This is a genomic window from Cobetia sp. ICG0124, from assembly GCF_004006355.1.
In the GTDB taxonomy this organism is placed as follows: Bacteria; Pseudomonadota; Gammaproteobacteria; order Pseudomonadales; family Halomonadaceae; genus Cobetia; species Cobetia marina.
On record NZ_CP024893.1, the window covers coordinates 2751981 to 2809651 of the forward strand.

Genomic DNA, 57671 nt, shown 5'->3' on the forward strand with positions numbered 1-57671 from the left:
AGGCCTTGATGATCTCGCCGCGCAGGTCATCCGGCTTGCCGACCGCCGCGGACTCCGCGACGGCGGGATGGGCAAGGATGGCGTTCTCGACATCCGCCGGGCCGACCCGATAACCCGAGGTGGTGATGATGTCGTCGTCACGGCCGGCGAAGGTGAAGCGACCATCAGGCTCCGCGACGACCACATCCCCGGTCAGGTAATAGCCTTCGACACAGGGCTGTTTCTCCTGCCAGGTATAGCCGGAGAAGAAATAGGCGGGGGAATTGGCGATATCCACCGCCAGCACGCCCGGTTCACCGGGCGCAAGCTCCCGGTATTCGGCGTCCAGCACGGCCAGGCGATAGCCGGGCAAGGGGAAGCCGACGCTGCCGATGACCACCTCATGCGCCAGAGCATGATGATTGCAGCAGACCATGCCGACTTCGGTCTGACCGTAGTGATCCATCACCGTGCAGCCAAGCTCACGGGCGACCCAGCCCACCACCTCGGTATTGAGCGGCTCGCCGGCCGAGCTCGCCACGCGCAGCGTCAGGCGCTCGAAGGCCCCCTCCCCGAGCCCGGAGGCCTTGAGCATCCGATAGGCCGTGGGCGCCGCCGCGAAGTTGTCGATGGCGTGGCGCTGCAGGAAGTCCAGCCCGCCCTGCGCGCTGAAGGGAGCTTGCATGAAGTAGGTGGTGGCACCCAGCAACAGAGGTGCCGTGATCCCGTAGTAAAGCCCGTAGGCCCAACCGGGGTCGGCCATGTTCCAGAAGCGCTCGCCGGGTCGCAGATCCACTGCCAGCCGCTGATAGAGCCAGAAGGCCGGCAGCGCATTGAGTGCCACCGCCACCCCCTTGGGCTTGCCGACCGTGCCGGAGGTGAACATCTGCAGAAAGGGCGCATCACTCGGCAATTGTACGGGCGGTTGCGCCAGGGGCTCGCTTTGCATCAGGGCCTGCCAGTCCAGATCCCCCTCATCCAGTGCCTCCCCCTCCCCGCGCACGCAGATGATCGGTGGATGGCTCGCAAGCGCCCTGAACTTGGCACGCTGACCGGACTCGGTGATCACGACACTGGTCTCGGCGCGCGACAGACGGTAGGCGAGCGCATCCGTTCCGAAGGCCGTGAACAGCGGCTGATAGATGGCGCCCAATCGCCAGGTGGCGGCCAGCGCGATCAGAAGCTCAGGCGTACGCGACAGCATGCAGGCCACGCGCTCGCCGGGTCCGACGCCCTGCGCAGCCAGCGCCGTGGCCATGCGAGCACTCTCGAGATCCAGTTCGGCGTAGCTGAGCGTGCGTACCTTGCCATGCTCATCCTCGTGGACCAGAGCGATGCGCTCGCCCTGCCCGGCGCGCAGGTGCCGACCGATGCAGGCGTCAAAGGCATTGCCCATGTGCCCTTGCCCGGAGGACGTCAGGAGTTCATCGCGCAACGCGTCGATGTCGAAATGTTCCAGATACTCGCTCAGCGTCTGGCTGGCAGCCGGTTGCATGGCGGATGAATTCGCAGGTTCGTCAGATGTAGCGACATATGCAGCAGAGGCGGCGCGTGACGTGCGGTTTGTTGTTGTATCGCTTGGCGTCATGGCGTGACTGGCTCCTGAGTGGCGCTCCGGGGCGGATCGAGATGGCTGGGCGTCAGTCCATCTACAGTTAACGTAAACGTCAAGTTAGCGACAAGCCTGTCGTGCGGCAAGCATTGTGGCGCTCGACTGGCCGAAAGTTGCAGACGCCGTGTAACAGACGCCGTGTAACAGACGCTGTGTAGCAGACGCCGTTCGCTCAGGGAAGACGACACAGGCTGTCGACCAGCGCCTCGGCCAGCTCATCCGGGGAACGCTCACCCTCGGGACGGTACCAGCGTACGCTCCAGTTGAGCGCCCCCAGCATGAACTGGCGCAGAAGCAGAGCGTCTCCCTTGAGCAGTCCCGCGTCGACGGCCGCCTCGATGGCGTCGCGCCACAGGGCTTCATACTCGTCACGCAGATGCACGAGATGCTCCCGCGAGGCTTGCTCGAGGCGACGCCATTCGTAGAGCGCCACGACATGCGCATTGCGGTCCGTCAGCAGGGTTTCCAGATGCGCCCGCGCCAATGCCAGCAAGCGATCTCGCGCCTGCTGATGCCGTGATGCGGGGGCTATGCCGGCTTCCAGCCGCGCGAGATGCTCACGCGCGATGGCCAGTGCGCTGAACATGCCCTCCTCGATCACCGCGCACAGGATTTCCTGCTTGTCAGCGAAGTGATGGAACAGGCTGCCGGACTTGATGCCCATTTCCTGGGCCAACATGCGAACGGTGGTGCGATCGAAGCCCTCCTCCACGAACAGACGGGCGGCGATGCGTACCAGCTCCTTGCGACGGGGTGAGGCGGTGGCTACATTCATCGTATAACTAGCGCTTGCTTGGTTTATGGGATTGAATGGATCAAAGCACAGCCACGCAGTGATCACAACGCCGAACGCCACAGGTGATCTTCCAATAACAAGACACTGGAGACCGTCATGACGACCGCTTCCCGCACCACGCCAAGCCCCACCACCGCCGCTGACGACATCGTGATCCTGTCCGGGGCGCGCACGCCGATGGGCGGGTTGCAGGGCTCGCTTTCCAGCCTCAGCGCACCGCAGCTCGCCGCCGTGGCCATCAAGGCCGCCATCGAACGCTCAGGCCTGACACCCGCCGATATCGATGAGGGCATCTTCGGCTGCGTACTGCCGGCAGGCGTCAAGCAAGGCCCGGCACGTCAGGCCATGCGCCAGGCCGGAGTCCCGGACAACATCGGCGCGACCACCATCAACAAGCTGTGCGGTTCCGGCATGAAAGCCACCATGCTCGCGCACGACCTGATCCGTGCCGGCACCAACCGCATCATGCTGGCGGGTGGCATGGAATCGATGTCCAATGCCCCGCACCTGCTCACCCAGGCACGCGGCGGCTATCGCCTCGGACATGGAGAACTGAAGGACCACATGTTCTTCGATGGCCTGGAGGACGCCGAGACCGGCAAGCTGATGGGCGTGTTCGCCCAGGAAGTGGCCGATGCGCGTGGCTACGATCGTCAGCGCATGGATGACTTCGCCATCGAATCACTCAAGCGCGCCATGGCCGCCACCGAGGCCGGCGACATCGCCCCGGAAATCGCGCCGGTGACGGTCAAGAGTCGCAAGGGCGAGAGTCTCGTCGAGCAGGATGAACAACCCTTCCAGGCCAACCTCGACAAGATTCCCACGCTGCGTCCGGTATTTGCCAAGGACGGCACCATCACTGCCGCCAATGCCAGCTCCATCTCTGACGGTGCCTCGGCCCTGGTGCTGACCCGACGTGATGAGGCCGAGCGTCGTGGCCTGGCCGTCAAGGCCCGTATCCTCGGTCACAGCACCCACTCCCAGCACCCCAGCGAATTCACGCTGGCCCCCATCGGGGCCATCGATTCGCTGATGAAGCGACTGGAGTGGACCACCGAGGATGTCGATCTGTTCGAGATCAACGAGGCCTTCGCCGTGGTGACACTGCTGGCGATGGATGCCCACGACATCCCGCACGACAAGGTCAATGTCTTCGGGGGAGCCTGCGCCCAGGGTCACCCGGTGGGCTCCACCGGATCACGCATCATCGTCACCCTGATCAATGCGCTGGAACGGCGCGGCAAGAAGCGCGGCATCGCGGCACTGTGCATCGGCGGCGGTGAGGCCACCGCGATCGCCGTCGAACTGGAAGGCTGAGCCGGGAACGGGGGCTGAGCCGACCTAATCATTCGCGCCGAGACGGCGCCAGTCCTCAGCCATAGCGACCGGTGATGTAGTCCTCGGCCTTCTTGGTGTGCGGATTGGAGAACATCGTCTTGGTGTCGTTGTACTCGATCAGCTCGCCCATGTGGAAGAAGGCGGTGTAATCGGCGACACGCGCCGCCTGCTGCATGTTGTGGGTCACGGTCACGATGGAGAACTGGGTCTTCAGCTTGTCCATCAGGTCTTCGATGGTCGCGGTGGAAATCGGGTCCAGCGCCGAGGTCGGCTCATCCATCAGGATGACGTCCGGCTTGACCGCGATCGCACGCGCGATGCACAGACGCTGCTGCTGACCACCGGACAGCGAGGTGCCCGGCTGATCCAGAATGTCCTTCACCTCTTCCCACAGGCCGGCATCACGCAGCGCGCTCTCGACCAGATCGTCCTTGTCGGCACGACGGCTGACCAGGTCGTGCATGGTCGGCGCATAGGCGATGTTGTCATAGATGGACTTGGGGAACGGGTTCGGCTTCTGGAACACCATGCCAACACGGCGACGCAGTGCCACTTCATCCATGTTGCGGGCATTGACGTCACGCCCGTCCATCTCGACCAGACCCTCGATGCGCACGCTGCGGATCAGGTCATTCATGCGATTCAGGCAGCGCAGGAAGGTCGACTTGCCGCACCCGGACGGCCCGATCAACGCGGTGACATTCTTCTGGAAGATGTCGATGTTGATGTTCTTCAGCGCCTGCTTCTCGCCGTACCACAGGTTGAGGTCTTCCACACGGATGGCCAGCTCATGATTGGCCTCTTCGTTGGTCACGATCGGTGTGCCGGGGCGTGCCATGGCGACAGGCTTGGCGGGGGTGGCGACGGTGCTGTTCATGTCTCGTATTCCTTGTTCAGTCGTGGGTCTGGTCATGTCGTGCGTCCCGCCTCGGCGGGACGTGATCCACCGACCTACCAGCGACGCTCGAATTTCTTGCGCAGCATGACGGCTGCGGCGTTGAGGAAGATCAGCACTGACAGCAGCACCAGGATGCCCGCCGCAGTCCGCTCGACGTAGGCCTGTTCCGGCTCACCTGCCCAGGTGAAGATCTGGGCCGGCAGCACGGTGGCCGCCTGGGTGATGGAGGTCGGTGCATCCGGAATGAAGGCCACCATGCCGACGATGATCAAGGGAGCGGTTTCCCCCATCGCCTGCGCCAGACCGATGATGGAACCCGTCAGGATACCCGGCAATGACAGCGGCAGAACGTGATCCCGCACGACCTGCCAGCGCGAGCAGCCAACGCCGAAGGCTGCCTGACGAATGGTGTCCGGCACGCTGCGCAGTGCGGAGCGGGTGGTGATGATGATCACCGGCAGCGTCATCAGCCCCAGCGTCAGACCACCGACCAGCGGGGACGAGCGCGGCATGCCGAAGAAGTTGATGAAGATCGCCAGGCCCAGCAGACCGAACAGGATCGACGGCACCGCCGCCAGATTGTTGATGTTGATCTCGATCGCCTGGGTGAGGCGATTGTCCGGCGCGAACTCCTCCAGGTAGACCGCGGTCAGCACGCCGACCGGGAAGGCGAAGGCCAGAGTGACCAGCAACGTCAGGATCGTGCCCATCGCCGCCGACCAGATACCGGCATATTCCGGCATCTTGGAATCACCGGTGGTGAAGAAGTTGATGTTGAACTTGAGCTCGGCCGTGCCGTTCTCGACCATGCGATCCAGTACGGCGATCTGCTTGGGCTTGAGATGCGCCTTGTGGCCCTTGAGGTACTGATCCACCCGGTCGTCCGCGATCACCCAGGTCTCGAGGGTCTGGCCCAGCAGCTCCGGGTTGGCCTTCATCTCGCGTGGCAGCTGACGCAGCCAGCCGCGGCTGACCAGCTCACGCACATCCTCTTCCACCGCCGCCAGCGGAATCTCGCGTGACTGCTCGCTGTAGGTGACCGGTACCTTGAGCTCCGCCTGCTGGAAGGCCGGATAGCCGCGCATCAGCATGTCGCCGATGAACACCACCAGGAAGGTTGCCGCCAGGGCCAGCGCCGCCATGGACATGTACTTCAGGCGCTGAGTGCGGCGATGACGGCCCTTGAGCTGGGCCGAGATATCGTCGAAGGAATGGCTCATGTCTTGTCTCGGCCTCACAGATTGTTGGCGCTGTACTTCTCACGGAAGCGGCGGATGAGAACCACCGAGACCATGTTCAGCAGCAAGGTGACGACGAACAGCACCAGACCCAGCGCGAAGGCGGACAATGTCTCGGCACTCGCGAATTCCTGGTCTCCCGTCAGCGCGGCAACGATACGCACCGTCACGGTGGTCATGTCTTCCAGCGGGTTGGCGGTCAGATTCGGACGCATGCCCGCCGCCATCACCACGATCATCGTCTCGCCCAGCGCACGCGACATGGCCAGCAGTGACGCCGAGATGATGCCCGGCAGCGCGGCCGGCAGGATGACATTGCGGATGGTCTCGCCCTGGGTCATGCCCAGCGCCAGAGATCCCTGACGCATGGTGTCCGGCACGGAGGTGATGACGTCATCCGACAGTGAGGAGATGAAGGGAATGATCATGATGCCCATGACCAGTCCCGGCGCCAGAGCATTGTTGTAGGACGCCTCGATACCCAGCGGCGAGAAGATGTCGACGATCAGCGGTGCCACGGTGATGGCGGCGAAGAAGCCATAGACGACGGTCGGGATACCGGCGAGCACTTCCAGCACCGGCTTGGCCACGGTACGCACGCGCTCCGGGGCGAATTCCGACATGTAGACCGCCGCCAGCAGGCCGATGGGAATGGCCACCAGCATGGCGATCAGGGTGATCATGAAGGTACCGGCGAACAGCGGAACCGCCCCGAAGTTGGCGGTGCTCTCGACGCCCTCGCCACGGCCGGCTGCCAGCTGGAAGCTGTTGCCCGGGTCCCAGGTGGTGCCGGTGATGAAGGTCCAGAAGCTTTCCATCTGGAAGAAGCGGATGGCTTCGAAGATGATGGAAGCCAGAATGCCGAACGTCGTGACGATGGAGATCATCGCCGCCCCGATCAGCACATAACGAATCAATGTCTCGATCGCATTGCGCGCGTGAAAATCAGGCTTCACCAGCGCCAGACCGATGAGCATGCCGACACCTGCGACGACGAGGCTGGCAGCCAGCAGCTCGGCGCCCTCGATGGATACCCCGGCCGTGGCGATCGCCAGTACGGCGGCCAGTCCGACCAGCAGTGCCGGGCCGGCACAGGAGATGGCGGTGAACCAACCGTATTGATCCGGCTGGGCGTACATCTCTGCCCCGCTGGCACGCACCTTCTGCGCCTTGCCTCGGCCGACGAAGAAGGCAATCAGGCCAGACAGCGCCACGATGCCAATGAAGAAGAGAAAGATCTGCTGAGTCTGCATCTTTCGAGTCCCGGAGTCGCGTTATCCGCAAAGTGAAGGCAACTTGCCTGGGTCAGCTGCGTCAGTTACTTCTTGAGGTCAGCCAGGGTCAGCTTGGTGCGGTTCTTCACCTGCTCACGCAGGGCTTCACGCTCATCCTTGGGCAAGGGAATCAGGCCGATGCCCTTCAGGTAGCCCAGCTCACCGATCATCTTCTCGCTCATGAACAGGTCGTTGTAGGCCTGCTGCGCCGGCACGTCATCCTTGTGCTGGTTCTTCACGTAGTAGAACAGCGAGCGGGACACCGGGTACTCACCGGAGGAGATGGCATCGGCTTCCGGCAGGACGCCATCGATGGAGGCACCGACGACCTTGTCGGCGTTCTCTTCCAGGAAGGAGTAGCCGAAGATACCGAAGGCATCGGTGTTCTCGACCAGTTTCTGGATGATCAGGTTGTCGTTCTCACCCGCCGCGATGTAGTGGCCGTCCTGACGGATGTTGGTGTAACCCTCACCGCCGTAGCCTTCCATCTCTTCGGTGGAGACTTCCATCACCAGCTCTTCGAAGGCATCACGCGTACCGGACGTGGAAGGCGGACCATAGACGGTGATCTTGCGATCCGGCAGGGAGGAATCGATCTCGGACCACTTGGTGTAGGGGTTGTCGACCAGCTTGCCATCGACCGGCACCTGAGCGGCGACCGCCAGGGTGATCTGCTCACGCGTCAGGTTGATGTCGCCATCACTCTCTTCACAGCGCTCGAACTCGGACGTCTTCATGCGGCGGGAAGCGTTGGTGATGTCCGGCGTGCTGTCCCCGACCCCTTCACAGAACAGCTTCATGCCGCCACCGGAACCGGTGGACTCGATGACCGGCGTCGGGAAGTCGCTGGTGGCACCCAGCTCTTCTGCCACATAGCTGGAGAACGGATAGACCGTGGAAGAGCCGACGATGCGCAGCTGTTCACGGGCTTCTGCTGCACCGACGGATGCGGCGAGAACAGCGACTGCGAGACCTGACTTGAGGAACGCCTTCATGCCTGAAACTCCTTGCGAAAAGAATGAGCCTTGAGGTTGGCTTCTTGTCTACGAGGAGCACTTTGCCAAGCATTCATGACAACCGTGTGACAGTCATCGCGAGTCGCCGTGTGATCAATGACCCTCAGTCCGAGGGGGCGGCATGACGCGCCAGGGCGCGACGCCCCGCCAGCACGCGCAGCAGGATATTGCTGACCAGCGCCGTGCCCAGCATGCCGAGGATCATCGGCCACAGGCTGTCCAGCGCCAGCCCTGCGATCAGCATGCCGATCAAGGCGCCACTGGCGAATTGCAGGCTGCCGATCAGGGCGTTGGCGGTGGCGCTGATACGGGGGAAGTACTCGAGCGCGGAAGAAATCGCATTGGGAGCGACCATGCCGTTGGCCCCGACGAAGAGCATCAACAAGGGTGCCATCAGCGCCAGATGATCCAGCCCCAGCGCCAATGCCAGCACCAGCAGACAGGCCGCGAGCAGCTGGATACCGATCCCGATGCGCAGCAGCCGTGGAGGCGACATGCGTGACAGCAGGCGCACGTTGAGGCGATTGGCGGTGAACATGAACAGGATGTTGGCCCCGAACAGCGCCGGGTACCAGGAGGCGGTGACACCGAAGTGCTCCATGTAGACATACGGGGAGGCGGTGATGAAGGCGAACATGCCACCGAAGCCCATCGCCTGGGTAATGGCATAGCCCATCGCCGGGCCATGGCGCATCACGCTGACATAATCGCGAGCGACCTGCGCGATGCTGGCCGGAGGCTCATCCGCTTCGCGATGGCGGCGTGTCTCCGGCAGCCGGAAAGGCAGCACGACCAGCAGGAAGGCGGCATAGGCGGCCAGGAAGGCGAAGATCAGCCACCAGCCCGCCAAGCCCAGCAGCAGACTGCCGATCGCCGGGGCGATCAGCGGTGCCAGCATCATGATCACCGCGACGGTCGAGAGCACCTTGGCCGCCTCGCGCCCGCTGAAGCAGTCACGCACGATCGCCGAGGAATTCACCACCGAGGCCCCGCCGCCCAGCGCCTGCACGAATCGCAACGCATAGAGGCCTTCGAGACTGTCGACCTGGGTGATCGCCAGACTCGCCAGCAGGAAGACGAAGATCCCGGAGAGCAACACCGGCTTGCGGCCGATGCGGTCCGACAGCGGCCCGAAGATCAACTGCCCCAGCGAGAAGCCGAGCAGGAAGATCGACAGCGACAGCTCCGTATGATGGACGCTGGTGTCGAGCGCTTCCGCCATGGCCGGCAATGCCGGCAGATAGGCATCGATGGCCAAGGGGGCCAGTGCGGTGTTGGCAGCGACCAGCAAGGCCAGCTGACGGGTTTGACGCTTGTCCACATCCCCTCCCGTCGGACGACCCGCGCTCAGTACAGGAAACTCTTGCATGGCACAGGACAAGCTCTCCCAACTCAAGGACATGACCACCGTTGTCGCCGACACCGGTGACCTCGAGGCGATTCGTCGCTTCGCGCCCACAGATGCTACCACCAACCCGTCGCTGATCCTGCAGGCCGCCCAGGACCCGTCGCGTCGCGAGCGCCTGACCGAGGTCGCGCGCAAGGCCACCGACATCGACGATGCCGTGGACGCCGTGGCCGTGGATATCGGCACCGAGATCGCCGGTCTGGTACCGGGCTATGTCTCCACCGAAGTCAGCGCCCGCCTGTCCTTCGATGCCGACGAGACCATCCGTCGCGCGCATCGCATCATCGAGCGCTACGCCGCCAATGGCGTCGGTCAGGAGCGCATCCTGATCAAGACCGCCTCCACCTGGGAAGGCATTCGTGCCGCCGAGAAGCTCGAGCGTGAAGGCATCCGTACCAACCTGACGCTGCTGTTCAGCTTCGCCCAGGCCCAGGCCTGCGCTGATGCCGGCGTGACGCTGATCTCGCCCTTCGTCGGCCGTATCCTCGACTGGCACAAGGCCAACCAGCCGGATGCCGATTTCAGCGGCGACAACGACCCGGGCGTGAAGTCCGTCAAGGCCATCTACGAGCACTACAAGGGTCACGGCTACAAGACCATCGTGATGGGCGCCAGCTTCCGCAACACCGGGGAAATCGAAGCCCTGGCCGGTTGCGACCGCCTGACCATCTCTCCGGCGCTGCTGGGTGAGCTGGCCGAAAGCACGGGCCCGCTGGCGCGTCGTCTGCAGGCCGCCGATGCCGAGCGCAACGTGCCGGAAGTGCTGACCGAGTCCAACTTCCGCTGGGACATGAACGAAGATGCCATGGCCACCGAGAAGCTGGGCGAAGGCATCCGCAAGTTCATGGCGGATCAGCGCAAGCTCGAGTCACTGCTGGCCGAACTGCGCAGCCACTGAGCCGCATCGTCAATGCGGCTGGCGCTGCTCCTCGCTTTCCAGAAGCTCGATCAAGGGCTGGAACTGCAGGCGATTGTGGCCATTGAGACACATCAACAGACGATGCGCCTCGAGAATACGGCCGCGCAGTGCCTGCTCCTGACTCGCCGAGGCCTCTGCCCCACCCTCGACCGGCACCTCCGCCGTGGCGTCATCACAGCCCGAGCTGTCCAGCTCGGCCTGCTCCGCCTCCGCCAGCTGACTGGCATCCACGACACTGGCCACCTCATCGAACCCCATGACCTTGAGCATGGTCATCACATCAGGGTGAGCCGCTACCACCTGGGCCGGCAGGATCAGACGATCCCGCACGGCCAGTGCCAGCTTGGCCAGAAAGCCCAGTGCAGTGGAGTCAATGTTGGTGGCTTCGCGCAGATCGATGATCACGCTTTCCAGACCATCGACCGCTGCCACGCGTTGAACCTGCTGGTCCAGCGTGGCACACAGTGTCAGGCGTACGTCACCCGACAGCTTGAGCACGAACAGGCCGTCATCGAACACGGCCTGGATACGTCCTTCATCCATCATGGAATCCTGTCAGCGTCATCAGGGTAAGGTCATCCGGCAGCTCACCATCCAGTGCCAGACCGCGGCGCAATCCCTGCACATCCTCACTGCTCAGTATCCGTTGATGCAGTGCTTGAGTTCGTTCCTCCAGCGCCTCGCCCGGCAGGCACTCCAGCACACCATCACTGGCCAGCCACAGGCGGAAACGCGCGGGAAGCGCCACACGATACGCCGGATAGCGGGTGCCTGGGAAGAGGCCTACCGGGCGCCCGCTGCCTTCCAGTACCTGAATCCCACCCTCCGGAGTCACCAGGACCGGCATCGGCAGCTGGGCCCCCAGGGTGTAATGCAGTGTGGCCGCTTCACGGTCAATCACACCGCACAGCACGGTCGCGTGCTTGCCGATGCCACTGTCCAGCAGCTCACGGTTGAGCAACGCCAGCCATTCAGGACCGAAGGTTTCCGGCGTATGTTCCTCCCAGTGGCGAATCGCACGCGCGAACAATAGCTTGAGCAGCACCGTCACGAAGGCCGAAGACGCCCCATGCCCGGAGACATCGGCGAAATAGAACAGACTGAAACGCTCATCGATCGCCTGATACTCGAGAAAATCTCCCGACAGATACAACGAGGGCGACAGGCAGTAGTCATAGCGGATGCCATTGATTCTCTGCCCACTTTCCGGCAACAAGCGTTGCTGAATCTGCCCACCGGCCAGCTGGTCCTGACGCAGCATCGCCAGATGCGTCTCGAGATGCTCGTTGAGCTCCTCGAGACGCGCGCGGGCCTTGGCGTGTTCATGCGCGAGCTGGTGATGCTCCGCCGCCCGCTTGAGCAGACTGCGCAACACCGAGCCATGCTCACGCGGGGCGATCAGATAATCCACCAGCCCCGCCTCCACCGCGGGCAACAGGCATTCATCGCCGCGACTCTCGGCCACGACCACCGTGGGCAGGCACTCGGCGAGACGCGCCCACTCCTGACTGGCCACGGCCTCGACATGCGCCACCACCACCGCGACCCCACTGGGCAGCGTTGCAATGCTGTCACAGGCCGCCACTGCACAACGCTCATCCGTCAACAGCGTCGCCAGCGCATCACGCCGCGAACCGACCAGATCGATCAGACCGATCAACAGACGCTTGCCTTGCTCATCCGCCATGCCAACCTCTCATGCCCGTCCTTACTGGCTGTCATCTTCCGGTGCAAAGGCACCATCGAGATCCGCATCATCGAAACTGTCGCTGGCGAAGGGATCATCCCCGAGCTTGCCATCGTTGATCTCGAAGTTGCGACGCTGCAGATAGGCATCGCGGATGAAGCTGTAGCGATCTCCCTGAATCAACTTCTCCTGCTCGAGCAGACCGGCACGGGTATCGACGAGATCCAGTGCTTTCAGGCCATAGCGCACCTTGTCTTCCTCGAGGTAGTTGATCGGATCATTGAAGTAATCCACCGGCATGCCGGCAGTGTCACGCAGCGTGCTCGGACCGAACAGCGGCAACATGAGGTAAGGCCCCTGGCCGGCGCCCCACACGGCAAGTGTCTGACCGAAATCTTCCTCGTCGACCGTCCAGCCAAGCTCGCTGGCCGGATCGAACAGCCCGCCGATACCGACGGTGGAATTGAGCAGCAGGCGCCCCGTGGAAATCCCGGCATTCGCCCACTTCCACTGCAGCACCGAGTTGAACATGGTGCGCACTTCCCCGAGGTTGGAGAAGAAGTTGCCCACGCCATCCTGAACCAGCTCCGGCGTCACGTAATCGTAGCCCTGAGCCACCGGCTTGAGCGCATAGCGATCCAGGGTGTCATTGAAGGTGTAGACGTTGCGGTTGAAGCCCTCCCACGGGTCCTGGGGATTCGGCTCGCTGTCACCTGTACTGGCACAACCGGCCAGCAGAGACATGGCCAGCAGTGCCGGCAGGGAAGTCTTGATCATGTGCATCGCATCACCTGTAAGTCTGTTGGAATCCTGCAGCGGTCCTTGCCACATCCATGGCTGTCAGGTCCGGTCTTCTTTATACGTTCCGCTCACGCCAGGAGCCAGTGCTCAGCCACAGCGTTTCAGCAGCACGCTTCCCGCACTGTAGCCGGCCCCGAAGGAGCAAAGCACACCCAGGCTGCCAGCGGGCAGATCCGCATGATGCAGATGGAAGGCGATCACCGACCCCGCCGAGCTGGTATTGGCGTAGCGGTCGAGAATGATCGGCGCTTCCTCGCTCGACGGATCACGCCCCAGCACACGACGAGCGATCATGTCGTTCATGTGGCGATTGGCCTGGTGCAGCCACATGCGATCAAGATCACCGCCATCGGCCTCGATCTCGCCCAGATGCGTGGTGATCAGCTCGGCCACCATCGGGCAGACTTCGCGGAACACGCGCCGACCTTCCTGGATGAACAGCTTGTCATCGGCCTGTTCACGGTGCGTGGCGCTGTCCAGCGTCGTGGCAGATGCCACATCATCCTCAAGCACTGCCGCGCGATTGAGGAAGCCGAAATTGTTGCGTATCGCGTTGGAGAAACGGGTCACCAGTCGCGTACCGAGCACCTCGAAGCCATCGGTGCGCGTGGCGACATCCGCCGCTTCCAGCACCACGGCCGTGCAGGCATCGCCGAAGATGAAGTGACTGTCGCGATCACGGAAATTCAGATGCGCACTGCAGATCTCGGGATTGACCATCAACACCCGCTGCGCGCTGCCACTGCGGATGGCGTTGGCCGCGGTCTCGATCCCGAAGGTGGCGGAGCTGCACGCCACGTTCATGTCAAAGGCATAGCCACCGGCCTCTAGCGCCGCCTGCAGCTCCACCGCCACGGCCGGATAGGGGCGCTCGAGATTGGAGCAGGCCACGATGACCAGATCAAGTTCCTCGGCCTTCACGCCCGCCGCGGCCAGCGCCTCACGCGCGGCCGCCACGCCCATCTCGCACTGCACCGAGGGTTGATCATTGTCGCGCGCGGGCAGCCGCGGGCGCATGCGCTCAGGGTCGAGAATGCCCTCGGCATCCAGCACGTAGCGGCTGTGGATACCCGAGGCCTTGACGATGAATTCAGCGCTGGACTCGGTACGCGGCTCGCGCTCGCCCCGAGCGATGGCCTCGGCATTGGCGGCGTTGTCCGCCGCCACCCAGGCATTGAAGGAGGCGACCAGCGCCTCGTTGCTGACGGCATGTTCCGGCGTGTAGAGGCCGGTGCCGGTGATCAGCACGCGGTGATTGCCAGTGGCGTCCAGCTGGCGCTCCGCCGTGGTGGCGCGAGGGTCGGCAGCGTGCTGATTGTCGTTGTTGGGCATGCATCCACTCCTGACAGTGGCCTCTCGTCGGAGACCACCTCAGCGCCGCGCCATCAATTCCTGCCAGCGCTTCTCCAGCCGCTTGGGGGAGACGGTCTCCAGCGTGCCGAGCTGCTGAGCGAACAATGAGACGCGCAGCTCCTGCAGCCACCAGCCGAACTCCTCCAGCTCCGCATCGGGCAGGCCCTGCTCGCGGGCCTTGCTCAGGCGGGCATCAAGGCGTGTCTCGAAGCTCTTGACCGCCTCCATGTCACGTTGATCACGCATGCGCTCACGCGGGGCCTTGTCGAGACGGATCAGCATCGCCTCCACATAGCGTGGCAGCTGATGCAGCCAGGCACCCGCCTCCTGGAGGAAGCCCGGGTGCACCAGGCGGGCCTGCTGGGCCTTGAGGTCTGCCACCACCAGCGCCATCGAGAAGTCGATCTTGCCCTTGAGGCGCTTGGAAAGCTCCAGATGCTGCGTGAGCGCAGCCTCCAACGGCTTGATCAGTGCTTCGGCGTGGGGCACCAGCTCGGCCCGCTTGTCATCCAGACGCGCCTGCAACTCACCGCGCGAACGCGGCAGCGGCTCGACGGCCATCACCTGCTCGAAGACGCTGTAGAGGAAGTCATCCGCCAGCACGCGACGCGTGCCGACCTTGGCGAACAGCAGCGCGCAGCGCTCCAGTGCCTTGAACTCCCGGTCCAGATAGCGCACCTGGTCCGGCAGGCGTGCCATCGCCAGACGCGTGATGCCATCACGATGCGCGGCGGCGGCCTTGGCCGGATGATCGAACAGCTCCACGCTCAGCTGCTGCTCGCTTGAGGTGGCAGCATTCGCGGGCGAGTGACTTGACGGTGCACTGTTTCTGCCGGTCTTGCGAGCCAGCTTGCGTTCCTTGGCACTCATGCCGCCCTCGGCGGGCACCGACGGCTTCACCACCAGCGCCGGATAGGCCTCGACCCGAATGCCTGCCTGGGTGGTGCTGTGGGAGGTCGCGATCGGCGCCTCCGGCAGGTCTTCCAGCACTTCACTGTCGGCATCGCGGCTGCGACTGGCCATGGCGCGTGCCGCGGCGGCCGCCGAGTCCTTGAAACGCGCCTCGAGCACTTCAAGATCACGCCCCTCCCCCAGCACCTTGCCGTCCTGATCGACGATGCGCAGATTCATGTTCAGGTGCGGCTCCAGCGTCTCCGGCGCCCAGGCATCCGACGGCAGGCGCAGGCCAGTCTTGACGCGCATGAACTCGGCCAGCGCGTCGGTCAACGGCACGTCATCCGGGGTCAACGCCTCAAGCGCGGCATCGACCCAGTTGGGAATCGGCACCACCTGCTTGCGATACTGCTTGGGCAGCGATTTCATCAGGCCGATGGCCTTGTCCCGCAGCAGCCCCGGCACCAGCCACTCGATGCGATAGCGCGGCAGCTGGGAGAGCATCGCCGCCGGGACCGTCATGGTCACGCCGTCATCCACCGCGCCGGGCGCGAAGTGATAGCTCAGCGGATAGGCGACACCATTGTGATGCAGCTGCTCGGGATAGCGTGCGGCGGTGACTTCCTCGGCATCGCGCGCCATCAGGTCATCGAGATCCAGATGCAGGACATTCGGATTGTCGCGCTCGGCATCCTTGCGCCACTTGTCGAAGCCGCGCCCGTTGTAGATGCCTTCCGGAATCCGCTCGGCATAGAAGGCGAACAGCGTCTCCTCATCGACGAGAATGTCACGCCGGCGCGCACGATCCTCAAGCTCCCCGACTTCCTCCATCAGGCCACGATTATGGGCGAAGAATGGCGCGCGGGTCTGGAATTCACCCTCGACCAGCGCGCGGCGGATGAACAGCTCGCGGGATTCCTGTGGCGCCAGCGGGCCGTAATGCACCTTGCGCGCGGTGACGATGGGCAGGCCGAACAGCGTGACCTGCTCACTGGCGACCACCTGGGCACGCTTCATCTCCCAGTGCGGCTCGCTGTAGCTGCGCTTGACCAGATGCTCGGCCAGCGGCTCGACCCACTCGGGCTTGATCGCCGCGACCTGTCGCGCGTAGAGCCTGGTGGTCTCGACCATCTCGGCCGCCATCACCCACTTGGGCGACTTCTTGGCCACACCGGAGCCCGGATGCACGAAGAAGCGTCGGTTGCGCGCCCCGAGATACTCGCGATTTTCCTGCTTGAGGCCGAGATTGGAGAGCAGCCCGGTCAACAGCGCACGATGCAGGGCTTCATGATCAATGGCCACCGACGGACGACGGCCCTGGCCCGGAGACGCCAGCACTCGCGCGGTGACCTCGGCCTGTGCCTCGGCGTCACGCGCATGCTGGCTGCTGGTCATCTCCAGCCCAAGATCCCGCGTCAGCTGCTTGAGCTGACGGAAGGTGTCATGCCACTCGCGCAGACGCAGATAGTTGAGGAAGCGCGCCTTGCACCAGCGACGCAGCGGGTTGGCTCCCAGCGCGTCACGCGCCAGCTCGAAGCCTTCCCACAGATTCAGCCAGCTGACGAAATCGGAGCTGTCATCGTCCCACTCGTGGTGAATCTGATCCGCCTGCTGGCGCTTGTCGGCGGGACGCTCGCGCGGGTCCTGGATCGACAGTGCACTGACGATGATCAGCACTTCACGCAGACAGCCGCGCGAGGCGCCTTCCAGCACCATGCGCGCCAGACGCGGGTCGATGGGCAGACGTGCCAGGGTGCGACCATCACGACTCAGACGGTTGTGCTCATCCACCGCCCCCAGTTCGCGCAGCAGGCGGAAACCATCGGTGACGAAGCGCGAATCCGGGGCATCGACGAAGGGAAACTTCTCGATGTCGCCCAGCTTGAGCGACAGCATCGACAGAATCACCGAGGCCAGATTGGTGCGCTGGATTTCCGGCTCGGTGTATTCCGGGCGCGCGAGGAAATCCTCCTCGCTGTAGAGGCGGATGCACAGGCCTTCGGCGATACGCCCGCAGCGGCCCTTGCGCTGATTGGCGCTGGCCTGACTGATCGGTTCCACCGGCAGTCGCTGGATCTTGGAGCGATAGCTGTAACGACTGATGCGCACCAGCCCCGGGTCGATCACGTAGCGGATGCCCGGCACGGTCAGCGAGGTCTCGGCGACGTTGGTGGCCAGCACGATGCGCCGGCCACGATGCGGCTGGAAGACGCGATTCTGCTCTTCGTTCGAGAGCCGCGCGTACAGCGGCAATACCTCGGTATCGCGCAGCTGGGCGCGACGCAGGGTATCCGCGGTGGCGCGGATCTCGCGCTCGCCGGGCAGGAAGATCAACACGTCACGCGGACCCTGCATCCAGCCCTTCTCGCGCTCGATCAGCGACAGCTCTTCCACCGCGCGCAGGATACCTTCCTGCAGGCTGAGGTCTTCCTCATCCTCGGCATCGCGCACCAGCGGCAGGTATTGGGTCTCGACCGGGAAGTTGCGCCCGCTGACCGAGACGATGGGTGCCGGCGTGCCATCCTGGGCCGCGAAGTGCTGACTGAAGCGCTCCACGTCGATGGTCGCCGAGGTGATGATGATCTTGAGATCCGGACGGCGCGCGGTGAGGCGCTTGAGATAGCCGAGCAGGAAGTCGATGTTCAGACTGCGCTCGTGGGCCTCATCGATGATGATCGCCTCGTAGCGGCTCAGGTCCGGATCATGCTGGGTTTCCGCCAGCAGGATACCGTCGGTCATCAGCTTGATCAGCGTCGACGGGCCAGTGGTGTCGTTGAAGCGCACCTGATAGCCGACCGTCTCGCCGAGGGTCGTCTCGAGCTCCTCGGCCAGACGCGCCGCCACCGAGCGCGCCGCCAGACGGCGTGGCTGGGTGTGGCCGATCAGACCATTGCGCCCCAGCCCCATCTCCAGACACAGCTTGGGCAGCTGGGTGGTCTTGCCCGAGCCTGTCTCACCGGCGACCACCACGATCTGATGCTCGGCGAGCGCGGCGAGGATGTCCTCGCGACGCTCCACCACCGGCAGCTCCGGCGGATAGTTGAGTGCGGCCGGTGTCTGCCAGCGCGCCAGCGCCGTCTCGCGCGCGGCACGCTGGGCGATGCTCGCCTCGAGGCGGCTCTCGATATCGTTGATGGCACGATCGACCGGCTTGCCTTCCTTGAGACGCCGACGCAGGCCAGCCAGGCGCTTGCCCAGCTCGCGCTGATCACGGCTCAGGGCGCGTTCGAGGCGAGCCGCAAGGGCTTCAAGACGCGCATGTTCGGACGGTGCGGTAGCGGTGTCGCTCAAGGACTGCCTCTTCTCAACCAGCGACCACACGCCACGCGCGCAGCCGGATACTCTCGGGAACTCAGCCTCTCGCCCGACTGCACAGGGCAGCGAGCCACGAGACCTGAATGACGAAACGGCCCGCCAACGAGTGACGGGCCGTCCATTGTAGCCCCGCGCGTAGCCACGCCCAACCTTGGTGGCTCAGGTCTCGCGCACCGGGGTATTGCCTCCTTCGTCGTCGCTGTCACGCAGTTCACGGCGCAGCACCTTGCCCACGTTGGTCTTGGGCAGCTCATCGCGGAATTCGACGAAACGCGGCACCTTGTAGCCGGTCAGCTGCTCCTTGCACCAGCTGCGCAGGCTGTCGCGGTCGAGATCCGGGTTGCTGGACACGACAAACAGCTTGATCGCCTCACCGCTCTGCTCGTCCGGCACGCCGACCGCCGCGGCCTCGACGATATCCGGATGCCCGCTGACCACGTCCTCGATCTCGTTGGGGAACACATTGAAGCCGGAGACGATGATCATGTCCTTCTTGCGATCGACGATGCGCACGAAGCCATCCGGCTGGATGACCGCGATATCGCCGGTGCGAATGAAGCCCTCGTCATCCATCGCCTCACGCGTGGCGTCATCACGCTGCCAATAGCCCTTCATCACCTGGGGACCGCGCACGCACAGCTCACCCGGCGCGTCACGCCCCAGCGTCACGCCCTCGGCATCCACCACCTTGAGTTCGGTGCCGGGCACCGGCTTGCCGATGGTCCCCAGCTGCAGCTCACGCGGGGGGTTGAAGCTGACGATGGGCGAGGTCTCGGTCATGCCGTAGCCCTCGGCGATCGGGCAGCCGGTGACGGCTTCCCAGCGTTCAGCCGCGCTGCGCGTCAGGGCCATGCCGCCGGAGATGGTCAGCTTGAGGCTCGAGAAGTCCAGCGCCTTGAAATCATCGCGCTGGCACAGCGCCGAGAACAGCGTATTGAGGCCGACGAAGGCGGTGAACGGTGTCCTGGCCAGCGTCTTGATGAAGCCATCGATGTCACGGGGATTGGTGATCAGCACGCTGTGGTTGCCGCTCTCCATGCTGTAGAGGCAATTCACCGTGAAGGTATAGATGTGATAGACCGGCAGCGGCGCGATCAGCACCTCGTGGCCTTCATTGAGCACATCACTGATCACACCGCGCGCCTGCAGCATGTTGGCCACCAGATTGCGGTGGGTCAGCATGGTGCCCTTGGCGACCCCGGTGGTCCCGCCGGTGTACTGGAGTGCCGCGATGTCGTCGGCCTCTCGCGTGACACGCGTGTGCGAGAGCCCCGCGCCGCGCTTGAGCACGCTGCGCAGCGAGTGGGCGTCGGGCAGATGGTACTTCGGCACCATCTTCTTGACGTAGCGTACGGCCAGGTTGATCAACGGGCGCTTGGGGAAATCATGCAGGTCACCGATCTCGGTGATGATGACCTCCTCGATGGACGTGCGCTTGAGCACCTTCTCGAGCTTGTCCGCCATGTTGGCCAGAATCACGATGGCGCGTGCGCCGGAGTCATGGAACTGGTGCTGCATCTCACGCTCGGTGTAGAGCGGGTTGGTGTTGACCACCACCAGACCGGCGCGCAGCGCCCCGAACACGGCCACCGGGAACTGCAGCAGGTTCGGCAGCTGGATGGCGATGCGATCCCCGGGCTCAAGGCCGGTCTCATGCTCAAGCCAGGCGGCGAAGTCGCGCGACAGGCGATCCACATCGGCGTAGCTCAGCGTCTTGTCCATGCAGCTGAAGGCCGGACGCTCGGCATAATTGGCGCAGCTGGCCTCGAAGACCTCCAGAATCGAGGGGTACTCCTCGAGACCGGACAACGGCTCACCGCTGAGAATCAGGACCTTAACCAGCCGCCTCGAGATTGTAAAACGATCGATTGAAACCATCGTTCACATAGAGATTTCCCCATGGCAAAGATCTACCAGGACAACTCACAGGCCATCGGCAATACACCGCTGGTCAAGATCAACCGCCTCAGCCGCCACCCGCGCCTGTACGCCAAGGTGGAAGCCCGCAACCCGGCCTTCTCCGTCAAATGCCGGATCGGTGCCAGCATGGTGTGGGATGCGGAAGCGCGCGGCGAGCTCAAGCCGGGCATGGAGATCGTCGAGCCGACCTCCGGCAATACCGGTATCGCGCTGGCCTTCGTCGGTGCGGCGCGTGGCTACCCCGTCACCCTGACCATGCCGTCCTCCATGAGCATGGAGCGCCGCAAGGTGCTGAAGTCACTGGGTGCCAATCTGGTGCTGACCGACCCCGCCAAGGGCATGCAGGGCGCCATCGACAAGGCCTGCGAACTCAAGAAGGCCGAGCCGGAGCGCTACTTCCTGCCGCAGCAGTTCTCCAATCCGGCCAACCCGCGCATCCATGAGGAAACCACCGGCCCTGAGCTCTGGGATGCGCTGGACGGCGACATGGACGTGCTGGTCGCGGGGGTCGGCACCGGCGGTACCATCAGCGGTATCGCACGCTACTTCAAGACGGTGCGTGGCCAGACGCTGGAAGCCGTGGCGGTAGAGCCGGCGGAATCGGCCATCATTGCCCAGCGCCTCAAGGGCGAGCCCATCACCCCGGCACCGCACAAGATCCAGGGGATCGGTGCCAACTTCATCCCCGACAATCTGGATCTGACGCTGATCGACCGCGTCGAGTCGGTGGTCAGCGAAGACGCCATGGCCATGGCACGCCGTATCATGCAGGAAGAAGGCATCATGTGCGGCATCTCCTGTGGTGCGGCGATGACTGCGGCACTGCGCCTGGCCGAAGACCCGGCCTACGCCGACAAGTCCATCGTCGTCATCCTGCCGGACAGTGGCGAACGCTACCTGTCCTCGCCGATGTTCGCCGGCATGTTCGATGATGTCGAAGGCTGAATCTGATGCAAGCCAGACACACGAAGGGCCGCGATTGCGGCCCTTCGTGTGTCTGGCGATCGAACGACTTTTCTAGCGCTCAGCAGGCATCAGCAACTCAGGTCCGAGGCCAGCCAGTCCGGCTTGCGACGCGCAGTGGCGGTGCGATCGACCGCCCCGCTCTCGGCCTGCCCCTGCCTGCTCTTCCTGACTCAGCGGCAACTCACCGCCAAGACTGGCGACCAGCTCACCTTCCCGAAACACGACCAGCTGCCCGGGCAGCAGCCGCTGCCATTGCTCGTTGTCGGTCAGCGGGTCGGTGGCGATCACCGACACCACATCGGCATCGGTGGTGTGTTGCTGGAAGTCGACGCTCATCTCGAAATCGGTGAGGCTCGCCTGCCCGAAGGGCGCTCGGCGCGTGATGTGCGCAAGCTTGGTGGAGCAGTAGGCGTAGAGATGCACGCCATCGGAGAGCAGCAGATTGAAGACCCCCAGCGCACGCAGACGCTCGCACTGGGCATGCAGGTGACGCCACAGGTCCTCACAGCGAGAGGGCGGTTCCGGGAAGGCACGGCGGATCTCGCCGAGCAGGAAACAGGCGGCGTGCTCGCTGTCCGTGCTGCCCACGGGGCGATAGTACGGCAAGGGAAGCGTTTGCCAGTCCGCCAGCTGCCCATTGTGGGCATAGCACCACTGGCGCCCCCACAACTCCCGCGTGAACGGGTGGGTATTGGCCAACGTCACCTGGCCGACATTGGCTTGGCGGATATGACTGATCACCATCTGTGACTTGATGGGATAGTCGAGAATCATCCGCGCGATGGGCGAATCCACTGAAGGGTGCGGGTCACGGAATTCGCGATAGCCACCCTCTTCATAGAAGGCGATACCCCAGCCATCGCGGTGCGGGCCGGTACCACCCCCGCGTTGCAGAAAGCCCGCGAAGCTGAAGCAGATATCGGTCGGAACATTGGCACTCATGCCAAGCAGCTCACACATGGGGTTCCTCCCGTCGGGTCGGTTTGCGTGTCATGCGGCGCACCAGCAGGATCAGCATCAGCAGGCCGAATGCACCGGCCACGGCATAGGCGATCATGCGGCTCCGGGCAGAGCCGGCTTCCTGGCGCGCGAAGTCGGAAGCGCCCTCGAACCACTGGCCGATCAACGCCGGTACCTTGTCGATGGGCAGACGGCCCTTCATCAACAGGGCATTGAGGTCTTCCGGCGCATCTTCCCCGGCCTGATCCAGCCCCTCGATCTCACCGAAGCGCTCCCCCTCGATGGGTGTGCGATCCAGATTGGCCGCCCGACGCGCCGCGTCCGCATTGAGGGTATAGGGCGCGAGGTCCAGCACCGGCGGAGCTCCGTCGAGCGCGAGACGCGCGCTGATCTGCACATCCGCCTGGACATCCGAGTCCAGGGGCGGCAGGTCGATGCGCCATTGCCGCTCGCCATCCTCCGCCACGCTCAGGGCCTCCCCATGCAGCGTCGCGACCAGACGCGTGTTGGCGGTATTGAGCAGCGGATGACGCGCACTGACTTCCAGCGCGTCAGGCGACTTGCCGGTACGCGGGTCAGCGCCGACGGGCTCGACCAGCAGCGGGTCCACCACGCTGGTACGCTGACTGAGCTGGCGCGCGAAGGAGGCATTGTCGCGATAGCCCATCACGGTCAGGGTCAGGCGGGCGCCACCGAGCTGGTCGGGGGCCGGCATGTCGACATGGAAGTCGGCGCCGTCACGCTCAAGGCCTCGCTGCTGCGCGGTGGTGACATCCTCCGCCGCGCCTTCTCCCTCCTGCACATCCTGCTCCGGCACCAGACGTGCATTGCCATCCAGCGTCGCCAGGAAGTCCTCATCATTGACGGCGCGCGCGCCATCGACCAGCGATGCGGTCAGCGAGTAGTCGAAACCCCGATAGAGCGTGGCAGGCAGGGGCCGTGATACCAATGCCAGTTCCGAGACGATCGTGATGCGGCTATCGGCCCCCACCTCACCCTCGAGCTGCCACTTGCCGGTCTGGGGGTCCGTCACGGTGATCAGGTCATAACGCGGCTGGTGCTCCCAGCGCACCCCTTCCGGCAGTGACGCCTGGTCGGCGAGACGGTAACGCTGCCCCTGCGGCGAAATCAGCACCGGCGAGCGATCATCGGGGCCGTGGAAGACCAGGGCGGTGAATTCCTGCACGCTGTCATCGATCACGAAGTGCTTGTCGTTCAGCGGTACCTGCTCACCGGGCACGATGCGATCCAGCGCCGCGAGGAAGGCACGCAACAGGTCTTCCGGGCTCTCGGCGACCGTCGCCAGGCCGCCGGTACCGTCCGCGATCTGCTGAAGCAGATCCACATCGGCATTGCGCGACAGCGCCACCGTATGCACCGTGATGTCGTGGGCGGCAAGCTGCGGCGTCAGCTCATCCGTGATGCGCTGACGCGAGGCGCTGTCCGCGGCGGCCTTGCGGGTGCTCGGCTCACGCAGGTCGACCATGCCATCGGAGAGCAGGATGATCTGACGCGGTGCATCACCACCCACGCCGGCATCATTTCCCTGGGCAGCGGCGCGCAGGCCCGCCTCCAGATCCGTGTACTGCTCATAGTCGTCGAGACGGCTCTCGAGTCCGCGGGCAGACCGCTTCCAGCCGGCATCCACCGCCCCCAGCGCCAGCAGTGACTGTACCTGCTCACCGAAGCCCCATACCCCGGCATGCGAGCGCTCCGGCAACAGCGTCACCAGCAGATCCAGCGCACTGGCGCGCAGATTGGCCGGGTCGTTGTGCTTCATGCTGCCCGAGACATCGATGGCCATGCGCAGATCCGGTGTCTTGCCCGGCGCTGCACGCCGACGCTGCTCACGGCCACGTCCCAGCCACCAGATGCCGAGACCGGCCGCGACGCCCGCTCCGATGCCCAGTACCAGCATGGCAAAGGCCGAGGCCATGCCGCTGCCATCCTTCTGGATCAGGCTCACCGCGAAGGCCACGATGGCTGGCGCCGTACCACCATAGGAATCTTCCGGCACGCTGGCCGTCACGTGAAAACCGGTCGGCACCGCGATCATGCCGGCCACCGCTCCCACCACGATCCAGCGTATGAAGCGCGGCAAGGCGCGAACCGCCAGATAACCGGTCACCAAGACCACTGCCGCCAGGCCAAGATAGATCAGCCACATCTGCGGCAGAGAATCCGAAATCAACATGCCCTTCACTCCTGTCAGAACTTCCTGGCGAGACCAGGGACGCGACATGCCGCTCGCGGCAAGGGCTTGCGAACGCTGTGGGACAGGCTCAATGTTACACTCCAAGCCCGCCCGACACACTCGGGCACACGACATTCAAGAGGTAGCCATGTCCGACAGCCCCGTCCAGCGTCATTATCGTGCCGAAGACCCCCACTGGCACTGGCTTGAAGCGCGCGACACACCAGAGGTAAAGGCCTTTCTCGAGGCCGCCAATGCCGAGAGCGATACCTGGTTCACGCCACTCGAGTCACTGACTGACGCCCTCTACACCGGACATCTGGCTCGTCGCGAACTCGCCGTTTCCAGTCTGCCGGAAGCCCTCGACCATCACGTCTACTGGAGCGAGACCGCCGCTGACGCGGAGTATCCCGTCTGGTGGCGCCATCCGTTGGAGGCGGACCCCACGGATCGCTCGCGCCATGAATGTCTGCTGGACCTGCAGGCCCTGTCGCGCCATCACGATTTTGTCGAACTGGGCGACATGGCCATTTCGCCCGATGAGCAACGACTGGCATGGACTCTGGACACCAGCGGCGACGAGGTGTTCAGCCTGCGGCTTGCAACACTGAGCGCGGTTGACCGCGACGCGCGCACGCCAGTGCGTGGCGAGGCCCAGCCTGCAGGGCAGGACGATGAATGTCTGCTGGAGGATATCGGGCCGGACCTGGTGTGGGCCGAGGACGGTCAGCACCTGCTGTTCACGCGCTATGACAGCACCCAGCGCCCCTTCGAGATCTGGTGTCTGGACATCGAGAGCCGTGCCGAGACGCTGCTCTACCGTGAGGAAGACAGCGAATTCTGGGTCGGCATGGGCAAGACCCGTTCACGGGACTGGCTGGTACTGGAAACCGCGTCCAAGGACACCAGTGAATCCTGGCTGCTGCCGGCCGCGGCCCCACTGGGCGAGATGACGCTGGTGCGCGCACGCGAGACAGGCGTCGAATATGGCATCGATCACCGCCCCGGCCACTTCTATGTGCTGCACAACAAGGAGGCGCCGCATTTCCAGCTGGATATCGCCACCGAGCATGCCCCCGGCGACTGGCAGCCGCTGATCACCACTCGCGACGACGTGACGCTGGAAGGCGTGGAGGCGTTTTCCTGGGGCCTGATGGTCGATGAACGCGATCACCGTCAGGCCCAGGCCTGGCTGCGCGTGATCGAATTCGAGGGCACGGCGCCTACGCAAACGATCTGCCGCGACGAACGCCTGGCGATGCCGGAGCAACCGCTGAGCCAGGGGCTGGGCGACTGCCCGCACTTCGACGCTCGCCGCCTGCGCATCCGTGAGGAAAGCTTCACCACGCCGCCGAGCTGGATCGAGCTGGACCTTGACACGGGTGAGCGCACCTTGCTCAAGCGCCAGACCGTGCATGGCGATCTCGCGCCAGAGCAGTTGATCAGCCGTCGTCTGTGGGCCACCTCCGACGATGGCGAGCAGGTGCCCGTCTCGGTGGTGATGCGCCGTGACCTGTGTGATGGCGAGGGTATCCCCCACGCCCCGCTGCCGGTACTGCTCTATGGCTATGGTGCCTACGGCGAGACACTGGACCCCTGGTTCTCCATCGCGCGGCTGGAGCTTCTCAGCCGTGGCGTCGCCTTTGCCGTCGCCCACGTGCGCGGCGGTGGGGATCGTGGCGAGCCCTGGTATCTGGCCGGCAAGCTGGAGCACAAGGAAAACAGCTTCAATGACTTCCTCGCCGCGCGGGATGCGCTGGTCGAGCAAGGCGTCGGGGCCGCGGAGCGCATTGCCGCCTACGGTGCCAGCGCCGGTGGCCTGCTGGTCGGGGCCAGCCTCAACAAGCGTCCCGAGGCCTTCTGCGCCGCGGTGCTCGATGTGCCCTTCGTGGACGTGCTGCGCACCATGGAAAATCCGGAGCTGCCGCTGACCACCGCGGAATACACCGAATGGGGCAACCCGCACGAGAGCGAGGCGCGGCGTCGCATCCGCGCCTATTCCCCGCTGGACAACCTGAGCGCCGCCCCCTACCCGCCGCTGTTCCTGCAGGGCAGCTGGCACGATACCCGCGTGCCCTACTGGGAACCGGCCAAGCTGTATGCCCGCCTGCGCCAGATGGACTGCACGCCGCATCCGGTGCTGCTGCGCACCGACATGAGTTCCGGTCATGGCGGTGCCTCGGGTCGCTTCAAGGCCTGGCGTGACAACGCCCGGCAGGATGCCTTCCTGCTGTGGGCACTGGGCGTGTGTGAGAAAGCAGGCAGCGAAACGACCGCCCGCAGCAACGGCTGAAGGCCCCCGCCGGGTAACCGGCGGGGGCCTTGAGGTTTTCGTCAGCTCAAAGGGTCATGACTGACCTGACGAAGGGTGCAACATGACTGACTCAGCGCGGATCGAGTCTGGCCAGCTTGGTCGCGACACGCTCGCCGTAGTCGGCATCCGCCTGGCGGAAGTGCGCGATCATCTTGTCCTGCACGACGTGGCTGACACCCACCATGGTGCCGGCGATGACGTCCGTGATGCGCGACTTCTGACCTTCATCGAACAGGCGGTAGAGATTGCCGGCCTGGCTGTAGTTATCCTCATCGCTGTTGTCGTGATAGCCCATCCAGGCGTTCTGCTCCAGCGGCATCGGCGGCTCGGCAACAGTGGCGTCCGGCACCGGGGCGCCGTGATCGGCACGCTCGTTGGGGTAGAAGTTGGTGCGCGAGTACTGGCCACCTTCCTTCGTCTCTCCCGGCACACCCTGGCCGACCTGGCCGCCCAGCGGACCGCCACCGTGACCGGTGACCGGGCACATGCCCGCCATCACGCCATCACGCTGGTAGTGGTTGACCGGGCAGACCGGACGGTTGACCGGCAGCTGCTCGGCGTTGGCACCGACGCGATAGCGGTGTGCATCGGCGTAGGCCCACAGACGTGCCTGCAGCACGCGGTCCGGGGAGGCGCCGATACCCGGCACGAAGTTGGACGGTGAGAAGACGGACTGCTCGACTTCCGCGAAGTAGTTCTCCGGGTTGCGATTGAGTTCCATCTTGCCGACTTCCATCAGCGGGAAGTCACCGTGCGGCCACACCTTGGTCAGATCGAAGGGGTTGATGTGGTAGTCGCGCGCCTGCTGCTCAGTCATCACCTGGAGGTTGACGGTCCAGCTCGGACGCTCGCCACGCTCGAGGCGGGTGAACATGTCGTGCTGGTGGAAGTCCGGTGCGACCTGTGCCGCTTCGTCATCGGTCAGTGTCTCGTGGCCCTGGTCGGTCTTGAAGTGCCACTTGACCCAGACACGCTCGCCCTTGTCGTTCCACAGGCTCAGCGTATGCGAGCTGTAGCCGTTCATGGTGGTCAACGACTTCGGGATACCGCGGTCGGACATCAGGATGGTGACCTGATGCAGCGCCTGCGGATGGTTGGCCCAGAACTCCCAGCGGTTCTGCCAGTCGACCATGTTGGTGCGCGGGTCTTTCTTCTGGGTGTGGATGAAGTCAGGGAACTTGGATGGCTCGCGGATGAAGAACACCGGCGTGTTGTTGCCGACCATGTCCCAGTTGCCTTCCTCGGTGTAGAACTTCAGGGAGAAGCCGCGCACGTCACGAGTGTTGTCGCCGCTGTCCTGACCACCGGCCACGGTGGAGAAACGTGCCAGCATCGGGGTCTGCTTGCCGACGCCCTGCAGGAAGCGGGCAATGGTCAGGTCAGACAGGTCACGGGTCAGGGTGAAGGTGCCGTAGGCGGCAACGCCGCGGGCGTGGACGACACGCTCCGGAATGCGCTCACGGTTGAAGTGCGCCAGCTTCTCGAAAAGACGCCAGTTGTCGAAGGTCAGTGAGCCATTCGGGCCCGCTGTCTGGCTGATGTCATCGTGAGGCACCGGGGCGCCGTTACCAGTGGTATAGCGTGGAGTCTGGGACATGTTGACGTTCTCCTGTCAGGTAGAAAAAAGCGCTATCAAACTCGACTGGCAAGGCCAGATGCTGCTGATGTCACATTTTCATGCGCTGCTTGATGTGAAAGCCTGCAGCCCATTGTCGAATCGGGTCGGGGCCGATGCCTGCCCGGCATGTGCTGGCTTGTGGCCCCTTGATGCCTGCTTACCTTACGCACCTGGTACTTCTAGCGATAATCAATTACCAGCATACCTTCGATAATCAGCCCCTATCACCGAGCCTATCAGCCACTCTCAGCGGCGTGAACCGCAGGACGGCACTCAACCCAACGGCATCACCAACCTTGTTTACACCTTTCACCGCCACCCCATCTTCACGCCCACAAATGACCGCATCATGACCATGAAAAAGCCCCCTGACCTTCAAAGGTCAGGGGGCTTGGTGGCTCACATCATGCCTTTTGGGGCGTCAGCGCCTCATGCTGGCATCTGATTGGCACGCGCATCACGCGACCACACACGGTGAGCCAACAGGGCATCACGCAGTGGCAGGCTGGCGGCGAGCACATCATCCACCAGGATGACGCCCTCCTCGACCGGCACGCGCGCGGCGGCCAGCAATTCCTTGCCTTCACTGATCGCCACGATGGGCTTGAGGTGCTTGTAAGCCTCCTGCACGTAGTAGAGGCCGAGCCCTGATGCGGCCAGCGCCTTGACGCTGCCCTCGCCACCGGCCACGACCACGCCATCCACCGCCACGGACGGCAGACCATTGAGCATCGCGTCCGGCGCCAGCATGCTGCCATCGCTGGCCTTGATCGGTGCCATGCTCGGCGCGATCAGCAGCCCTTCGGCGCCTTCATCGCTGAGCTGCTTCTGGATGGAGCGCACATCTTCCATCGTCACGCCATCGGCCGCCAGAATCGCCACCTTGCGGGTCGCGATGCTGTCGGGCATGCGCGCCATCAGGCTCAGCGCCGGGTCGCTCTCGACCTGACTGGTGCCCAGCTCCCCTTTCGGCGCCGGCTGGGTGGTGGGCGCCTCGATACCGTGGTTCTCACCGACACGACGCGCCAGCTCCAGATCGATGTTGGGCAGGATCTCGGTGATCACCCGCTCTCGGATCCACGGGCGTTCGACCTTGGAGAGCTCGAAGGTGTAGGCCGCGATGATGTGCTCCTTCTCCACCTCGGTCTGGCTGTTCCAGAACAGGGTGGCCTGGGAGTAGTGATCCCCGAAGGAGGCACTGCGCGCACGCACCTTGTGCGCCTCGATGCGCTCATGATGTGGCTCGTAGCCGCCATGTTCATCCGCAGGCGGCGGCGTCTCGGAGGGCCAGCCACCATCGATGGAGTTCGGCTCGTAGGACGCCTGCCCGGTGTTGATGGTCTGACGATGCTGGGCATCGCGCTGGTTGTTGTGGAACGGACACACCGGCTGATTGATGGGGATCTCGTGGAAGTTCGGGCCACCAAGACGCAGCATCTGGGTATCCAGATAGGAGAACAGACGCCCCTGCAGCAGCGGGTCATTGGAGAAGTCGATACCCGGCACGATGTTGGCCGGATTGAAGGCCACCTGCTCGGTCTCGGCGAAGTAGTTGTCCGGATTGCGATCCAGCACCATCTTGCCGATCGGCACCACCGGCACCAGCGATTCGGGGATCAGCTTGGTCGGGTCGAGGATGTCGAAATCGAAGCTGTGTTCATCCTTCTCTTCCACCACCTGGATGCCCAGTTCCCACTCCAGCGGCGCACCGTTCTTGATGTCATCCCACATCATGCGGCGATTGAAGTCCGGGTCACGTCCCCACAGCTTCTGGGCTTCATCCCAGATCAGCGAGCAGGTACCCGCCACCGGCTTCCAGTGGAACTTGACGAAGCGCGACACGCCTTCACGGTCGATCAGACGGAAGGTATGCACGCCGAAGCCTTCCATGTTGCGGTAATGGCGCGGGAAGGCACGATCCGACATGGTCCACAGCACGGTGTGGGTGGTTTCCGGCATCAGCGACACGAAATCCCAGAAGGTGTCGTGGGCCGACTGCCCCTGGGGAATCTCGTTGTGCGGCTCCGGTTTCACCGCGTGCACGAAGTCCGGAAACTTCATGGCATCCTGGATGAAGAACACCGGGATGTCGTTGCCGACCAGATCCCAGTTGCCTTCATCGGTATAGAACTTGGTCGCGAAGCCGCGCACGTCACGGACGGTGTCATTGGAGCCGCGCGAGCCCTGTACGGTGGAAAAACGCACGAACACCGGTGTCTTCTTCGACGGATCACGGAACACGCCGGCCTTGGAGTACCTGGCGGCATTGTCGTACGCCTGAAAATACCCGTGCGCGGCCGCGCCACGCGCGTGGACGATACGCTCCGGAATACGCTCGTTGTCGAAGTGGTTCATCTTCTCGCGGAAGATGAAATCTTCCATCAGGGTCGGACCGCGTTCCCCCGCCTTCAGCGAGTTGTGGTTGTCCGCGATGCGCAATCCCTGATTGGTACGCAGGTCATGCCCCTCGGCATCCGCGCGATAGGTCTCCAGCGCCTCGTCCTTGGCCTTGCCATCCCCGGCATTGGGCTGGGTGTCATGTGGCCCGTTGCGATTGGGATGGGTATAGGGGTTCTCCGCGTCTGCCGAGCGGTTCTGGCCCTCGTGGTACGGGCACTTGGCGCTGTCGGCATTTGACTGGGGTGAGGATGCTGAATCGTGCTCATTGCTCGCCATGCTCAAACGCTCCTGTTTTCGCTAGATCTGCAACGCGCCATCCGGGATGGCGTCGAAGTTGATTCGGCCTTGCGATGTCCTGTCAGCGGCGCCGCATCGTCAGGCCTTGGACTTGACCTTCGAGACGATCCACAGCAATACCACCGCCCCCACGATCGAGACGACCAGCGAGCCGATGATGCCGGTGGAGGCCAGCCCCAGCAGCTTGAAGATGACGCTGCCCAGCAGGCCACCGACCACACCGACGACGATGTTGCCGAGAATGCCGAAGCTGCCGCCACGCATGATGTTGCCTGCGATCCAGCCAGCCAGACCACCGATGATCAATCCAAGAATGATACCCATCTGCTGTCTCCTTTCTTGCGGATGAAGTGGCGCTGTACGCCAAAGGGTCAGATTTCCCGATTGTCAGAACGAGGAGCCGGGCTGGCGAAGAAATGCCTCCTCCTGTGGCGTGGAAACACGGCCGAGAATCGCGTTGCGGTGCGGGTAACGGCCGAATCTACGCACGATGTCCGCATGCCGTCGCTCGAAGCGCAGCGTGTCCTCGAGCCCTGGGCGTGCAAACAGCGCTTCAGCGTGTTCATGGACACGCAACGACTCGCTGTGCATCCACGGCATGATGACGAAGGGTTGCCAGGCCAGCGGGAGGCGTTCGAGATCCCCCAGCGCCACGGCCTGCTGGGAGAGCGCGAGTGCCAGGCTGTCGCCACTGAAGGCGCGCGGGGTATCGCGATGGATATTGCGCGCGAACTGGTCCAGCACCAGGATTTCCGCCAGCCGACCACCGGGAGTGGTGCGCCACTCCCACAGTTCACAGACCAGTGCCTGCTCGAGAAGCTCCGCGAACCGTTCACGCAGCTGAGCATCGAGGGCCTCGCTCTTGCGAAACCAGTCCTTGGGCGTCAGTCGAGTGAACCAATGTGCGAGCACCGGCCGTGCCTGGGGATGGCTATCCGCGATCAGCCTGTCGGCATCCGATGGCGCGGTGCCGGTTCACGGGACTGCATGGCGATCATGGTTCTGACACCTGATCGTCATCTTGAGCATGGAAAGTAGCCTCTCCCGTGAGCCCTGTCAGCCACCGCGGCACCTTTGCCGCCGCTGCCATCCTGATGCCAGACCGTAACAAGGAAGCCCTTCATGTCCCGCCGTCTGTCTGATCTGCTACCTTCCCGCTCCTCGCGCACGACACCTGCCTCCCCCTCGCGCACGACACCTGCCTCGCCCACCTCGCAGGACGACGCGAACGCGAGCCCCGGTGACTCGCATGCCGCACGCGCCGGCGCACCTTCGCGAATGGACCGCCGACGCCTGCTGAGCCGTGGCCTTCAGGGTGCCGGCGTAGGCCTGCTGGCAAGCTCAGGCCTGCTGGGCGCCCCGGCCATCGTGATGGCCGAGGGCCGTCGCCCGGGCATGCCCTCTGGCGTGATGAGCGGCGACGTGACCGCCAGCCGCGCCATGCTGTGGAGTCAGACCGACAAGCCGGCCCGCATGCTGATCGAGCTGGCCGACAACATCGAGATGCGTGGCGCCTTCCAGATGCGCGGCCCCGTGGCCTTGCCGGCCGACGGCCTGACCAGCAAGCTGGATCTGACCCGCATCAACACCCGCGCCAATGCCAGCGGTGAAGTCTTCTACCGGGTACGCTATGCGGCACTGGATGACCACCGCGCCATCAGTGAGGCGACCACCGGGCGTCTGGTATTGCCGCCCGGCGTTCAGACACCACGTGCGCTGCGTTTCGTGTGGTCCGGTGACACCGTCGGCCAGGGCTGGGGGATCAACCCGGATTTCGGTGGATTGCGCCTCTACGAGACGATGCGTCAGGTCAAGCCGGACTTCTTCCTGCATTCCGGCGACACCATCTACGCCGATGGCCCGCTCGAGGAGAGCGTCACTCAGCACGATGGCAGCCTGTGGCGCAATATCGTCACGCCGGCCAAGTCCAAGGTCGCCGAGACCCTGGACGAGTATCGTGGTCAGTACGCCTACAACCTGATGGATGAGAACCTGCGTCGCTTCAATGCCGAGGTGCCGATGTTCGCCCAGTGGGATGACCACGAGACCACCAACAACTGGTATCCGGGCGAGATTCTCGAGGATGACCGCTACACCGAGAAGAATCTCGACGTGCTGTCCGCCAATGCGCGTCGTGCCTTCCTCGAGAACATGCCGCTGCGGACCGGTCCAGCCGCGCCGGAACGCATCCACCGCAACTTCAGCTTCGGCCCGGGGCTCGAGATGTTCATGCTCGACATGCGCAGCTTCCGCGGCCCCAATTCCGCCAATCGCCAGTCCGGGCGTGGCCCCAAGACCGACTTCCTGGGGCGCGATCAGCTGGCATGGCTCAAGCAGTCGCTCAAGGCCAGCACCGCCACCTGGAAGATCATCGCCTCCGACATGCCCATCGGCCTGCTGGTGCGTGACGGCGACAATTTCGAGAACGGTGCCAATGGCGATGGTGAGGCGCTGGGACGCGAACAGGAAGTCGCGGAGCTGCTGAAGTTCGTGCGCGATCACGACATCCAGAACCTGGTGTGGCTGACGGCGGATGTCCATTACACCGCCGCGCACCACTACTCGCCCGAGCGCGCCGTCTTCAAGGAGTTCACGCCGTTCTGGGAATTCGTCAGCGGGCCGATCCATGCCGGCACCTACGGCCCTGGCGAGCTGGACAATACCTTCGGGCCAAGACTGGAATTCGTGAAGGCACCGCCGGAAGGTCGTGCCAACATGTCGCCCAGCGAAGGGTTCCAGTTCTTCGGTCAGGTGGATCTTGATCCCGAAAGCGAAGCACTGACCGTCACGCTCAAGGATATCCACGGCGCCTCGCTCTATCAGAAGGTGCTGACGCCTGGCTATGTCTGCACGCTTCAGACAATTGGGGAAAAATGTCAGACAAATTGTCAATGGAGAGGTGAGCGCATTTCTCTGACACTGATCGGCACGCTGGTTGTCGATCACTGACCGCCTGCCTCGAGGTACCGCGCGCCAACGGTGAGGCAGGCCAATCGGGTGATGGGCAACTGAGCAGGCAGGCCTCCGAGCCCTGTTGTTCAACAAGGATAACGCCATGAATGCCCTCACCCTGAGCTCCTTCGTGTTCTTCACGGGGCTGGTCGCCGTGATCACCTGGTGGCTGACCCGTCGTGACGACACATCGCCATTCCACCGGCTACTTTCTTGCCGGCCGCAGTCTGACCTTCCCGATCATCGCAGGCTCCCTGCTGATGACCAATCTCTCCACCGAGCAGATGGTGGGCCTGAACGGGGCCGCCTTCACCGATGGCCTCTCCGTGATGGCCTGGGAGGTGGTGGCCGTGGTCTCGCTGGTCGCGATGGCCATGTTCTTTCTGCCACGCTTCCTCAAGAGCGGCATCACTACCCTGCCGGAGCTGCTGGCACTGCGTTTCGATCGCACCACCCAGCTGCTGGCCAACCTGATCTTCATGCTGGCCTACGCCATCATCCTGCTGCCCAGCATCCTCTATTCCGGCGCCCTCGGCCTGATGGGCGTGCTGGATTTGCACGCCCTGACCGGCATCGATTCACCAGATGGACTGCTGTTGACCGGTACCGTGATCGCCGTCGGCATCGCAGGGGCCATCTATGCCCTCTTCGGCGGTCTGCGCTCCATCGCCATCTCCGACACCCTGAACGGTATCGGGCTGCTGATCGGCGGAATGATCATCGTCTACTACGGGCTGGATGCGGATCAGTGATGGCAACGGTATTCTCGCCGGGTGGGAGACACTCAAGGAGACCCACCCGGAGAAGCTCAATTCGCTGGGCGGTGATGACCAGTCAGTGCCGGTCTCGACCCTGTTCACCGGGGTGCTGCTGCTCAACATGTTCTACTGGTGTACCAACCAGCAGATCATCCAGCGTACCTTCGCCGCCAAGACATTGGCCGAAGGCCAGAAGGGGGTGCTGCTGACCGGCGCGCTCAAGCTGCTGGGCCCGCTGTACCTGGTACTGCCGGGCATCATCGCCTTCCAGCTCTACGCCGGTGATGGCATCAAGGCTGACGCCGCCTACGGTCGCCTGGTCTTCGATGTATTGCCTGCCCCGCTGACCGGCTTCTTCGCCGCGGCGATGGTCGGCGCGATCCTGTCGTCCTTCAACTCGGCGCTCAACTCCACCGCCACGCTGTTCAGTCTCGATGTCTACAAGGCACGCCTCAAGCCGTGATGCCAGCGATGAAGAGGTGGTCAAGGCGTCCAAATGGGCGGGCTGGATCATGGCAGCCGCCGCGATGACCATCGCGCCGCTGCTGGCGACTCAGGAAAGCCTGTTCGTCTATATCCAGAAGGTGAACTCCATCTACTACATCCCGCTGTTGGCGGTGATCGTGGTCGGACTTCTCTCCAGGCGCGTGCCGGCCATCGCCGCCAATCTGGCGCTGGTGCTGGGCTGTAGCGGTCATCGGCCTGTTCTACTTCGTGCCGGTGCTTCTCCGAGCGTGGTCGACAAGGTGCACAACTTCCACTTCATCGCCATCGTGCTGGTGCTGTTGATCGCCCTGATGCTGGTGATCGGCAAGCTGGCACCGCGTGCCGAACCCTGGATCCAGCAGGATGTCGGTGCCATCGACATGACGCCCTGGGCCGGCACGCGCATCGCCAGCATCATTCTTCTCATACTGGTGATGATCATCTATCTGGCCTTCGCCGGCTGAGCACTGCAGCGAGCCAAGCCCCGAAACCAACGTATGTTCTACAAATGGCGGATAGCAGGAACTCGGGAGATACCTACACTGTCGCCAGACTTGCCGCGAATGTTACCGGTGAGTCTCGTCACGGACGATGACACAGCTCGCTGTGTGCATTGCATCGATACTGCTGGACTGAAGGAACCCTCCTCCCATGCACGCCCTTACCCTTGTTTCTTTCGTGTTCTTTACCGGCCTGGTCGCCGCCTTGACCTGGTGGTGGACACATCGCGATGACACCTCGCCATTCCACCGGCTATTTCCTCGCCGGACGCAGTCTGACCTTCCCGCTGATCGCGGGCTCGCTGCTGATGACCAACCTGTCCACCGAACAGATGGTCGGTCTGAATGGCGCCGCCTTCACCGATGGTCTGTCGGTGATGGCCTGGGAGGTCATGGCGGTGCTGGCGATGGTGGTGATGGCGCTGTTCTTCCTGCCACGCTTCCTCAAGAGCGGCATCACCACCCTGCCGGAACTGCTGGCGCTGCGTTACGGGCGCAGCACCGAGCTGATCACCAACCTCATCTTCCTGTTCGCCTATGCGGTGATCCTGCTGCCGATCATCCTGTACTCCGGTGCCATCGGCCTGCAGGGCATGCTGGATCTGCCCTCTCTTACCGGCATCGGCTCACCCAATGCACTGCTGTGGATCGGTACCATCTGGGTGGTCGGCATCATCGGCGCCATCTATGCGCTGTTCGGTGGCATGCGCTCCATCGCCATCTCCGACACCCTGAACGGCGTGGGACTGTTGATCGGCGGCATGCTGATCGTCTGGTTCGGTCTCGATGCCGATGAGCGACGGCCAGGGCGTGATGGCTGGCTGGGACACGCTGACCGCCGCCAATCCCGAGAAATTCAATTCCATGGGCAGTGAAGACCAGTCGGTGCCCTTCTCGACCCTGTTCACCGGCGTGATGATCATCAACTTCTTCTACTGGTGTACCAATCAGCAGATCATCCAGCGCACCTTCGCCGCCAAGACCCTCGCCGAGGGTCAGAAAGGCGTGCTGCTGACCGGCGCACTCAAGCTGCTGGGCCCGCTGTATCTGGTGATTCCCGGCATCATCGCCTATCACCTCTACGCCTCTTCCGGCGTCAAGGCCGACAGCGCCTACGGCCAGCTGGTGTTCGACGTGCTGCCCGCACCGCTGACCGGCTTCTTCGCCGCCGCGATGGTCGGGGCGATCCTGTCATCCTTCAACTCGGCGCTGAATGCCACCACCACGCTGTTCTCCACCGGCATCTACAAGGCGCACCTGCAGCCGTGATGCCAGCGACGAGGAAGTGGTCAAGGTCTCCAAGGGTTTCGGCTGGGTGCTGGCGATCGCTTCCATGACCCTCGCGCCGCTGCTGGCCGGTCAGGAGAGCCTGTTCGGTTACCTGCAGAAGATGAATGCCATCTACTTCATCCCGATCTTCGCCGTGGTACTGATGGGCCTGCTGACGCGTCGCGTGCCGACCATCGCCGCCAACCTGGCGCTGTTGATCGGCTGCAGCGGTGATCGGCGTGGTCTACTTCGTGCCGGCGCTTCTCCGAGCGTGCTGGACGTGATCCACGAGTTCCACTTCGTCGGCCTGGTGTTCGTGCTGCTGATCGCGATGATGCTGATCATCGGCAAGCTGGCACCGCGTGACGAGCCATGGATCCAGCAGGATGTCGGCGCCATCGACATGACCCCCTGGAAAGGTGCCAAGGTCTGTGCGCTGCTGCTGGTCGTGCTGGTGATCGCCATCTATCTGGCCTTCATCTGACAGCCAGGCCGCCGAGCGCTGGCAGCGCGCCGATGTGCTGACGGACAGCTTTCTGGAGGTGGCGCTCAAGCGTGAATACCAGCCCGGCAGCAGCGCCTCGCTCACCCGCTGGCAGGTGCCGATCACGGTCTGGCTCGATTCGCAGCTGGGTGACGCCCGCCTGCAACGCCAATTGAGCCAGGTCCAGTTTCGTCATCTCTCCGCCATCACCGGCCAGCCGCTGAGTTTCGTGTCCTCCGCCAGAGAGGCCAACCTGCGCATCGCCTTCATCACCCGGGACCACATGACTCGCGAGGCCGCCGCCTACGTCGGCAAGCAGCAGGCCGCCACCCCGGGCATGCGCAAGGCACTGCGGGAAGGCGTATGCCTGACACTGTTCAAGACCGGGGCCAATCAGGCCATCGCCAGTGGGCTGATCCTGATTCCGGTCGACTACGCCCGCCAGAAGGGACGTCTGGTGGATTGCATCATCGAGGAAACCGCCCAGCTGATGGGATTGCCCAATGATTCGGACAGGGTGTTCCCCTCCATCTTCAGCGACGTCACGGTGGATCATTGGCTGAGTCCGCTGGATTACGTGCTGCTCAAGATGCTCTATGCCCCGGAACTTTCCCCCGGCATGTCAGCCGATGAGGTCCGCGCCGCGCTGCCTGCGGTCATCCAGCGACTTGCCGAGCAGGGCGAGCTGTCACACGCTGTCCGTCGGGTGCGCAAGGGTAGCCTGCGGGAATGGGCGGGAGAGTAGGCGGATTGGAACGCCTGAGCGGAGCACAGGCATAATCAGGACAGGCGCACCAGGCGCCGCAATCCGTCGGAGCTGCGTCATCATGTCATCCTCATCCTCATCCTCCACTGCCGGTCGGGCCCGCCTGCCGCTGGCCGTCACGCTGTTGTCGCTGTGCCAGGCCTTGCTGGTCAGCGGCAACATCCTGTTGATCGCGGTCTCGCCGCTGATCGGTGCCCAGCTTGCCTCGAGCAGCTGGTCGACCGCGCCGGTCGCGACCCAATGGCTGGGCCTGATGTGCGCCACCATCCCTGCCTCGCTGATCACCGCACGCCTCGGACGACGCCGCGGCTTCGTGCTCGGCAATCTGTGTGGACTGGCAGGCGCGGGGCTGGCCGTGCTGGCGCTGCATCTTCAGCATTTCGGGCTGTTCCTGTTCTCCACCTGGCTGGTGGGTATCGGGATCGGCTTCGGCCAGCTGTATCGCTTCGCGGCCATGGAAGCCGCGCCCCCGGAGCAGCGGGAGCGCGCCATCGGGCTGGTGATGGGTGGCGGCGTGCTGGCAGCCTTCTTCGGCCCCTGGCTTGCCCGCACCAGTCATGCACTGGCCGACACGCCCTTCCTGGGCAGCTTTCTCGGGCTGGGAGCGCTGTATCTGGTGGCGTTGCTGCTGTTGGCCTTCATTCGGCTGCCCAGCGAAGGCAGCGCCCAGTCGGACGGCGATGATGAACCCGAACCCGCGCGCCCGTTGGGCGTGATCCTGCGCCAACCGACCTTCCTGCTGGCCGTGCTCAGCGCGATGGTCGGCTATGGGGTGATGAACCTGGCGATGACGGCCACGCCACTGGCCATGGCGCATGCCGGACACGGCTTCGATCACGTCGCCACCACCATCCAGTGGCATGTGGTCGCGATGTTCCTGCCCTCCTTCTTCACCGGACGCCTGACCGCACGTTTCGGCACCGGCACCATGATCATCACCGGCTGCGCCTTCCTGCTGGCAAGCCTTGGCACCGCGCAGCTGCTGGCCGCCGGCTATCTGACCGGCACCCAGGGCTTCTTCCTCGGCCTCATCCTGCTCGGCATCGGCTGGAACTTCACCTTCCTGCCCGCCACCACACTGCTGACCCGCTGTCATCGCCCCAACGAGAAGGCCCGCACCCAGGCCGCCAACGAGTTCCTCGTCTTCACCACAGGCGCGGTGACGGCACTGCTGGCCGGACCACTGGTCAGCACGCTGGGCTGGGCGTTGCTCAACCTGCTGTTGATCCCCGCCTGCCTGCTGCCCGTGGCACTGCTGGCATGGCGACAGCTTGCCTTGCGTACCGATCGCCCGCAGATACAGCACTGACGGCGAGCATCACGGCGCACGACGTCGGCCATTGGCCATTGCCGGATTCGCGTTCACCATCACCTGCCGATCTGCCGTCACGTCGTGTCGCCGCCTCGCCCCCACTGACAGGGAATGCCTGATGTTCAACACCATGACCCGCAACGCCCGCCAGCTTGCCCGCGAGGTGGGCCGCGAAGCCCATGACCTGCTGGAGCGCGGCCTCGATCGTCAGCTGCGTCTTGCCGTCACCGGTCTGTCCGGTGCCGGCAAGACGGCCTTTCTCGTCTCGCTGATCGAGCAGCTGCGCCACGCAGGACTCGGCGCGCGTCTGGAGCTGTTGCCTGCCGCCCGCGATGGCCGTCTGCTCGGGGCAGAGCGTGTCAGTCAGCCGGATCTTTCCATCCCGCGCTTTCCGCTGGAAGCCGGCTTGCGCTCGCTTTCCGGCCAGCATTCGCCCCATGGCCCCGAATGGCCGACGCCGACCCGCAGCATCAGCGAGCTGCGTCTCAAGATCGGCTTTCGCCCCACCTCACGCGCCGCGCGCATGCTCGACAGCCAGCGCGCCACCCTGACACTGGACCTGATCGATTATCCCGGCGAATGGCTGCTGGACCTGCCGATGCTGGAGCAGGACTTCACCGCCTGGAGCAGCGAATGCGAGACGCAGCTGGCCGATGGGCGCGGCGACTGGGCGCATGACTGGATGGGCGCCATCGCGGGCCTGACGCCGGACAGCGAAGTGGATGAAGACCGCCTCGCCGAGATCGCGAGCCTGTATACCGACTATCTGCACGCCGCACGCCGCAAGGGGGGCTTCGTCGACCTGACACCGGGCCGCTTTCTGCTGCCCGGCGAGCTGGATGAAGCGCCGGTGCTGCAGTTCTTCCCGCTGCCGGGGCTCGACGACTGGACAGCCGACGCCTTGGCCGCCTTGCCGGAAACCAGCCTGTACCGCACCCTGGCGCGGCGCTTCGATCACTATCGCCGCCGCGTGGTACGTCCCTTCTATCACGACCACTTCCGGCGCTTTGACCGCCAGATCGTGCTGATCGACGTGCTGGGTGCGCTGAATGCCGGCCCGGCACCCTTCCGCGACCTGAGCCGCGCGCTGGACAAGCTGTTCGACAGCTTCGCCTATGGCCGCCGTCACCTGCTGGCGCGCCTGATGGACCGTCGCATCGACCGCCTGGCCATCGCCGCCACCAAGGCCGACCACGTCACCCCCGAGCAGCATGGTGCGATGCGCGACCTGCTCGAGCAGCTACTAGCGGGCCCGCTCAAACGCCTGCGCTATCGCGACGTGCCGCTCAAGGCCTTCACCATCGCCGCCATCCGCGCCAGCGAGGCGCGCGAGGTGGTCGAGAACGGTCAGCGTCATCCGGCGCTGGCGGGACACCTGCTCGGCGAGCACGAAGGGTCGAGCGACTCAGGCACGCAGGGTGCTGGCCGCGAGTCCGTGCTGCTGTTCCCGGGCGAGGTGCCCTCACGGTTGCCCGACCCGAATTTCTGGGCCGAAAGCCGCTTCGACTTCCCCCACTTCGCGCCGCCGCAGGTCGATGGCAAGGCACCACCTCACATTCGCATGGACGCCGTGCTCGACTGGCTGCTGGGAGACCACCTGAAATGACCACCGAATCCCGCCACCCGCGCCCGGGCAAACGCTTCACGAGTCCCGGTTCTGCCGACTCGGCGCGGGCCGATGCCACCTCGACGGCTTACGCCGAGCGCCCCCCGAGGCCCGAGAGCGCGGCAGAGGCCCTGCGCGGCGCGCGCCACTTCTCGCCGGAGATGGAAAGCCAGCCACTGGCCGCAGCCGAACCGGAGCCCGCCACGCCGGGACTCGATGCGACGCTGAGCGCCAGGCCACGCCATCGTGGCCTCAAATGGCTGCTGCTCGGCACCCTGACACTCGGTGGTGTCGAGGCCGGCCATGCGCTGTATCAGGCGGCCATGGGCGGTGACCTGATCGCCGGGGCCTGGGGCCTGCTGGAGCTTGGTGCCATCGGGCTCGGCGCCCGCGCGCTGGGCAAGGAGCTCTTCCGACTGCGTCATCTGCGCAAGCACGTCGCGCTGCGTGCCGAGCTGGAAGAACATCAGCAGGATGATTTTGGCCAGGAGAGCTTTGGTCAAGGAGGCTTTGGCCAGAAAAGCTTTGGCCAGCGCGGTGATGCGCCGTCCACGCCTAACGAGGGCTCGAACAAGGCAGGCGGCAAGGCCGACAGCCAGCAGGAAGACCTGCTTGAGCAGCTGCGCCGTCAGATGAAGCTGGGCGAGGATGATGCCGGCGTGCGCGCCTGGCGCGCTGCCTGCGAAGCGCATCACTCCCCGTCGGAGCGCCGCGAGCTGTTCGCCTTCCATGTGCTGGGGCCGCGGGACCGTGAGGCGCGGCGTCTGATCTCGCGCATGAGCGGCGAGACGGCGGTGATGGTGGCGGTCTCGCCATTGACCTGGGTCGACATGAGCCTGGTGGCCTGGCGCGGACTGCGCATGATGGAGCGCCTGTCGCGCCTCTACGGACTGGAGCTGGGCTACGCCAGCCGTCTGCGCCTGTTCAAGGAGGTGCTGGCGTCGATGGCCTTCGCCGGCGCCAGTGAACTGGCCGCCGAGGCCAGCATGGATCTGCTGTCGATGAATCTGGCCGGCCGCCTCTCCACCAAGGCCGGACAGGGGCTGGGCAGTGGCCTGATGAACGCACGCCTGGGCCTGCGTGCCATGCGCCTGCTGCGCCCCATCCCCTTCCATGCCGAGGAGGTACCGCGCATCGGCGAGCTGCGCGCGGAGCTATTCTCGCGCATGCGCAAGGCCGACAAGGGCGAGGACGACGCGCCTCAGCCTTCGCTGGCGATCCCCGCTTCCAGCCATTTCATCACGCGCAGTGCCTCGTCGGCGGGCGTCGGGTTGGCACTGCCGGAACGGATGCAGTCGCGCAGCCGCGCATACCAGGCCGGGTAGTCGCCATCGCGGCCCTGGTGGATACCGGCGACCAGAACCTGCTCCCCATCGCCGGCCTCCCTTGCCGTCTCCAGCACCGTGAGCATGCCCGGGCGCGGGTCGCGCCCCCATTGCTGCGCGAGCCGCTCGGCCTCGTCACGGGCCGGGAAGCTGCCGGCCTTGAGACATGCCTCCTGAGGATCGAGACCGAACGTCACGTAACTGCCGCGCGTGCCGTGGACGGCGAAACGTGCCGTCGGTGCGGCCGCCAAGGCACTGGCGTGCAGCTCGACCACCAGCGAGGGATAGATGGCATGTGAGGCATAGCTCAATACGGCATGGAAGAAATCATCGGTGACGGCTCCCTCGCGCTGGGTGCGACGTGTCAGCTGGATGCTGGCAGGCTCGCCGAACAGGCACAGCGCCTGATCCAGCAGGTGTGGCCCGAGGTCGTACCACAGGCCGCTGCCGGGCAGGGCCTGCTCACGCCAGCGGTCCGGCACGCTGGGGCGGAAGCGGTCGAAATGGGACTCCATGTGGGCGATGCGGCCCAGGGTACCGCCCTCGATCAGCTCGACCAGCGTCAGAAAATCGGCATCGAAGCGACGATTGTGGAACACCGCCAGCACCCGCTCTGCCTGCTCCGCCTCTCGGGCCAGCGCCTCACCCTCGGCCAGCGTGACGGTGAAGGGCTTGTCGACCACCACATGCTTGCCGGCCGCCAGCGCCGCACTCGCCAGGGGATAGTGGGTCTCGTTGGGCGTGGCGATGATGACGAGATCGATGTCCTGACGCGCCAGCAGTGCCTCGGGAGTGGCTTCCACCTCGAGCTCGGGACGTTCGGCCTTGACCACCTCGGGACGCGAGGTCGAGAGCGCGACCAGCGCCAGGCCTTGCGTCGCCTCGATCAGTGGCGCATGGAAGGTACGTACCGCCATGCCATAACCGATCAGGCCGACGCGAATGGCGTTAAGGAGTCGCCAACATGCGCAAGACGCTCATCATCGGTGCCAATGGCAAGATCGGTCGTCAACTCTGCGAGAAGGCCCAGGCCGCCGGCGAACCCATCGTCGCCATGATCCGCTCGACGGACCAGCAGGGCTGGTTCCATGAACGAGGCATTCCGACCGTCATGGGAGACCTGGAAGGCGAGATGCACCAGGCGTTCTATGGCTGTGACCAGGCAGTGTTCGTCGCGGGGTCCGGCCCGCATACCGGCCCTGACAAGACATTGACCATCGACCTGCACGGTGCCATGCGCACTGCGGAACTGGCCGCGGAATTCGGCCTCTCGCGGGTGATCCAGGTCAGCTCGATCCGCTCCGAGACCCCGCTGGCAGGCCCGGCGGCCATGCGTCCCTACTTCGCGGCCAAGAAGGCGGCGGATCTCTGCCTGGCCGAGAGCGGACTGCGCCACGTCATCGTCAAACCGGGCCGCCTCACCGAGGAAGCCGGCAACGGCAAGCTGACCCAGGACGCGGAGAAGTCCGACGAGATGCAGGTCTCACGCGCCAACGTGGCGGAATTCCTGCTGGGCGTGATGCAGGCGCGCGAGATCGGAGGTCGCCATCGCAAGGCACCGGTCTTCACGCTGTTCGATGGTGATCAATCGGTCTCCAGCCTGCTGCAGGACGCTGCTGCCACGGTCTGAAGCCGCATCTGGCGCAAGCGACGCACCGCCACCGGCGGCGTCATCGCCACTCGTTCGGCCAGCTGCCGACGCCCGCACGCAGCCCGTGCGGGCGTCGGAGTCTCTGGCCGCTTTCCCCCCATGCGTCATGTCCGTATAGTGAGCCACTGACCCCGCCAACAGAACTTCCGAAATGCTGCAGAACAATTCGCTGCTGGCGCAGCTGAAAGATCAAATCCGCCAGGAAATTCCCCGTGTCACGGGGGTGATCAAAGGCACCGACAAGGGCTTCGGCTTCCTCGAGTGCGAGGATGGCGAGTCGTATTTCGTGCCGCCGCCCGCCATGAAGCAGGTGCTGCACGGTGATACCGTCGAAGCGACCGTCAAGGTCGAAGGCGAGAAGAAATCCGTACAGCCGGAAGTGCTGATCGAGACGGGTGTCGACCGCTTCGTCGCTCGTGTCGGCAAGCGTGACGGTCGCCTCAACGTGATGCCGGATCACCCGTCCATCAACACGCGCATGAAAGCGCGCGTGAAGCGCGGCATCAATGAGGAAAGCCTCAATGATGGCGACTGGGTCGTGGCTCGTCTGCTGCGTCACCCGATGCGCAAGGATGACCGCAGCTTCTTCGCCCAGATCGAGGAAGTCATCGCCGAGGTGGACAACCCGCGCGTGCCGTGGCGTGTCACCCTGGCGCGTCACGCGCTGGAACAGGCCTCTCCGGAGGGCGGCAACGACTGGCCGCTGCTGGAGGAAGGTCTGACCCGCGAAGACATGACTCACGTGCCCTTCTTCACCATCGATGGTGAGAAGACCCGTGACATGGATGACGCCCTGCACATCGTCGAGCGCCCGGAAGGCGGCTGGACCCTGAGCATCGCCATCGCTGACCCGACCGCCTATGTGCCGGAAGGCAGCCGCGTGGACGAAGAGGCGCGCACGCGCTCCTTCACCGTCTACCTGCCGAGCCAGAACGTCACCATGCTGCCGGAAATCCTGGCCGATGACCTGTGCTCGCTGAAGGAAGGTGAAGACCGTCCGACGCTGATGTGCATCGTCGACATCGACACCGACGGCGTGATCGGTGAGCCGAAGTTCTTCGCGGCCACCATGCGCTCGCATCACCGCCTGACCTACGACAACGTCTCTGACTGGATCGAAGGCCAGGAAGGCAGCTGGAAGCCGGAAACCGAGGAGCTGGCCGAAGGCCTGCGTCAGCTGGAAGCCTTCACTCAGGCGCGTATCGCCTGGCGTGCACGCAACTCCCAGATCTTCCGTGAGCGTCCGGACTTCGAATTCGAGCTGGATGAGGAAGGCAACGTGCTCAACGTGCGTGCCGACCATCGCCGCATCAGCAATCGCATGATCGAAGAATCCATGATCACCGCGAACCTGAGCTGCGCCCGTCTGCTCTCCAAGCACATCGGTCACGGCATCTTCAACGTGCACCAGGGCTTTGCACCGGAGAAGTACGACGACACCATCGAATTCCTGGCCACTCAGGAGATCACCGCGACGCCGGAACAGCTGGGCAGCCTGGAAGGCTATCGCCTGCTGCGCCAGGAGCTGGACAGCCGCGAGGATACCTGGCTGGACGTGCGCATGCGTCGCTTCCAGGGCTACACCGTGATGTCTGCCCAGCCGGGCCCGCATTTCGGTCTGGGTCTCGAGGCCTATGCCACCTGGACTTCCCCGATCCGCAAGTACGGCGACATGGTCAACCATCGCCTGATCAAGCGCGTGATTCTGGGTCAGGATGCTCCGGCCGAAGCCACCGAGCAGCTGACCGAACACCTCAGTGAACGTCGTCGTCTCAACCGCATGGCTGAGCGCGACGTCAAGGACTGGCTCTACGTGCGTTACCTGACCAAGGCCGCCGAAGAGCAGCAGATCTTCACTGGCGAGATCATCGACATCCGCCGCGGTGGCATGCGTGTGCGCCTGGAAGAGAATGGCGCCAGCGTCTTCATTCCGGCACCGCTGATCCACACTGATCGCAAGAAGGTCGCGATCGATGACAAGGAAGGCCGTGTGCGCATCGAAGACGAGCTGCGTTACTCATTGGGCGACATCATCAAGGTCTCCTTGACCGAAGCCCGTGAAGAACGTCGTTCACTGGTGGGTCGTCCGGCCGAATAAGCCGCGACCTGCCCCCCGATACCCTTCGGCAATGGCTACCGCTTCCCGCTGAGGCGTGGAGGCTGGGTCAGCACCCTGCTGGCACTGCAGCCGGACGTGATCGAGGCGGGTGACCCCTACGTCACCGCCTGGGCGGCATTGGATGCAGGCCGCAAGCTGGATGTCCCGGTGATCGGCTTCTATCACTCGGATCTGCCACGTCTGATCACCAACCGTCTCGGCGAGTGGTCGGGGGCCAATGTCGATCGCTATGTGCAGCGCCTCTATCGCCATTTCGATCGCGTGCTGGCACCCAGTGACGTGATGGCGAGGCGACTGGATCGACTCGGGGTACGCAATGTCCACATCCAGCCACTGGGCGTCGATCTGAACACCTTCCACCCCGATTGCCGGGATCAGGACCTGCGACGTGAACTTGGCCTGGCGGATCACGTGCGACTGCTGGCCTTCGCCGGCCGCGGTTCACGCGAGAAGAATCTCGACGAGCTGCTGGAAGTCGCCCGTCTGCTTGGCCCGAATTACCATCTGCTGTTGATCGGCTCCGGGATGCCTCGCCACCTGCCGGACAATGTCAGTGTCACCGGCCATTTCTGCAGCAGCGCGGAGGTGGCACGACTGGTCGCCTCCGTCGATGTGCTGTTGCATGCCGGCACACAGGAGACCTTCGGTCTGGTCGTGCTGGAAGCCATGGCCTGCGGCACGCCAGTGGTGGCCGCTCGCGCCGGTGCGCTGGCGGAAAATGTTCCGCTGGGCTGTGGCCAACTGTGTGATCCTCATGCACCGCATGCCATGGCGCGTGCCGTTCAGGACATCTTCGCCAATGACCCGGCGGCCCTGGGTCGCCAGGCGCGTCGTCATGTGGAGAAGCACCATGACTGGGACCGCGTGGTGGATGGACTGCTCGATCACTATCGCGCCGTCACCGGCACTCAGCTGCAACCGATACTGGAAGAGGTGACACATGGGTGAGTCTTCAGCCGCCAGAAAGCATTTCCTGCTGGTCCTCCATGACATCGCTCCCGAGACCTGGCAGGACTATCGCGACTTCGTCAATCAGATGGATGAGCTGTGTCAGGAGCGACTTGGCCATCCCTGCCCGATCACCTGGCTGGTGGTGCCGGACTTCCACCATCGCAACCCTCTCGAGAGTGCTCCCGAGTTCATCGCCCTGCTGGAGGCCCGCAGACAGCAGGGCGATGAACTGGCGCTGCATGGTTTTCATCATTGCGATGATGCGCCACCGCCCCGCACGCCACGCGATTACGTGATGCGCCGCGTACTGACCTGGGAAGGCGAGTTCTATCCCCTCGATGAGAGCGAAGCCAGACGGCGTCTTCAGGAAGGCGCTGCCCTGTTCAAGCGGCTCGGCTGGCCGCTGTCGGGCTTCGTGGCACCGGCCTGGTTGATGAGTGACGGCACACGGCGCGCCCTGCAGGCACTGGACTTCCAATACACCAGCGACCCTCAGCACCTCTATCGCCTGCCGGACTTCACCCCCATCGATGCTCCGGGACTGGTGTGGAGCGCGCGCTCCGCGCCGCGGCGCGCCATGTCCCGCTGGGTCACGGAACGCAAGATGGCGCGTGAGCGTGACGCCGATGTCCTGCGCCTCGGACTGCATCCGGTCGACATGCGCCACACGGGCTCGCGAGACTACTGGGCACGACTTGTCACACGGTTGCTGGATGATGGCTACCTGCCGATGACCAAGATCGATTGGCTGACACACAAGGGGCTGCTCACCGCCGCGAGAATCCACCATGAATCGCGCCCTGTGGATGCTGGGAGCCGGCCTGGTGCTGGTCATCGCCGTGCCGCTGGTGCTGGGCGGCAGTGGGCTGGGGAGCCAGCTGCGCCAGTTCCCCCTCGAGACCTTCGCGCTGATGCTGGGCATGATCGTGATGTGCTGGAACCTGAATGCCGGACGCCTGCGCCTGCTGCTGGCCGGGCGTGGCGGCCACCTCGGACAGCGGCGTGCACTGGGCATGGTGATGGCCACCGAGTTCGCCATCAGCGCCACGCCGGGTGGCAGTGGCGGCCCGCTCACCCTGATGGGGCTGCTGGCACGTCAGGGGGTACGCCCGGCACACGCCTCGGCGGTGTTTGCCGTCGACCAGATGACCGACATGCTGTTCTTTCTCTCGGCGCTCGCCAGCATCGGGCTCTACGCACTGTCGCATACCATCGATCTACGCCTGGGCTGGATGCTGGCCGTGCCGGCGCTGCTGCTGATCTTCGGCTTCGGCCTGCTGGCGGCGCTCGGCAAGCATCATCGACGATTGATCAAGGCCAGTGGCCGCCTGCTGCGCTGGCTCAAGGTACGCCATCGTTCGCGCCTCAGACTGGCGCGTGCCTTGATCCATTTCCGCCATGCACTGATCGAGACGCTCGCCCTGCCTCGCCTGACGTTGAGCCTGATCTTTCTGCTGTGCTGCGCCCATTGGCTCTTGCGCTATTCCATCCTCTATCTGGCCGTCGCGGGACTTGGGCGCGACATCGACTGGAGCTGGACCTTCATCGTGCAGATGCTCTCGCTCGCCGCCGGGCAACTGACGCTGCTGCCCGGTGGTGCAGGCGGTGCCGAACTCTCGTCCACGGCACTGCTGGGGCCTGTCATCGGTGCCTCCACCGCCGCTGCCGCCGTCGTCATCTGGCGCGCCGTCACCTTCTATTTCTACCTGATCGCCGGTGCCCCGGTGTTCTTCGTGATGGCGGGACGCGGCATGCTGGCCCGCCTGCTCAATCGTCGCTCGCCCTCGGCCTGACACTCACCGCTCACTCACGCGTCTTGGCGTGATGGGCGCATTGCTTGTGACCACGGCCTCCACTGCCCTCGCCGATGACGCGACGCTGCGCAGCATCGACCCCGGCCATGGCACCGACAAGGTCGTCGTGGCTCACCGTGGTGCCTCGGGCTACCTGCCCGAGCACACGCTGGCCGCCAAGTCGATGGCCTATGCCCAGGGTGCCGACTTCCTTGAGCAGGACGTGGTGATGAGCAAGGATGATCAGCTGGTGGTGCTGCATGATCGCTTTCTGGATCGCGTGACCAATGTCGCCGATGTCTTCCCGGACCGCGCTCGTGAGGATGGCCGCTACTATGCCATCGACTTCACCCTGGATGAGCTGCGCAAGCTGGCCTTCAGCGAGGGCTTCACCGTCAAGGATGGCGAGCGTGTCACGGATTACCCCGAGCGCTTCCCGCTGGGCAAGTCCCACTTCGGTCTGCATACGCTGAGCGAGGAGATCGAGATGATTCAGGGCCTGAATCACTCCACGGGCCGTGATGTCGGCCTGTATGTCGAGATCAAGGCCCCCTGGTTCCATCAGTCCGAGGGCAAGGAAATCTCCAGAGCCGTCCTCGAGACGCTCAAGCAGTACGGCTATGTGGACCATGACGACAATGCCATCGTGCAGGTCTTTGATCCCAATGGACTCGAACGCATCCACGACACGCTGCAGCCCGAGCTGGGCATGGACCTGCGACTGGTGCAGCTGATGGGCGAGACCAGTTGGGACATGACCTTCCAGCCGGGCTCGGATGGCAAGCTCGAGCCCTACAGCTATGACTGGATGTACCAGGATGGGGCCATGCAGCGGATTGCCGGCTATGCCGATGGCATCGGGCCGTGGAAGCCGATGGTGATCGAGGACAGCTCGACCCGGGACGACATCAAGGTCACGCCGCTGGTCAAGGAAGCGCATGCGGCAGGCCTGATCGTGATGCCCTATACCTTCCGGCTTGATGAGGGTCGCATCCCTGACTGGGCCAGCGATTATGATGACATGCTGCGCGTGTTCTTCGTCGACGCCGATGTCGATGGCGTCTTCACGGACTACCCGGACCGCGCGGTACAGTGGCTCAAGCACAACGGCGAAGCCCTGTAGGACTCAGCGCTGAAACATGGCGTCTTCACGTCTCATTGCCCCGCTGCCTCGGCCGCCAGGCCCTTGAGCAGTCCACCGATCTTGTCCAGCGGCAGCTTGCAGTCATCCAGATCATGACGATTGGCCAGATACTGCGGATCATTCCACTCGATCACGCTGCCCCCTTCCACGGCACGGATCAGCATCTTCTGCGGGAGATCCAGCGCAGCCGAACCATTGCACTGCATCAACAGGGTACCGACCTTGGGGTTGCCGAAGATGACGGTATGCGTGGCAGGAAGCTCCATCCCCACCTTCTCGGCACCCGCCTCATGCTCGATGACGCTGAACAGCGTCAGCCCCTTGGCCTCGAGCGCCTTCTCCAGACGCGCCTGGACGGTGGTGACATCCTCACGACTGGTCACGGACTCGATGCCCTTGGTAGGCACCTGCATGCTCGCCGAGGCTTCAGGAGCGGACGCTGCCGCGGCGCCGGAATCTGCACTGGCCATCAGCGGAATGCAGGTAACCAACGGCAGAGACAGCAGCGCCAGCAGGCGGGCGGAACGCGTGACGGCGGGGAAGGTCTTGAGCATGGAACATCCTCATCTGTGAGTCGTGTTTCGCCGTGGGGCATCTGCACGTGTCGCTTGGTCAGGTGCCAATGAACTTGCCGCCGAGCGCTGTCAGGAGATCACAGGCTTACCAGCCAGTGACTTCCTTGATGGCATCGCCGATCTCTGCGAGTGAACGCACAGTCTTGACGCCAGCTTCTTCCAGAGCCGCGAACTTCTCGTCGGCAGTACCCTTGCCGCCGGAGATGATGGCGCCTGCATGGCCCATGCGCTTGCCCGGAGGCGCAGTCACACCAGCGATGTAGGAGACGACCGGCTTGGTGACGTTCGCCTTGATGTAGGCAGCCGCTTCTTCTTCAGCGGAACCGCCGATCTCGCCGATCATGACGATGGCTTCGGTCTTCGGGTCCTTCTCGAACAGCTCGAGGATGTCGATGAAGTTGGAACCCGGAATCGGGTCGCCACCGATACCGACACAGCTGGACTGACCGAAACCGTGGTCAGTGGTCTGCTTGACGGCTTCATAGGTCAGGGTGCCTGAACGAGACACGATACCAACCTTGCCCGGCTGGTGGATGTGACCCGGCATGATGCCGATCTTGCACTCACCCGGAGTGATGACACCCGGGCAGTTCGGACCGATCAGACGCGCGCCCAGCTCGTCGCACTTGACCTTGACTTCCAGCATGTCGAGAGTCGGCACGCCTTCGGTGATGCAGACGATCAGCTTGATGCCTGCATTGGCCGCTTCAAGGATGGAATCCTTGCAGAACGGTGCCGGCACGTAGATGACGGACGCTTCAGCGCCAGTCTCGGCAACGGCTTCCGCGACGGTGTTGAACACCGGCAGGCCCAGGTGAGTCTGACCACCCTTGCCCGGCGTCACGCCACCGACCATCTTGGTGCCGTAGGCGATGGCTTGTTCAGAGTGGAAGGTACCCTGGCCGCCAGTGAAGCCCTGGCAGATCACCTTGGTGTTCTTGTCGATCAAAATGCTCATTACTTGCCCTCCGCAGCTTTGACAACCTGCTGCGCCGCGTCAGTCAGGCTGGTAGCAGCGATGATGTTCAGACCGCTTTCGGCCAGCTTCTTGGCGCCGAGTTCAGCGTTGTTGCCTTCCAGACGCACCACGACCGGTACGTTGACACCGACCTGCTCGACGGCACCGATGATGCCTTCGGCGATCATGTCGCAACGCACGATGCCGCCGAAGATGTTCACCAGAACAGCCTTGACGTTGTCGTCGGACAGGATGATCTTGAACGCTTCTGCAACGCGTTCCTTGGTAGCACCGCCACCCACGTCGAGGAAGTTGGCCGGCTTGCCGCCAGACAGGTTGACGATGTCCATGGTGCCCATCGCCAGGCCTGCGCCGTTGACCATGCAGCCGATGTTGCCGTCGAGGGCAACGTAGTTCAGTTCGAACTTGGCAGCATGCGCTTCACGCTCGTCTTCCTGAGACGGATCGTGCATCGCCTGCAGGTCCGGGTGACGGTAGACGGCGTTGGCATCGATGTTGATCTTGCCGTCGAGGCAGTGGAGGTTGCCTTCGTCGGTGATGACCAGCGGGTTGATTTCCAGCAGCGCGAAATCCTTGTCGGCGAACATCTTCGCCAGACCCAGGAAGATCTTGGTGAACTGCTTGATCTGGGTCGGGTTCAGACCCAGCTTGAAGGCCAGTTCACGCGCCTGGTACGGCTGAGCGCCGACCAGCGGATCGATCTCGGCTTTCAGGATCTTTTCCGGTGTCTCTTCGGCAACCTTCTCGATTTCCACGCCGCCTTCGGTGGAAGCCATGAAGACGATGCGACGAGTGGTACGGTCGACGACGGCACCCAGGTACAGTTCTTCGGCGATGTCGGTGCAGTTCTCGACGAGAATCTTGGTGACCGGCTGACCATTCGCGTCAGTCTGGTAGGTCACCAGGTTCTTGCCCAGCCACTGGGAAGCGAAGTCGGAAGCGGCTTGTGCGCTCTCGACCAGCTTGACGCCGCCGGCCTTGCCGCGGCCACCTGCGTGGACCTGTGCCTTGACGACCCACTTGTCGCCGCCAATCTTCTTGCACGCTTCAGCAGCGTCTTCCGGGGTGTCAACGGCGAAGCCCTTGGACACCGGCAGGCCATAGTCGGCAAACAGTTGTTTTGCCTGATACTCGTGAAGGTTCATCGTGTCATGCCATTGGTTGCATTAGACTCGAACGGCAGTCGCGAGATGCGGCTGCCACCGTTCGCCCCGGCCTGGCCGGGGCGACGCGCCTCTTGTTCGGAAGGACGCTTACTTGCGCTTCTTGCGGTTTGCGATGTGAATCGCATGCCCGTCAACGGCCAGCGCGGCTTCGTGTACGGCTTCCGACAGTGTCGGGTGAGCCGTGCAGATCAGCGCGAGGTCTTCGGCGCTGGCGCCGAACTCGAGGGCCGTCACGCCTTGAGCGATCAGCTCACCGGCATGCTGGCCGATGATGTGAACACCCAGGACGCGATCAGTCTCAGCGTCGGCAATGATCTTGGCCAGACCTTCAGTGGCATTGTTGGCCATGGCACGACCGCTTGCCGCGAACGGGAAGCTGCCGGTCTTGACTTCAATGCCTTCGGCCTTGGCCTGCTGCTCGGTCTTGCCGACCCAAGCAACTTCCGGGAAGGTGTAGATGATGCTCGGGATGGCGTCGTAATTCATCTCGGCCTTGTGGCCGGCGATGATGTCGGCAACCATCACGCCCTCTTCGGAGGCCTTGTGGGCCAGCATCGGGCCACGTACCACGTCACCGATGGCGTAGACACCCGGCACGCTGGTCGCGCACTGGTCATCGACGTGGATGAAGCCGCGCTCGTCCAGATTGATGCCGACATCGCTGTCGAGCAAGCTCTGGGTGTACGGACGACGGCCGACCGCGACGATGACCTTGTCGAAGGTCTGTTCCTGCTCGCCGTTGGCGTCGGTGTACTTGACGACGACTTCACTGTCCTTGATGTCGGAACCGGTCACACGGGCGCCGAGCTTGATGTCCAGACCCTGCTTCTTGAGCAGCTTCTGGGCTTCCTTGGCGACAGCGGCATCGACCATCGGCAGGAAGCTGTCGACCGCTTCCAGCACGGTGACTTCAGAACCGCAACGGCTCCACACGCTACCCAGCTCGAGACCGATGACACCGGCACCGATGACGCCCAGACGCTTCGGCGTCTCGGTGAATTCGAGCGCGCCGGTGGAATCGACGATCAGACCTTCGGTCAGCGGCGTCGGCGGAATCTCGACCGGCACGGAACCGGACGCGATGACGATGTTCTCGGCGTCGTAGGTCGCCTTCTCGCCGTCGTGACCGGTGACTTCGACCTGCTTGTTGGGCAGCACCTTGCCGGTACCTTCCAGGGCGGTCACGCCATTGGCCTTGAACAGACCGGAAATGCCGCCGGTCAGGTTCTTCACGATCTGCGCCTTGCGCTCGATCATCTTGGCCACGTCGATCTCGACGCCATCGGCCTTGATGCCCAGCTCGGCGAACTCGTCACGTGCCTCGACGAACTTGTGAGAGGTTTCCAGCAGCGCCTTGGACGGGATGCAGCCGACGTTCAGGCAGGTGCCGCCGTGGACGGTCTTGCCTTCCTTGTTGACCCACTTCTCGACGCAGGCAGTCTTCAGACCCAGCTGAGCCGCGCGGATGGCAGCCACATAGCCACCGGGGCCCGCGCCAATGACGATTACATCAAATTTATCGGCCATGTCTCTTCCTGTTGGTGCAGTTCGATTCGGATTGGCATCCCGATGGGCAACCTGTCACCCATCGGGGCCGCACACGCCCGGGGAAGCCCCGGGCGTGAGGCGTTGCAGTCTCAGACGTCGAGCAGGAAACGAGCCGGATCTTCCAGCAGGTCCTTGATGGCGACGAGGAACTGGACTGCATCCTTGCCGTCGATCATGCGGTGGTCGTAGGACAGCGCCAGATACATCATCGGACGGATGACGACCTGACCGTTCACGGCCATCGGGCGCTCCTGGATCTTGTGCATGCCCAGGATGGCGGTCTGCGGCGGATTCAGGATCGGCGTGGACATCAGGGAACCGAAGATGCCGCCGTTGGTGATGGTGAAGGTGCCGCCCTGCATCTCATCGATGCCCAGCTTGCCGGCGCGCGCGCGCTGACCGAAGTCGACGATGGTCTTTTCGACATCGGCAAGCTTCATGCTGTCGGTATCACGCAGGACCGGCACGACCAGACCACGATCGGACGACACGGCAACGCCGATGTCCTGGTAACCGTGGTAGACGATGTCGGTGCCGTCGATGGAGGCATTGACGTCCGGGAAGCGCTTGAGCGCTTCGGTGGCCGCCTTGACGAAGAAGCCCATGAAGCCGAGCTTGGTGTCGTGCACCTTCTGGAAGGTGTCCTTGTACTGCTTGCGCAGCTCCATCACCGCACTCATGTCCACTTCGTTGTACGTGGTGAGCATGGCGGCGGTCTGCTGGGCATTGACCAGGCGCTTGGCGATGGTCTGACGCATGCGGCTCATCGGCACGCGCTTCTCGGGACGCTCGCCCTCGAAGGCCGGAGCGGCCTTCGGTGCAGCGGCCTTCGGTGCGGCAGCAGGCTTGGCAGCGGACTTGGCTGCGGTGCCTTCCTTGACGGCCTTGGCCACGTCTTCCTTCAGCACGCGACCGCCCTTGCCGGTACCGACCAGCTTGCTGACGTCCAGATCGTGCTCGGCAACCATCTTGCGAGCGGCCGGCGCGAGAATCTTGTCACCGACCTTCTCGTCCTGACCTTCGTCGGAGTCGGACTTGCTGTCGCTTTCCTCAGCGGCCGGAGCAGCGGCACCGGAAGCGCCAGCACTGAACAGTGCCAGCACGGCTTCGGTCTCGCAGGTCTCGCCTTCCTGAACCTTGATCTCGCTCAGGGCGCCGATCTGCCGGAGCCACGACTTCCAGCACGACCTTGTCAGTCTCGATCTCGACGATCAGCTCATCACGCTCGACAGGCGTCACCGACCTTCTTGTGCCAGGTGGCGACAGTGCCTTCCGCGACGGATTCCGGGAAGCTCGGCGCCTTGACTTCCAGCGTCTCGCCTTCGCCACCGGCGGCCGGCTTGCTCTCGGCCTTGGCGTCGTGCTTGGCTGCTGCGGTCGCCTGCTTCTTCTCGTCGGAAGATGCGGCGTCTGCGTCACCGATGGTACCCAGTACCTGCTCGGACTCGCAGGTCTCACCTTCCTGGACCTTGATCTCGCCCAGGGTGCCGTTCTGCCGGTGCCACCACTTCCAGCACCACCTTGTCAGTCTCGATCTCGACGATCAGCTCGTCGCGCTCGACAGCTGTCACCGGGCTGCTTGTGCCAGGTCGCCACTGTGCCTTCGGCGACGGATTCCGGAAAAGACGGCGCTTTGATATCGATAGCCATTGGAGTTCCTTAACTCGATTCTCTCTCGGTGCCCTTGCGGGTCGCGGGCCTTTACTTGTTGAAGGCGTCGTCGACCAGCTGGCGCTGCTGTTCGTTATGAACGGACATGTAGCCCGCGGCAGGCGCCGCAGAGGCCGGGCGTCCGGCGAAGGCCAGGCTCATGCCGAGGCCCTGACGATGCTGATCAGCGACCTGACGCATGTGGTGCTGACTCTGATACCAGGCACCCTGGTTGAGCGGCTCTTCCTGGCACCACATCACCTGCTCGAGATTCTCGTAGTCGGCGATGGCGGCCTGGAGCTCTTCCTTCGGGAAGGGATAGAGCTGCTCGACACGGATGATGGCAACGTCTTCACGGCCCTGCTCGGCGCGATAGCCTGCCAGGTCGTAATAGACCTTGCCGGCACACAGCACGACGCGCTTGACCTTGGAAGCTTCAAGATTGCCCTTGTCGGCCAGCACCATCTCGAAGCGGCCATCGGCCAGCTCGTCGAGGGTGGAAGTCGCTTCCTTGTGACGCAGCAGTGACTTGGGCGACAACACGACCAGCGGCTTGCGCAGCGAGCGGATGACCTGACGACGCAGCAGATGATAGATCTGCGCCGGCGTGGTCGGCATGCACACCTGCATGTTGTGCTCGGCACACAGCTGGAGATAGCGCTCGAGGCGCGCGGAGCTGTGCTCCGGCCCCTGCCCTTCGTAACCGTGCGGCAGCAGCATGGTCAGACCGCACAGGCGGCCCCACTTGCTCTCGCCGGAGGAGATGAACTGGTCCATCACCACCTGGGCACCGTTGGCGAAGTCACCGAACTGGGCTTCCCACACCACCAATGCCGTCGGCATGGTCGTGGCGTAGCCGTATTCGAAGGCCAGCACCGCTTCCTCGGAGAGGTAGGAGTCATGGATGGTGAAGGTCGCCTGACCATCCTTGATGTGCTGCAGCGGCACGTAGGTATTGCCATCATTCTGGTTGTGCACCACCGCGTGACGGTGGGAGAAGGTGCCACGACCCACGTCCTGGCCAGTGATGCGTACCGGATGGTCGGCATCCACCAGGGTGGCGTAGGCCAGCGTCTCGGCGAAGCCCCAGTTCAGCGGCATGCCGCCGGCGGCCATCTTGCGACGGTCTTCGTAGATCTTGTTGACCTGACGCTGGACCGAGACGCCGTCCGGCACTTCGCACATCTTGTTGGCGAGCGCCTGCAGCTGCTTCATGTCCATCGAGGTATCGGCATCGCCGGTCCACTCGTGGCCCAGGTACGGCGTCCAATCGACGAACAGACCGGTATTCGGCTGCTTCACGAGGGCATTGGCGACGTGATTGCCGGCATCGAGATCCGCGCGGTACTGATCCACCAGCTGCCGGGTCTCTTCCTCGCTGAGCACGCCTTCCTCGACCAGACGCTGCGCATACTTCTCGCGAGCGGTCTTCTGGGACTT

The 57671-nt window shown here is 64.0% G+C and carries 44 protein-coding genes and 4 pseudogenes (2 of these 48 cut by a window edge); 21 read left to right on the forward strand and 27 right to left on the reverse strand.

Translation table 11 applies throughout. The annotated features are described in order from the left end of the window. Positions 1 to 1474, reverse strand: partial view of an AMP-binding protein gene (locus CU110_RS12890; RefSeq protein ID WP_084209287.1) — the 5' portion only. Its footprint begins 185 nt before the window's first position; the window shows 1474 of its 1659 coding nt (coding positions 1–1474); its start codon is at positions 1472 to 1474; the stop codon falls past the left edge of the window. A 289-nt stretch (positions 1475 to 1763) separates the two neighbouring features. Next, a complete protein-coding gene (locus CU110_RS12895) occupies positions 1764 to 2366 on the reverse strand; it encodes a TetR/AcrR family transcriptional regulator (RefSeq protein ID WP_084209288.1) in 603 nt (200 codons plus the stop codon). Positions 2367 to 2483: 117 nt separating this feature from the next. Between CU110_RS12895 and CU110_RS12900 the strand changes: the two genes are divergently transcribed. After that, entirely contained in the window at positions 2484 to 3704 is a 1221-nt protein-coding gene (locus tag CU110_RS12900; RefSeq protein ID WP_084209289.1) for an acetyl-CoA C-acyltransferase, read from the forward strand. 55 nt (positions 3705 to 3759) lie between these two features. Here CU110_RS12900 and pstB read toward each other — a convergent pair whose 3' ends face one another. The 5 genes from pstB to CU110_RS12925 form a co-directional block, all read right to left on the reverse strand. Further along, positions 3760 to 4563, reverse strand: coding sequence for a phosphate ABC transporter ATP-binding protein PstB (gene pstB / locus CU110_RS12905; protein WP_077379425.1), 804 nt, complete (start codon positions 4561 to 4563; stop codon positions 3760 to 3762). A 113-nt stretch (positions 4564 to 4676) separates the two neighbouring features. Beyond that, a complete protein-coding gene (gene pstA / locus CU110_RS12910; protein WP_077379289.1) occupies positions 4677 to 5843 on the reverse strand; it encodes a phosphate ABC transporter permease PstA in 1167 nt (388 codons plus the stop codon). A gap of 14 nt (positions 5844 to 5857) precedes the next feature. Next, complete coding sequence (gene pstC, locus CU110_RS12915; protein WP_077379287.1) at positions 5858 to 7114, reverse strand: phosphate ABC transporter permease subunit PstC; 1257 nt, start codon at positions 7112 to 7114, stop codon at positions 5858 to 5860. 65 nt (positions 7115 to 7179) lie between these two features. Beyond that, positions 7180 to 8130, reverse strand: coding sequence for a substrate-binding domain-containing protein (locus CU110_RS12920; RefSeq protein ID WP_127736243.1), 951 nt, complete (start codon positions 8128 to 8130; stop codon positions 7180 to 7182). Positions 8131 to 8254: 124 nt separating this feature from the next. Further along, on the reverse strand, positions 8255 to 9520 hold the full coding sequence (locus tag CU110_RS12925) for a Bcr/CflA family multidrug efflux MFS transporter (protein ID WP_127736246.1): 1266 nt from the start codon (positions 9518 to 9520) through the stop codon (positions 8255 to 8257). Here CU110_RS12925 and tal point away from each other — a divergent pair. After that, complete coding sequence (gene tal / locus CU110_RS12930) at positions 9519 to 10457, forward strand: transaldolase (protein WP_077379279.1); 939 nt, start codon at positions 9519 to 9521, stop codon at positions 10455 to 10457. The two genes, CU110_RS12925 and tal, sit on opposite strands and share 2 nt — an antisense overlap. 9 nt (positions 10458 to 10466) lie before the next feature. On the opposite strand, the gene CU110_RS12935 is transcribed toward tal, so the two are convergent. The 6 genes from CU110_RS12935 to CU110_RS12960 form a co-directional block, all read right to left on the reverse strand. Beyond that, the gene (locus CU110_RS12935) at positions 10467 to 11024 is read right to left on the reverse strand and encodes an STAS domain-containing protein (protein WP_346427141.1); all 558 of its coding nucleotides are present in this window, start codon (positions 11022 to 11024) and stop codon (positions 10467 to 10469) included. Next, positions 11014 to 12165, reverse strand: a complete 1152-nt coding sequence (locus tag CU110_RS12940) for a PP2C family protein-serine/threonine phosphatase (RefSeq protein WP_084209291.1) — start codon at positions 12163 to 12165, stop codon at positions 11014 to 11016. The genes CU110_RS12935 and CU110_RS12940 overlap by 11 nt, the downstream gene beginning before the upstream one ends. A 21-nt stretch (positions 12166 to 12186) precedes the next feature. Beyond that, on the reverse strand, positions 12187 to 12942 hold the full coding sequence (locus CU110_RS12945; RefSeq protein ID WP_240499592.1) for a VacJ family lipoprotein: 756 nt from the start codon (positions 12940 to 12942) through the stop codon (positions 12187 to 12189). 111 nt (positions 12943 to 13053) lie between these two features. Next, entirely contained in the window at positions 13054 to 14298 is a 1245-nt protein-coding gene (locus CU110_RS12950; RefSeq protein ID WP_084209292.1) for a beta-ketoacyl-ACP synthase III, read from the reverse strand. A 39-nt stretch (positions 14299 to 14337) separates the two neighbouring features. Next, positions 14338 to 18504: an ATP-dependent RNA helicase HrpA gene (gene hrpA / locus CU110_RS12955; RefSeq protein ID WP_084209293.1), complete on the reverse strand. Its 4167-nt coding sequence runs from the start codon at positions 18502 to 18504 to the stop codon at positions 14338 to 14340. A 183-nt stretch (positions 18505 to 18687) separates the two neighbouring features. Then, the gene (locus CU110_RS12960; protein ID WP_127736249.1) at positions 18688 to 20406 is read right to left on the reverse strand and encodes an AMP-binding protein; all 1719 of its coding nucleotides are present in this window, start codon (positions 20404 to 20406) and stop codon (positions 18688 to 18690) included. Positions 20407 to 20427: 21 nt separating this feature from the next. On the opposite strand from CU110_RS12960, the gene cysK reads away from it, so the two are divergent. Further along, on the forward strand, positions 20428 to 21393 hold the full coding sequence (gene cysK, locus CU110_RS12965; protein WP_077379423.1) for a cysteine synthase A: 966 nt from the start codon (positions 20428 to 20430) through the stop codon (positions 21391 to 21393). A gap of 72 nt (positions 21394 to 21465) precedes the next feature. Here the strand turns inward: cysK and CU110_RS12970 are convergent, their stop codons facing one another. Together CU110_RS12970 and CU110_RS12975 are read right to left on the reverse strand one after the other, a co-directional pair. Continuing rightward, a complete protein-coding gene (locus CU110_RS12970; protein ID WP_127736252.1) occupies positions 21466 to 22374 on the reverse strand; it encodes a class II glutamine amidotransferase in 909 nt (302 codons plus the stop codon). Beyond that, positions 22367 to 24568: a vWA domain-containing protein gene (locus CU110_RS12975; protein WP_164850373.1), complete on the reverse strand. Its 2202-nt coding sequence runs from the start codon at positions 24566 to 24568 to the stop codon at positions 22367 to 22369. Before CU110_RS12975 ends, CU110_RS12970 begins: the two co-directional genes overlap by 8 nt. A gap of 148 nt (positions 24569 to 24716) precedes the next feature. On the opposite strand from CU110_RS12975, the gene CU110_RS12980 reads away from it, so the two are divergent. Continuing rightward, positions 24717 to 26861 (forward strand): prolyl oligopeptidase family serine peptidase, encoded by a 2145-nt coding sequence (locus CU110_RS12980; protein WP_084209297.1) that lies wholly within the window; start codon positions 24717 to 24719, stop codon positions 26859 to 26861. Positions 26862 to 26952: 91 nt separating this feature from the next. Here the strand turns inward: CU110_RS12980 and CU110_RS12985 are convergent, their stop codons facing one another. The 4 genes from CU110_RS12985 to CU110_RS13000 form a co-directional block, all read right to left on the reverse strand. Further along, complete coding sequence (locus tag CU110_RS12985; RefSeq protein ID WP_084209298.1) at positions 26953 to 28479, reverse strand: catalase; 1527 nt, start codon at positions 28477 to 28479, stop codon at positions 26953 to 26955. A 450-nt stretch (positions 28480 to 28929) separates the two neighbouring features. Beyond that, positions 28930 to 31176 (reverse strand): catalase HPII, encoded by a 2247-nt coding sequence (gene katE, locus CU110_RS12990; RefSeq protein WP_127736259.1) that lies wholly within the window; start codon positions 31174 to 31176, stop codon positions 28930 to 28932. Between the two features lie 99 nt (positions 31177 to 31275). Next, positions 31276 to 31521, reverse strand: a complete 246-nt coding sequence (locus tag CU110_RS12995) for a GlsB/YeaQ/YmgE family stress response membrane protein (RefSeq protein ID WP_084209300.1) — start codon at positions 31519 to 31521, stop codon at positions 31276 to 31278. Between the two features lie 63 nt (positions 31522 to 31584). After that, positions 31585 to 32109 (reverse strand): DUF924 family protein, encoded by a 525-nt coding sequence (locus CU110_RS13000; protein ID WP_240665387.1) that lies wholly within the window; start codon positions 32107 to 32109, stop codon positions 31585 to 31587. A gap of 210 nt (positions 32110 to 32319) precedes the next feature. On the opposite strand from CU110_RS13000, the gene CU110_RS13005 reads away from it, so the two are divergent. The 11 genes from CU110_RS13005 (at position 32320) to CU110_RS15845 (ending at position 42655) form a co-directional block, all read left to right on the forward strand. Then, entirely contained in the window at positions 32320 to 34146 is a 1827-nt protein-coding gene (locus tag CU110_RS13005; protein WP_240665388.1) for an alkaline phosphatase D family protein, read from the forward strand. 182 nt (positions 34147 to 34328) lie between these two features. Continuing rightward, positions 34329 to 34901: a hypothetical protein gene (locus tag CU110_RS17755; RefSeq protein ID WP_276317865.1), complete on the forward strand. Its 573-nt coding sequence runs from the start codon at positions 34329 to 34331 to the stop codon at positions 34899 to 34901. Beyond that, positions 34888 to 35370 carry a hypothetical protein gene (locus CU110_RS17760; RefSeq protein ID WP_276317866.1) on the forward strand — a complete coding sequence of 161 codons (483 nt, stop codon included), beginning with the start codon at positions 34888 to 34890 and terminating at the stop codon, positions 35368 to 35370. The genes CU110_RS17755 and CU110_RS17760 overlap by 14 nt, the downstream gene beginning before the upstream one ends. Then, a complete protein-coding gene (locus CU110_RS17265) occupies positions 35342 to 35857 on the forward strand; it encodes a hypothetical protein (RefSeq protein WP_240665389.1) in 516 nt (171 codons plus the stop codon). The genes CU110_RS17760 and CU110_RS17265 overlap by 29 nt, the downstream gene beginning before the upstream one ends. A 266-nt stretch (positions 35858 to 36123) precedes the next feature. Then, on the forward strand, positions 36124 to 36768 hold the full coding sequence (locus CU110_RS17765; protein ID WP_276317867.1) for a hypothetical protein: 645 nt from the start codon (positions 36124 to 36126) through the stop codon (positions 36766 to 36768). Beyond that, a complete protein-coding gene (locus tag CU110_RS17770; protein WP_276317868.1) occupies positions 36707 to 37162 on the forward strand; it encodes a hypothetical protein in 456 nt (151 codons plus the stop codon). The genes CU110_RS17765 and CU110_RS17770 overlap by 62 nt, the downstream gene beginning before the upstream one ends. Further along, a complete protein-coding gene (locus CU110_RS17275; protein WP_240665390.1) occupies positions 37107 to 37646 on the forward strand; it encodes a hypothetical protein in 540 nt (179 codons plus the stop codon). Before CU110_RS17770 ends, CU110_RS17275 begins: the two co-directional genes overlap by 56 nt. 34 nt (positions 37647 to 37680) lie before the next feature. Beyond that, entirely contained in the window at positions 37681 to 38391 is a 711-nt protein-coding gene (locus CU110_RS13020; protein WP_205694044.1) for a DUF2927 domain-containing protein, read from the forward strand. 124 nt (positions 38392 to 38515) lie between these two features. Further along, the gene (locus CU110_RS13025) at positions 38516 to 39721 is read left to right on the forward strand and encodes an MFS transporter (protein ID WP_084209808.1); all 1206 of its coding nucleotides are present in this window, start codon (positions 38516 to 38518) and stop codon (positions 39719 to 39721) included. 121 nt (positions 39722 to 39842) lie between these two features. Continuing rightward, positions 39843 to 41330, forward strand: coding sequence for a YcjX family protein (locus CU110_RS13030; RefSeq protein ID WP_240499594.1), 1488 nt, complete (start codon positions 39843 to 39845; stop codon positions 41328 to 41330). After that, positions 41327 to 42655 carry a TIGR01620 family protein gene (locus tag CU110_RS15845; protein WP_127736268.1) on the forward strand — a complete coding sequence of 443 codons (1329 nt, stop codon included), beginning with the start codon at positions 41327 to 41329 and terminating at the stop codon, positions 42653 to 42655. Before CU110_RS13030 ends, CU110_RS15845 begins: the two co-directional genes overlap by 4 nt. On the opposite strand, the pseudogene CU110_RS13040 reads toward CU110_RS15845, so the two are convergent. After that, positions 42598 to 43599: pseudogene (locus CU110_RS13040) on the reverse strand (oxidoreductase); the annotation flags it as partial. The gene CU110_RS15845 and the pseudogene CU110_RS13040 sit on opposite strands and share 58 nt — an antisense overlap. A gap of 20 nt (positions 43600 to 43619) precedes the next feature. Between CU110_RS13040 and CU110_RS13045 the strand changes: the two are divergent. The 6 genes and pseudogenes from CU110_RS13045 to glpQ all read left to right on the forward strand — a co-directional run bounded on the left by CU110_RS13045 (position 43620) and on the right by glpQ (position 50292). After that, a complete protein-coding gene (locus CU110_RS13045; protein ID WP_084209304.1) occupies positions 43620 to 44285 on the forward strand; it encodes an NAD(P)H-binding protein in 666 nt (221 codons plus the stop codon). Positions 44286 to 44457: 172 nt separating this feature from the next. Then, positions 44458 to 46404, forward strand: coding sequence for an exoribonuclease II (locus tag CU110_RS13050; RefSeq protein WP_077379239.1), 1947 nt, complete (start codon positions 44458 to 44460; stop codon positions 46402 to 46404). A gap of 18 nt (positions 46405 to 46422) precedes the next feature. Further along, a complete protein-coding gene (locus CU110_RS13055) occupies positions 46423 to 47373 on the forward strand; it encodes a glycosyltransferase (protein WP_127736270.1) in 951 nt (316 codons plus the stop codon). Continuing rightward, positions 47366 to 47815: pseudogene (locus tag CU110_RS17280) on the forward strand (DUF2334 domain-containing protein); the annotation flags it as partial. The gene CU110_RS13055 and the pseudogene CU110_RS17280, both read left to right, overlap by 8 nt. 349 nt (positions 47816 to 48164) lie before the next feature. After that, complete coding sequence (locus CU110_RS13065; RefSeq protein WP_084209307.1) at positions 48165 to 49169, forward strand: lysylphosphatidylglycerol synthase transmembrane domain-containing protein; 1005 nt, start codon at positions 48165 to 48167, stop codon at positions 49167 to 49169. 31 nt (positions 49170 to 49200) lie between these two features. Next, complete coding sequence (gene glpQ / locus CU110_RS13070; RefSeq protein ID WP_084209811.1) at positions 49201 to 50292, forward strand: glycerophosphodiester phosphodiesterase; 1092 nt, start codon at positions 49201 to 49203, stop codon at positions 50290 to 50292. A gap of 32 nt (positions 50293 to 50324) precedes the next feature. Here glpQ and CU110_RS13075 read toward each other — a convergent pair whose 3' ends face one another. The 7 genes and pseudogenes from CU110_RS13075 to CU110_RS13105 form a co-directional block, all read right to left on the reverse strand. Next, a complete protein-coding gene (locus tag CU110_RS13075; RefSeq protein WP_240499596.1) occupies positions 50325 to 50867 on the reverse strand; it encodes a DUF302 domain-containing protein in 543 nt (180 codons plus the stop codon). 106 nt (positions 50868 to 50973) lie between these two features. Continuing rightward, entirely contained in the window at positions 50974 to 51846 is an 873-nt protein-coding gene (gene sucD / locus CU110_RS13080) for a succinate--CoA ligase subunit alpha (RefSeq protein ID WP_065392579.1), read from the reverse strand. Next, positions 51846 to 53012 (reverse strand): ADP-forming succinate--CoA ligase subunit beta, encoded by a 1167-nt coding sequence (sucC, locus tag CU110_RS13085; RefSeq protein ID WP_077379231.1) that lies wholly within the window; start codon positions 53010 to 53012, stop codon positions 51846 to 51848. Before sucC ends, sucD begins: the two co-directional genes overlap by 1 nt. Positions 53013 to 53120: 108 nt before the next feature. Continuing rightward, complete coding sequence (lpdA, locus tag CU110_RS13090; protein WP_077379229.1) at positions 53121 to 54560, reverse strand: dihydrolipoyl dehydrogenase; 1440 nt, start codon at positions 54558 to 54560, stop codon at positions 53121 to 53123. Positions 54561 to 54670: 110 nt separating this feature from the next. Beyond that, positions 54671 to 55845, reverse strand: a pseudogene (gene odhB, locus CU110_RS13095) (2-oxoglutarate dehydrogenase complex dihydrolipoyllysine-residue succinyltransferase); the annotation flags it as partial. Between the two features lie 27 nt (positions 55846 to 55872). Further along, positions 55873 to 56231: pseudogene (locus CU110_RS18090) on the reverse strand (biotin/lipoyl-containing protein); the annotation flags it as partial. A gap of 51 nt (positions 56232 to 56282) precedes the next feature. After that, positions 56283 to 57671, reverse strand: the final stretch of a protein-coding gene (locus tag CU110_RS13105; protein ID WP_077379225.1) for a 2-oxoglutarate dehydrogenase E1 component. Its footprint extends 1446 nt past the window's final position; the window shows 1389 of its 2835 coding nt (coding positions 1447–2835); its start codon lies off the right edge, out of view — the gene reads right to left on this strand; the stop codon is at positions 56283 to 56285.

Coding starts and splice junctions, on each gene's coding strand:
- CU110_RS12895 (WP_084209288.1), bottom strand. CDS start 2,366: ATGAATGTAGCCACCGCCTCACCCCGTCGCAAGGAGCTGGTACGCATC.
- CU110_RS12900 (WP_084209289.1), top strand. CDS start 2,484: ATGACGACCGCTTCCCGCACCACGCCAAGCCCCACCACCGCCGCTGAC.
- pstB (WP_077379425.1), bottom strand. CDS start 4,563: ATGGCACGCCCCGGCACACCGATCGTGACCAACGAAGAGGCCAATCAT.
- pstA (WP_077379289.1), bottom strand. CDS start 5,843: ATGAGCCATTCCTTCGACGATATCTCGGCCCAGCTCAAGGGCCGTCAT.
- pstC (WP_077379287.1), bottom strand. CDS start 7,114: ATGCAGACTCAGCAGATCTTTCTCTTCTTCATTGGCATCGTGGCGCTG.
- CU110_RS12920 (WP_127736243.1), bottom strand. CDS start 8,130: ATGAAGGCGTTCCTCAAGTCAGGTCTCGCAGTCGCTGTTCTCGCCGCA.
- tal (WP_077379279.1), top strand. CDS start 9,519: ATGGCACAGGACAAGCTCTCCCAACTCAAGGACATGACCACCGTTGTC.
- CU110_RS12925 (WP_127736246.1), bottom strand. CDS start 9,520: ATGCAAGAGTTTCCTGTACTGAGCGCGGGTCGTCCGACGGGAGGGGAT.
- CU110_RS12935 (WP_346427141.1), bottom strand. CDS start 11,024: ATGATGGATGAAGGACGTATCCAGGCCGTGTTCGATGACGGCCTGTTC.
- CU110_RS12940 (WP_084209291.1), bottom strand. CDS start 12,165: ATGGCGGATGAGCAAGGCAAGCGTCTGTTGATCGGTCTGATCGATCTG.
- CU110_RS12945 (WP_240499592.1), bottom strand. CDS start 12,942: ATGATCAAGACTTCCCTGCCGGCACTGCTGGCCATGTCTCTGCTGGCC.
- CU110_RS12950 (WP_084209292.1), bottom strand. CDS start 14,298: ATGCCCAACAACGACAATCAGCACGCTGCCGACCCTCGCGCCACCACG.
- CU110_RS12960 (WP_127736249.1), bottom strand. CDS start 20,406: ATGGTTTCAATCGATCGTTTTACAATCTCGAGGCGGCTGGTTAAGGTC.
- cysK (WP_077379423.1), top strand. CDS start 20,428: ATGGCAAAGATCTACCAGGACAACTCACAGGCCATCGGCAATACACCG.
- CU110_RS12970 (WP_127736252.1), bottom strand. CDS start 22,374: ATGTGTGAGCTGCTTGGCATGAGTGCCAATGTTCCGACCGATATCTGC.
- CU110_RS12975 (WP_164850373.1), bottom strand. CDS start 24,568: ATGTTGATTTCGGATTCTCTGCCGCAGATGTGGCTGATCTATCTTGGC.
- CU110_RS12980 (WP_084209297.1), top strand. CDS start 24,717: ATGTCCGACAGCCCCGTCCAGCGTCATTATCGTGCCGAAGACCCCCAC.
- CU110_RS12985 (WP_084209298.1), bottom strand. CDS start 28,479: ATGTCCCAGACTCCACGCTATACCACTGGTAACGGCGCCCCGGTGCCT.
- katE (WP_127736259.1), bottom strand. CDS start 31,176: ATGGCGAGCAATGAGCACGATTCAGCATCCTCACCCCAGTCAAATGCC.
- CU110_RS12995 (WP_084209300.1), bottom strand. CDS start 31,521: ATGGGTATCATTCTTGGATTGATCATCGGTGGTCTGGCTGGCTGGATC.
- CU110_RS13005 (WP_240665388.1), top strand. CDS start 32,320: ATGTCCCGCCGTCTGTCTGATCTGCTACCTTCCCGCTCCTCGCGCACG.
- CU110_RS17760 (WP_276317866.1), top strand. CDS start 34,888: ATGCGGATCAGTGATGGCAACGGTATTCTCGCCGGGTGGGAGACACTC.
- CU110_RS17265 (WP_240665389.1), top strand. CDS start 35,342: ATGTCTACAAGGCACGCCTCAAGCCGTGATGCCAGCGATGAAGAGGTG.
- CU110_RS17765 (WP_276317867.1), top strand. CDS start 36,124: ATGACACCTCGCCATTCCACCGGCTATTTCCTCGCCGGACGCAGTCTG.
- CU110_RS17770 (WP_276317868.1), top strand. CDS start 36,707: ATGGCTGGCTGGGACACGCTGACCGCCGCCAATCCCGAGAAATTCAAT.
- CU110_RS17275 (WP_240665390.1), top strand. CDS start 37,107: ATGCCACCACCACGCTGTTCTCCACCGGCATCTACAAGGCGCACCTGC.
- CU110_RS13030 (WP_240499594.1), top strand. CDS start 39,843: ATGTTCAACACCATGACCCGCAACGCCCGCCAGCTTGCCCGCGAGGTG.
- CU110_RS15845 (WP_127736268.1), top strand. CDS start 41,327: ATGACCACCGAATCCCGCCACCCGCGCCCGGGCAAACGCTTCACGAGT.
- CU110_RS13045 (WP_084209304.1), top strand. CDS start 43,620: ATGCGCAAGACGCTCATCATCGGTGCCAATGGCAAGATCGGTCGTCAA.
- CU110_RS13050 (WP_077379239.1), top strand. CDS start 44,458: ATGCTGCAGAACAATTCGCTGCTGGCGCAGCTGAAAGATCAAATCCGC.
- CU110_RS13065 (WP_084209307.1), top strand. CDS start 48,165: ATGAATCGCGCCCTGTGGATGCTGGGAGCCGGCCTGGTGCTGGTCATC.
- glpQ (WP_084209811.1), top strand. CDS start 49,201: ATGGGCGCATTGCTTGTGACCACGGCCTCCACTGCCCTCGCCGATGAC.
- CU110_RS13075 (WP_240499596.1), bottom strand. CDS start 50,867: ATGCTCAAGACCTTCCCCGCCGTCACGCGTTCCGCCCGCCTGCTGGCG.
- sucD (WP_065392579.1), bottom strand. CDS start 51,846: ATGAGCATTTTGATCGACAAGAACACCAAGGTGATCTGCCAGGGCTTC.
- sucC (WP_077379231.1), bottom strand. CDS start 53,012: ATGAACCTTCACGAGTATCAGGCAAAACAACTGTTTGCCGACTATGGC.
- lpdA (WP_077379229.1), bottom strand. CDS start 54,560: ATGGCCGATAAATTTGATGTAATCGTCATTGGCGCGGGCCCCGGTGGC.